Below are 55,547 nucleotides of genomic sequence, written 5' to 3' on the forward strand. Positions count from 1 at the left end.
CCGGGGGGCCGCGCCGCGCGCGCCCCCCCCCCCCCGCCGGCCGCACCGGGGCGGCCCCCGGGCCCCCCGCCCCCCCGCGGGGGGGGGGGCCCGGGGGCGCTCGTGCGGTACGGGGGGCTACGGCGTCCAGGTGTAGAACCGCTGGGCCATCGCGTCCTTGGGACCGCGCCAGGTGAGCGGGTCGTAGGGGCTGATGAAGGCCTCCAGCCGGTCGCTCAGATCCCGGAACTCGGGGTGCTCGACCACCTTGGCGACCGCGGGCCCGGGCGGGCGGTCGGACTCGATCAGATGCAGATACACATCGCCGAACTGGAAGAGGCTGCGCCGCCGTACGCCGACGAGGTGCGGCAGTTCGCCCTCGTCGGACGCGGCGAACAGCCGGGCGATGCCGTCGGCGGAGTCGGGGGCCATCCGGGCCACGATCAGCGCCTGGTGCGGAAAGGGGGACTCGGTCATCGCGCTCGTCCTCCGCTCAGCCCGTGGCGGGCGCGGCGGCGCGGCGTTCACGGTCGCGCTGCTCGATCTTGTCGCGGATGAGCGCCATCTGGATCTTCGAGTTGCGGTTGATGTTGTCGGTCATCCAGTCGTCGTCGACCGGCGCGTCCGGCTTCATCGCGAAGTCCTGCCGCCAGTGCATCCGGGTGCCGCCGGGCACCTCGGAGAACTCCCAGTGGATGTCCATGTGCTGGAAGGGGCCGGTCTCCACCCGCCGCGCCCGCACCGTGCGGCTGTGCTCGTCGGGGGTGCGCTCGGAGACCCAGCTCCACACCTTCCCGTTGTCGTCGGGGTGCATGGTCAGCCGGAAGGTGGTGGTGTCGCCCCGGCGCTCCAGCACCTCGACCGAGGCGTACTCGCTGAAGAGCTGGGGCCAGTTCTCCAGGTCGTTGGTGATGTCCCAGACGAGGTCCAGGGGGGCTCTGACGGTGATCTCGTTCTCGGTGTGTCCGGGCACTTCAGGCTCCGCTCTTGGTCAGGGACGTGTTCACCAGGTCGAGGAACTCCCTCGGGGTGCGGCTCTTCTCCGCGTCCTGCGGCATCGGGCTGCCGTGGCGGTTCTCCAGCGCGGCGACGATGCCGAGCAGGCCCAGGGAGTCCAGGCCGTACTCCTCGAAGGAGGTGTCGGGATGGTCGGCCAGCTGGGCCGGCTCGACCGGGATGCCCGCGTTCTGGCGCATCAGGCCGGCCAGTTCCTCCGGGGTCACTGCGTCTGTCATGCGTTCTCTCCTTGTCGGGTGGGGTTGCGGGGCGACGGCGCGGGGGCCGCGCTGCGCAGCACGAGCGCCGAGTTCGACCCCATGAGGCCCCGGCTGAGCACCAGCGCCGTGCGCAGCGGCGCGCGGCGGGCCTTGCCGGTGACGAGGTCGATGTCGTGGCAGATGTCGAAGACGTTCGGCGTGGGGGGTACGACGCCGTGCTCCATGGCCATGACGGCCGCGGCCACGTCCAGCACGGGCCCGCCGCAGTAGGCCCGGCCGATGCCGGTCTTGGGCGCGGTGACGGGCACCCGCCGCCCGTGCGCGCCGAGCGCGTCGGTGATCGCCAGGGCCTCGGCGCGGTCGGCCTCGGGGACGCCGAGCGCGTCGGCGAAGACCACGTCGATCTCCTCCGGTGCGCACCGGGCGTCCTGGAGCGCGCCCTGAATGGCCCTGGCCAGTCCTTCTCTGGACTCCTCCCAGCGGGAGGGTCCGGTGAAGGTGGCCGCGTGCCCGGCGATCCGGGCACGGGGCCGGGCCCCTCGGCGCAGTGCGGCCGACTCCTCCTCGACCACGAGCATCGCGCCGCCCTCGGCGGGGACGAAGCCACGGGCCTCGGCGGTGAAGGGCCGGTAGGCGCGGGTGGGGTCCTCGGCGGTGCTGAGGTCCTCGTAACCGAGCTGGCAGACGACCGAGTAGGGCGCGAGCGGGGCCTCGGCGGAGCCGACGACGACCGCGTCGGTGCCGCGCCAGATCGCCCCGGCCGCGTGGGCGAAGGCGTCGAGGCCGCCGGCCTCGTCGCTGCACACCACTCCGCAGGGGCCCTTGAAGCCGCCCCGGATGGAGACCTGGCCGGTGCTGGCGGCGTAGAACCAGGCGATGGACTGGTAGGGGCCGACGAAGCGGGGGCTCTTGCCCCAGAGCGCCTGGAGTTCGCGCTGGCCGAACTCGCCGCCGCCGGAGCCCGCGGCGGTGACGACGCCGATGCCGAAGGGCGAGTCCTCGTAGTCGGCGCGCCCGAGGCGGGCGTCGGCGAGGGCGAGGTCGGCGGCGGCCATGGCGAAGTGGGTGAAGCGGTCGGTCTGGACGAGGAAGCGGCCCTCGACCATGGTGTCCGGCTCCAGGTCGCGCACTTCGCCGCCGACGCGCAGCGGCAGCCCCTCGCAGCCCTCCCGGGTGATCCGGTCGAGGACGCTGATGCCCTCCTGGGTGGACTTCCAGAAGACGTCGGCCCCGATGCCGTTGGGGGCGATGACGCCGATGCCGGTGACGACGGTGCGCCGGGGGCCGCCGTCCCGGGTGCGGCCGGGGCTCGGGTCCCGGCTGCGGCCTGCTCGGATGGTGCTCATCGTGGCCTCCCACTGGGCCGGGTGATGACGACCGCGGACTGGAATCCGCCGAATCCGCTGCCGACGGAGAGCACATTGCGCAGCTTCCTGGGTCGGGCGGTGCGCGGTACGTAGTCCAGGTCGCACTCGGGGTCGGGGGTCTCGTAGTTGGCCGTCGGCGGTACGGTCTGCCGGTCCATGGCGAGCACACAGGCGACGAGTTCTATCGCGCCGATGGCGCCCAGGGAGTGGCCCACCATGGATTTGATGGAGCTCATGGGCGTGTCGTAGGCGTGTGCTCCCAGCGAGCGCTTGACGGCGGCCGTCTCGTGGCGGTCGTTCTGCTTGGTGCCGGAGCCGTGCGCGTTGACGTAGTCGATCGCCGTGGGGTCGAGGCGGGCGTGGCGCAGGGCGGTGTCGATGGCGCGGGCCATCTCCAGGCCCTCGGTGGTCAGTCCGGTCATGTGGTAGGCGTTGCCGAAGGTGGCGTATCCGCCGATCTCGCAGTAGACCGTCGCGCCGCGGGCCCGCGCGTGTTCCAGCTCCTCCAGGACGAGGACCGCGCCGCCCTCGCCCATGACGAATCCGTCGCGGTTGGCGTCGAAGGGGCGGGAGGCGTGCTCGGGGTCGTCGTTGTTGGGCGAGGTGGCCTTGATGGCGTCGAAGCAGGCCACGGTGATCGGGGATATGGGCGAGTCCGATGCGCCGGTGACGCAGATGTCGGCGCGGCCCTCCTCGATGGCGTGGAAGGCGTAGCCGACGGCGTCCAGGCCGGAGGTGCAGCCGGTGGAGACGGTCTGCACGGGGCCGCGCGCGCCGATCCGCTCGGCGACGGCGGAGGCGAGGGTGCTCGGGGAGAAGGCGCGGTGGAGGTGGGCGCCGGCGGGGCGGTGGTCGACGTCCCAGCGCGCGCCGGCGGAGGAGACGGCGACGTAGTCGTGCTCCAGCCGGGTGGTGCCGCCGACGGCGGTGCCCAGCGACACCCCCACCCGCCAGGGGTCTTCCGCTCCGGGGTCGAGCCCGGCGTCGCGTATCGCCTCCCCGGCGGCCACCAGCGCGAACTGGATGTACCGGTCCGAGCGGGCGATGTCCCGGGAGTCGAGACCGTGCTCGCCGGGGTCGAAGTCGACCTCGGCGGCGATCCGGGAGCGGAATCCCTCGGGGTTGAAGAGGGTGATGCCCCTGGTGGCCGTGCGGCCGTCCGCGAGCAGGTCCCAGAACGCCGGGGCGCCGACGCCGCCGGGGGCGACGACGCCGACCCCGGTGACCGCCACCCGGCGGTTCACGACACGGCCCCCGACCGTTCGGGGCCGCCGCCCGGCACGGCGGTGGCCTCGGTGGCCTCGGTGGCCTCGGTGTCGACATGGCCGAGTTCGGGGCGGGGCGCGAGCGGGCCGAGGTGGAAGACCATCCGGGCCTCGGTGTCGCCGACATTGCGGAAGCGGTGGCGTACGTTCAGCGGGATCATCAGGCCCTGGTCGGGGCGCATGGGGTGGGTGACATCGTCGAGGTCCACCTCCAGGAGTCCGCTGACCACATAGACGAACTCCTCGGAGTAGGGGTGGTAGTGCTCGCCGATGCGCTCACCGGGCGCGATGATGGCCAGGCCCATGAACCCGCTGGTGGCGCCCACCGCGGTGGGGGTGAGCAGGGCGCGCAGGTCCCCACCGCGCCGGGTGTTGGGCTTGGTCTCGCTGAGGTCCACGATGCGTGGGCGGTGCGTGGTCATGCTGCTTCCTCCAGTTGGCCTCGGGGGGCCTGGCGGGCGGGCGCGGGCCGGGACTCGGACCCGGGTCGGAACTCGGTCAGGACTCGGGTGCGGCGAGCCGGTCGGTGATCAGTTGCATGTCCGACTCCGTGACGGAACGGGAGACGTCCCTCTCGGTGCCGCGGACCAGGGGCGCGCCGTCGACGAGGAGCCGGCCGAGGACCGCGGCCTTGCGGTGGCCCCGTACGCCCAGCGCGAGCGCCGGGTGGTCGTCGATCGGGCCGTTGACGTCGATGAGCCGGACGACGATGTCGTCGCGCTGGAAGACGGTGCTGCCGACGATGGGATTGGCCGGGTCCTCGGCGGCGGCCTCGTCCTGCCGGGCGAGGAGCCGGGCGACGGCGAGGCCGCACTCCTCCTTGGCCCGGTAGAGCAGGGCGTGCCGGTTGGCCTCGTCCGGCCAGGGGCCCTCGGCGGCCACATGGTGGACGGCGGGGAGGGCCGCGCGGGTGAAGAAGAGCCGGGCGGAGTTGGCGTCGTCCAGATCCCGGTCCTGCTCCAGATAGGGGTTGATGGCCTCTTCGACGGCGCGCACCTCGGGCTGCCGGGCGACATGGCGCAGGGCGGCCATCAGGTCGCCCTGGACCTCGATCGCCCGCACCACCCGGTTGCCCTGCATGAAGAGCGAGGTGCGGCGCAGCCGGGTCTGGTCGTCGACCCGGGCGGACGGCGAGGTGTAGCCGGCGAGGATCTTGGCGACGGCCTTCTCGCTGCCGGGCTTGACGGTGAAGGTCAGGGCGTGGCGCACCACTCCGTCGCCGACCCGGGGGGACGGCTGGAGGCCGCCCTTGTGCTGCTGTTCCGGGGTGGCGCTGAAGGCCTGCCCGGTCTCGCGGAGCACGCTGAAGCGCAGTGAGCGGGTGTCCCGTACGCAGCTGTGCAGCGGCAGGACGGTCTCCACGTGCTCCTCGCTGTTCACCCAGGCGAGGAACGGCGGAGCGCTCTCCCACTCGCTGGTGATCAGCCACTGGGAGGGGTTCTCGATGGACTGGCAGAGCTGGTCGCTGATGTGTCCGGGGACGGAGGCGACATGGTTGCGCATGTGCTCATAGGCCTCCAGGAACTGCTTCTGGGCGCCGTCGTAGAGGTCCAGCAGCAGTACGACCCGCAGTCTGGAGCCGTCGAAGGCGGACTGCGATATGCGTTCCGACAAGGTGGTCATCCCTGTTCACACTCCTTCGCGACCGCGCCGCCGCCACGGACGTGGCCCGTCGTCAGTCATCACCTGGAATCGGCCGCGGGCGGTGGTCGGCCGCCGCGCGGTGCGCCGGAGCGGCCCCTGCCGGGGCGCTCCCGTGAACCGATCGTGGTCCGGTACCACGTGTGGCGCGAGAGATGGGCACCATGCGAGTGAATGGGCGGGGGAAGGGCGGTCGTGACGGGCACACAGATCTCATGCAAGGGACCATCAAGAACGCCAAGAACGCCCGGCGCGCCGAGACCGCCGGGACCCGCCAGAGCACTCGGAGCGCCCGGAGCGGCGACAGCGCGGACGTCCGCGTACCGATCCTGATCGTGGGCGGGTCCCTGGTGGGGCTGTCCACCTCGATGTTCCTGAGCCGTCACGGCATCGGGCATCTGCTGGTCGAGAAGCACTCGGGCACCTCGGCCCATCCGCGCGGGCGGGGGATCAACGTCCGTTCGATGGAGCTGTTCCGGGGGGCGGGGGTGGAGCGGGAGATCCGTGACGCCGCCGCCGTCCTCGCCGGCAACCATGGAATCCTTCAGGCCGGCTCGCTGACGGGCGACGACCAGGAGTGGCTGTTCAAGGAGATCGACCCGGGGGGCGGGCTGGCCCGGATCAGCCCGTCGACCTGGTGTCTGTGCAGCCAGAACGACATCGAGCCGGTGCTCGCGGCCCGCTCCCGGGAGCAGGGGGCGAAGCTGCGGTTCGGGGCCGAGCTGCTCTCCTTCGAGCAGGACGCGACGGGGGTGACCGCCCTCGTCAAGGACCGCGGCTCCGGGGCGCACACCACGGTGCGGGCGGACTATCTGGTCGCGGCCGACGGGCCGCGCAGCCCGGTCCGTGAGCAGCTGCGCATCGGCCAGAGCGGCAGCGGCGAGCTGTTCCACAACGTGAGTCTGACGTTCACCTCGCGGCAGCTGGCCGGGATCGTGGGCGACCGGCGTTTCATCGTCTGCTATCTGACCGGGCCGGGGGCGGACGGGGCGCTGCTGCCGGTGGACAACCGGGAGCGGTGGGTCTTCCATGTGCCCTGGCACCCGGAGCGGGGGGAGACGCTGGAGGACTTCACCGACGAGCGGTGCCGGGACCACATCCGGGCGGCGGTGGGCGCGCCCGGGCTGGATGTGGAGATCACCGGGAAGGCGCCGTGGCACGCGGCCGAGCGGGTGGCGCGGCGGTATTCGGTGGGGCGGGTGTTCCTCGCGGGGGACTCGGCCCACGAGATGTCGCCGACGGGGGCCTTCGGTTCCAACACGGGTGTCCAGGACGCGCACAATCTGGCCTGGAAGCTGGCGGCGGTGCTCAAGGGCTGGGCGGGGGCGGGGCTGCTGGACACCTATGGGGAGGAGCGGCAGCCGGTGGCGAAGGCGACGGGCGAGCGCGCGTCGGCGCGTTCGGCGGAGCACAGCCATCCCGGGTACGCGGCTCCGGTGACCCCGGGCGGCCCCCGGGGCGGGGTGCTGACGGTGGCGATGGGGTACGGCTACGCGCGCGGCGCGGTCGTCGGCGTCGACCCGGCGCGCCCGGTGGTGCCGGAGCGGATGGCGCTGACGGGCGAGCCCGGCACCCGCGCGCCGCATCTGTGGGTGCGCAAGGAGGGCGTACGGCTGTCGACGCTCGATCTGTACGAGCGGTCACTCGTTCTGCTCTGCGGCGAGGGGGCCGTGTGGCGGGACGCGGCGCACAAGGCGGCGGCGCGGCTGTCCGTACCGCTGGACGTGTACGCGATCGGTGACGGGCCGCTGGCCGATCTGGTCCCGGAGGAGGGGTGCGACTGGACCGGGACGCACGGCGCGACGGCGGAGGGCGCGCTGCTGGTGCGTCCGGACGGGTTCGTCGCCTGGCGTTCGGCGGGCGGGGCGCTCGACGCGGAGAAGGCGGTCGCGGAGGCGCTGGCGCAGGTGTTGCGGCTGGGGTCCTCGGGCTCTCATCAGGACTGATTCCCCGTCGGGCGGGTCGTCGGGAGGTCACGCACGGCGGGGTCCGTGGGCGCGTGTCGCGTGTGTGACCTCCGTGTTCGACGGTGCGCGGATAGCCTGCCGGGTACGGGAGGTGTAGAAAGAGGACATGGCCGAACGTTACGGTCGCCCACGCTCGGTCCTGAGGATGCGGACCGTGGCCGGGCAGGTCTTTCTTCTCCAAGTGGCGATCGTGCTCCTGCTCGTCGGCGCGAGCATCGTCGCGCTCGTCCTCCAGTCGCACGCGGACAGCGAGCGGGAGGCGCTCAACCGTTCGACGGCGGTGGCCCAGACCTTCGCCGACTCGCCCGGCATGGACGCGGCGCTGCGCTCCAGGGATCCGTCCGCGATCCTCCAGCCGAGCGCCGAGGACGCCCGCAAGGACGCGGACGTCGACTTCATCGTGGTGATGAACACCGATGGCATCCGCTACACCAGTCCGGTGCCCTCCGAGATCGGGGGGCGCTTCGTCGGCGACATCGGCCCGGCGGTCGCCGGTCATGTGGTCACCGAGCGGGTGCCGAGCAATCTCGGCCCGCTGATCCAGGCGGTGGTGCCGGTCTTCGCCGACGACGGCACGGTGATCGGGGTGGTGTCGTCGGGGGTCACCGTGGAGCGGGTGAGCGGGGCGGTGGAGGACCAGTTCCCGCTGCTGTTCGGGGCGGCGGCGGTGGTATTGCTGCTCACCACCGGCGGCACCGCCCTGGTGACCCGGCGGCTGCGGCGGCAGACCCATGGGCTCGGTCCGGAGGAGATGACCCGGATGTACGAGCACCATGACGCGGTTCTGCACGCGGTCCGCGAGGGGGTGCTGATCGTCGGCGGGGACGGGCGGCTGCTGCTCGCCAACGACGAGGCGCGGCGGCTGCTGGAGCTGCCCGCGAAGGTGGAGGGCCGTCAGGTCACCGAACTGGGGCTGGATCCGGCGACCGCCCGGCTGCTGGCCTCGGGTCATGCCGTCACCGACGAGGTGCACCAGGTCGGCGACCGGCTGCTGGCGGTGAATCAGCGGCCGACGAGCCGGGACGGCAGCGCGCTGGGCAGTGTGGCGACCTTCCGGGACACCACCGAGCTCCAGGCGCTGAGCGGCCGGGCGGATGTGGCGCAGGCGCGGCTGAAGCTGCTGTACGACGCGGGCACCGAGATCGGCACGACGCTGGATGTGGTGCGGACCTGCGAGGAGGTCGCGGAGTTCGCGGTCGGCCGGTTCTGCGACTTCGCCACGGTGGATCTGGTGGAGACGGTGCTGCGCGGTGAGGAGCCCAGGTCGACGGGGGCGGGCGCGGACATGCGGCGGGTGGCGGCGGCGGGGCTGGGCGAGACGACGGCGCACTTCTCGCTGGGGACGACGATCCGCTATCTGCCGACCACCCGGATGGGCGCGGGGCTGGGGAAGGGCGAGGCGATCCTGGAACAGGAGCTGGGCGGGTACGCGGGGTGGCAGCAGCAGTCTCCGGCGCGGGCCGAGAAGCTGGTGGCGGCCGGGTTCCACTCGATGATCGCGGTTCCGCTGCGGGCGCGCGGGGCGATCCTGGGGGTGGCGATGTTCTGGCGCTCGCAGACCTCGGAGGCGTTCGACGAGGAGGATCGTTCCCTCGCCGAGGAGCTGGTGGCGCGGGCGGCGGTGAGCGTGGACAACGCCCGCCGCTACGACCGTGAGCACACCATGGCGGTGACCTTGCAGCGCAGTCTGCTGCCGCGCGGGCTGCCGGAGCAGACGGCGCTCGACATGGCGTACCGCTACCGTCCCGCGCAGGCGGGCCTCGGCGGCTCAGGCGGGGTGGGCGGGGACTGGTTCGACATCATCCCGCTGCCGGGGGCGCGGGTGGCGCTGGTGGTGGGCGATGTGGTGGGCCACGGGCTGCACGCCGCCGCGACGATGGGACGGCTCCGCACGGCGGTGCACAACTTCTCCACGCTGGATCTGCCGCCGGACGAGCTGCTGTGGCATCTGGACGAGCTGGTGGTCCGCCTCGACCAGGAGGCGGCGGCCAGCGGGGAGGAGGAGGTCCAGGTCACGGGCGCGACCTGTCTGTACGCGATCTACGACCCGGCCTCCGGGCGCTGCACGGTGGCGCGGGCCGGGCACCACCGGCCGCTGGTGGTCCACCCGGACGGCACGGCGTTCTACGCGGATGTCCCCGGGGGTCCGCCGCTGGGGCTCGGCGGGCTGCCGTTCGAGACGCTGGAGCTGGTGCTGCCGGAGCACAGCGCTCTGGTGCTGTACACGAAGGGGCTGGTGGAGGACCGGGACCGGGACATGGACGAGGGTCTGGCCCTGCTGCGGGAGATCGTGGCGGGCGAGGCCGGGCGGAGTCCGGACGAGATCTGCGACGCGGTGCTCGGCGCGCTGCTGCCCGAGCACCCGAAAGACGATGTCGCGCTGCTCGTCGGGCGTACCCGGATGCTGGACTCGGGGGAGGTGGCGGAGTGGGACGTACCGTCGGACCCCTCGGCGGTGGGCGAGGTGCGGAACGCGGTCACTCATAAGCTCGGCGAATGGGATCTTGGCGAAGAGGCCTTCACGACCGAACTGATTCTGAGCGAGCTGGTCACCAACGCGATCCGGTACGCGATCGGCCCGATCCGGGTGCGGCTGATCCGCGACCGGACGCTGATCTGCGAGGTCTCGGACCACAGCAGCACCTCGCCGCATCTGCGGCAGGCGGCGAGCACGGACGAGGGCGGCCGGGGGCTGTTCCTGGTGGCGCAGTTCGCGGACCGGTGGGGGACGCGGTACACCCCGGACGGCAAGGTGATCTGGACGGAGCAGCCGATCGCCGAGGAGGACGAGGAGGGGGAGGCGGAGGGGGCGGAGGGGGAGAGCGCGGGGTAGCGCTGTGGATCGGCGGGCCGCCCGGGGCGGGCAAGACGACGGTGGCCCGGCTGCTGGCGCGCCGTCACGGGCTGCGTCATTACAGCGCGGACGCGCACACCTGGGAGCACCGGGACCGGGCGCTCAAGGCGGGGCATCCGGCGGCGGTGCGCTTCGAGGCGCTCTCCCCCGCCGAGCGCTGGTCGCGCCCGCCCGGGGAGCTGCTCGCGATGTCGCTGCACCACGAGCGCGGCCCGATGATCGCCGACGATGTCCGGGCGCTGCCGCCCGTGCCGCTCACCGTGGTCGAGGGCACCCCCGTCACCCCGCCGGCGGCGGGGGCCCACGCGCTGTGGCTGCTGCCCACCCGGGAGGAGCAGCGCCGCCGGCTGGCGGACCGTGGGCTGGGGAGTGGACAGCTGGAGCTGTACCGGCTGCTGGTGCGGGAGATCGAGGACCAGGTGGCCCAGTACGGCGGCGACCGGCTGGAGACGACCGGCGACCGGAGTGTCCCGCACACGCTGGCGCTGGTGGAGTCGCACTTCGCCGCTGTGCTGGCGGCGGCTCCCCGGGAGAGCACGGCGGCGGGGCGCGGCCGGCTGGCACGGTACGCGAATGAGGCGCTGGTACGGCAGTACGAGGGGTTCTACGCGCGGCCCTGGGCGCGCGGGGACGCGGGGGACGCGGTGGTGGACTTCGACTGCGAGTGCGGGTCGGCGGGGTGCGCGCGCCAGGTGCCGCTGCGGGTGGCCGACTTTCCCGGGGGCCCGCTGCTGGCCCCGGGTCACCCGGGGCCAGCAGACTGATCCGCTCCGGGGTCCGGGGCGGAGAGCGGGGAGCCGCAGCGGAGATTCCACCGGCCGGGGGCGCGGGAGGTGAGCCGGGTGGCGGTGAGAGGGGCGATGTCCAGCCGCCAGAAGGTCTGCTCGGGGAGGCCGAGGGCGTGCACCAGCGCGGCGCGGGCCACGGCGGGTTCGACGACCGCGACAAGGCGTCCGGCGGTGGGCGGGAGGGAGTCGAGCCAGCCGCCCACCCGGGCGCGGAATCCGCTCAGCGACTCGCCGCCGTGCGGTGCGGCCGAGGGGTCGGCGAGCCAGCGGGCCACCGCCTCCGGCTCCGCCGCGCCGACCTCCGCCAGGTCCCGGCCCCGCCAGCGGCCCATGTCCCAGTCGGCCGGGGCGGTTTCCCCGGCCGGCCGCAGCCCCAGTGCCCGGGCCGTCTCCCGGCAGCGCGCCGACGGCCCGCAGACCGCCCGGTCCGGGTGCGGCAGCGTCCCGGCCGCCGCACGGGCCGCGCGCAGCCCCGCCTCGTCCGGCGGCTCGTCCACCGCGAACCGGACCTCGCGCCCGGCCCGTGCGGCGGGCGCCATCAGCGTCAGTCGTACCGTCATCCCCGTCTCTCCCCGTCCCTCTCCGAATCCATTATTTTCGGCCACCTCACACCATGGCGGCAGGCGCTCACAGACGGTACGGTCGCGTGGACATGACGAAAGCGTGATGGAAGTCCGGTGAGATTCCGGCACGGTCGCGCCACTGTGCACCCGCGTTCGCGCGGGAAGTCAGACCCACCGCCTTCGTTCAAGCACCAAGCATCAGGCACCACGACCGGGACGCGTGTTCCCCAGGAGGTTCTGCCATGGCTCATTCGACTGTGCCCGCCACCGCCGCCACACCGGCCATCACTCCCCTGTCGCTCAAGGAGATCGCTCCCTGGGCCGTCTTCACCGCTCTGCTGGCCCTGATCCTGCTCTACTTCGTCGGCGCGGAGCAGGGCGCGGTCTCCCTGGTCGCCGGTGAGACCGTGCACGAGTGGGTGCACGACGGGCGTCATCTGCTCGGCTTCCCCTGCCACTAGGGAGCGTCTTCGAGAGCCGTCCGGATCCAGTCGCAGGGGAACCTTCATGAACTCCATATCTGTCAGGGCCCTGCTCGTGCGCGGCATGCTCGCGGGCCTGATCGCCGGAGCGGCCGCCTTTCTGGTGGCGTACTTCATCGGCGAGGGCCCGGTGGACGCGGCCATCGCGTTCGAGGAGAGCCACAGCCATGAGCACGGCGGCGAGGAACTGGTCAGCCGTGCCGTCCAGTCCACGGCCGGACTCGCCACCGGAGTGCTGCTCTTCGGTGTCGCCGTCGGCGGGCTCACCGCCCTCGCGCACTGTGTCGCGCTGGGCCGCGTCGGCCGCTTCGGCCCGCGCGCCACGGCCGCGCTGGTCTCGCTCGGCGGGCTGCTGACGGTGTACGTGGTGCCGTATCTGAAGTACCCGCCGAACCCGCCGGCCGTCGGGGACCCCGACACCATCGGGCAGCGGACGGGGCTGTACTTCCTGATGGTCGCGCTCAGCGTGCTGCTGGCGGTGGCGGCCGTGATCCTCGGGAAGCGTCTCGCGGCCCGGCTGGGGAACTGGAACGCGACGGTGGCCGCCTCCGCGGCGTTCGTCCTCGCCGTCGGGCTCGCGTTCGCCTTCCTGCCGTCGTTCGACGAGGTGCCCAAGGGCTTCCCGGCGGCCGTGGTCTGGGAGTTCCGGCTCGCGACGCTCGCCCTCCAGACGACGCTGTGGACGGTGTTCGGTCTGGTCTTCGGCCATCTCGCCGAACGGCTCCACACGGCGGGCGCGTCGCCGAGGCGGGTACCGGCGGCGGTCTGACCGCCCTCCCCCGGACCCCCGGACCCCCGGGGCCCGGATTCGCGGACACGGCCGCCGCCCTCCCCCGGGCGGGGCCGTGTCCGATTCCTTCAAGACCGGCGGCGCGGCCCCGGCCTACGGTGGGGCCATGACTCCACGACTCGACGCGATCGGCGTCGTCACCTCCGACATGGCCGCCTCCCTCGCCTTCTACCGCCGCCTCGGCCTCGATCTCCCGGCGGAGGCGGACTCCGCGCCGCATGTGGAGGCCGCGCTGCCGGGCGGGGTGCGGCTGCTCTGGGACACCGAGGAGGTCATGCGCTCCTTCGACCCGGGATGGTCGCGGCCCGCCGGGGGCGACCGGGTGGGGCTCGCCTTCCGCTGCGCGAGCCCGGCCGAGGTGGACTCGGTCTACGCGGATCTCGTCGCCGCCGGTCACCGGGGCCGTCTGGAGCCCTGGGACGCGGTCTGGGGCCAGCGCTACGCCGTGGTGCTGGACCCCGACGGCAGCGGTGTCTCGCTGTTCGCCGACGCCCCGTAGGCGCTCAGGGTGGTGCCGGCCAGATCGCGCATCTCCCGGGCCAGATGCGCCTGATCGGCGCAGCCCGCGGCGAGCGCGGCCGCCGCGTAGGGCGTCCCCGCCCGGATCAGCGCCAGCGCCCGCTGGAGCCGCAGCACCCGGGCGAGGGTCTTGGGCCCGTACCCGAAGGCGGGCAGCGAGCGGCGGTGCAGCGTACGCGGGCCGAGTCCGGCGGCCTCGGCCGCCTCGGCGACCGTGCCGCCGCTCTCCAGCCCGCGTACGACCAGGGCGAGGAGCGGGTCGGGCGGGCGGGGCGCGGCGGCGGCCAGGCGGAGCGCCAGGGCCTCCAGCGCGGCGGCGGGGTCGGCGGCCGCGTCGATCCGCTCGGCCGACTCGCGGGCCGGCCGGGCGCCCCAGAGGTCGGCGAGGTCGACCCGGCGGTCGCGCAGCTCGTGGGCGGCGACGCCGAGCAGCGCGGGGGCGGTCCCGGGGGCGAGGCGGATCCCGGCGACCCGGCTGCCGCGCGGGGTGTCGGGGAGGTACGCGCGGGTGTCGGGTCCGGCGACGAAGAGCCGGCCCGGGGTCCACAGCAGATCCATGCACCCGTCGGGCAGCACGGTGTGCGGGCCCGCGCCCGTCTGCTCCCAGACGATCGCGCCCCCGAGCCGCGAGACCCGTTCCCGATACACCCTTCCCAGGGTAGAGCCCGGCCGTACGGTGTTCAGTCCCGCGGTGTTCAGTCCTGCGGCCGGTCGTGCGGCGCCCGGTGGTGGTCGCGTCCGGTGTGCAGCCGGGACTTGAGATCGTCGGGCGGCAGAAAGCGGGACCAGCGCTCGGGGAACTCCGAGGGCATCTCCCCGGTGCCGCCGACCCCGTCGCCGTAGTCGTCGTCCCAGTCGTCCTCGTCGTCGTCCGTGTCGTCGAAGATGTGCGAGGCCCGCGCCCGGGCCAGCACCTCGGCGGCCTGGGCCGCGCGGACGCGCTCATTGGCCTCGCGGGCCGCCGCCGTGGCCACCGAGGGCCAGACATGGTCGATCGCCGCGTTGACCGCGGCCCCGACGAGGACCGCGAAGGCGGAGATGCCGATCCACAGCAGCACGGCGATGGGCGCGGCGAGCGAGCCGTAGATGGTGGGGCCCTCGACGGTGCTGGTGAGGTAGATCCGGAGCAGGAAGCTGCCGAGCACCCACATCCCGAGGGCGACCAGCGCCCCGGGGACGTCCTCGATCCACGGCGAGCGCACGGGCACGGAGACGTGGTAGAGCGTGGTGAGGAAGGCGATGGAGAGCAGGCTGACCAGCGGCCAGTAGAGCACGGTGACGACCTCGGTGCCCCAGGGGATCAGCTCCACCACCCGGTCGGGGCCGACCACCGCGAGCGGCAGCACCACCGCGCCGATCAGCAGGGCCATCAGATAGAGCAGGAACGCGAGCAGCCGGGTGGCGACGATGCCGCGCCGGCCGTCGAGCCCGTACATCACGGTGATGGTGTCGATGAAGACGTTGACCGCGCGCGAGCCGGACCACAGGGCGATCGCGAAGCCGATGGAGATGATGTCCGGGTTGCCGCCGTGGGTGACGTCCGCGAGCAGCGGCCGGGCGATCTGGTTGACGCCCCGGTCGGAGAGGACCGTGCCGACCGCGTTGAGGATGTTCACCTCGATGGAGGCGACCGTGGTGGTGTTCGTCCAGTCGTCCATGTAGCCGAGGAGACCGAGCAGTCCGAGCATCAGCGGCGGCAGCGACAGCAGGGTGAAGAAGGCCGCCTCGGCCGCGAGGCCGAGAATCCGGTATTCGATGCACGAGTTGACCGTGTCCTTGAGCAGCAGCCACGCCATCTTCCGTTTGGAGACGTTGCGGTAAAGGACTCGGGCCCGGTGGAGTCGGCCCGACGGCCGCTCGGGTGTTTCATTTGCTGCCTGCACCTCCTTACCGTATCGGCATGGCAGCCAGCACCCACACAGTGACCAATCAGGCTCCGCCCCTGGTCGGGTATGACGTCTACACCTCCGACCGGGCCCTCACCGAGGCAGTGGAGCGCCATATTCCGCCATCTCTCGCCGAGCCGGTGCACACGGAACTCGCCCAGTTGGGGCGTACCGCCGGTTCGGCCGAGACGCAGGACTGGGGGTTTTCGGCCAATGAGAACCCACCGCGACTGCACACCCACGACCGTTACGGCAACCGGGTCGACGAGGTGACCTTCCATCCGGCCTGGCATCAATTGCTCGGACACGCGGTGTCGGCGGGGCTGACCGACGCCTGGTCCACCCCGTCCGGGCATGTCCGGCGCGCGGCGGGCCTCATCGTCTGGACGCAGACGGAGTCCGGGCAGGCCTGTCCGCTGTCGATGACCCACGCCGCCGTGCCCGCGCTGCGCACCGATCCGGCGCTGGCCGCCGAGTGGGAGCCCCGGCTGACCTCGCGGGTGTACGACGGGGAGCTGCGCGCGCCCGCCGACAAGCCGGGGAATCTCCTCGGTATGGGCATGACGGAGAAGCAGGGCGGCAGCGACGTACGGACGAACACCACCGCCGCCACGGCGCTGGACGCGGCCGGGGAGTACGTCCTGACCGGTCACAAGTGGTTCTGCTCCGCGCCGATGTCCGACGGGTTCCTGGTGCTCGCGCAGGCCCCGGGCGGGCTCAGCTGTTTCCTGGTGCCCCGGGTCCTGGCGGACGGGACGCGGAACGTGTTTCTGATCCAGCGGCTCAAGGACAAGCTGGGCAACCGGTCCAACGCCTCGGCCGAGGTCGAGTTCGACGGGACCTGGGCGCGGCTGGTCGGCGAGGAGGGCCGGGGGGTGCGCACCATCATCGAGATGGTGGCGGCGACCCGGCTGGACTGTGTGATCGGCTCGGCGGCGCTGATGCGGCAGTCGGTGGCGCGGGCGATCCACCACACCGGTGGCCGCAGCGCGTTCGGCGGGCCGCTGGTGGACAAGCCGCTGATGCGCAATGTGCTGGCCGATCTGGCGCTGGAGTCGGAGGCGGCCACCGTGCTGGGGCTGCGGCTGGCCGCCGCCTACGACGCGGACACCGACGAGGAGCGGGCGCTGCTGCGGCTCGCGGTGCCGGCGGCCAAGTACTGGGTGACCAAGCGCTGCACGGCGGTGGCGGGCGAGGCGCTGGAGTGTCTGGGCGGCAATGGCTATGTGGAGGAGTCGGGGATGCCCCGGCTGCTGCGCGAGGCCCCCCTCAACTCGATCTGGGAGGGCTCGGGCAATGTGCAGGCCCTGGACGCCCTGCGGGCGCTGCGGCGCGAGCCGGAGGCGCTGAACGCCTTCCTCCGGGAGGTCGGCCGGGCGCGCGGCGCGGACCACCGGCTCGACCGGGCGATCAAGGGGCTGCTGACCGAGCTGGCCGATCTGGACGGGATCGAGGCGCGGGCGCGCCGGGTGGTGGAGCGGATGGCGCTGGTGCTCCAGGGCTCGCTGCTGGTGCGCTGGGCCCCGCCGGAGGTGGCGGACGCGTTCTGCGCCTCGCGGCTCGGCGGGGACTGGGGCTCGGCCTTCGGGACGCTGCCGCACACGCCGGCGCTCCGGGAAGTGGTGGAGCGGGCGCGTCCGCACGTGTGAGTTCCGTGCCCAGGTGTGAGGGGGGCGGTCAGATGTGCGGGAGCGTTCCCACGGCGACACGGCGTGGCGTGGCGTGACGGCTCCCCCGTCATAGATGATCATGCTCGGGGTGGTGCTGCGCCGACACGGCACCACCCCTCGCGCTGTTCACTTTCGGACACCGCGAGCCGATTCGCGAGGGTTGCAGAGGGTTGCAGCCCCCCGCGGCGTGCCGGAGCCGTACCGCAGACCCGTTGACCAGTGGACCCGTACCGTATCGCCGCGCAGGAGGACCCCGCGTGCAGCCCAGACCGATCGACCTGGCCACGCTCGCCGCCATGGACACAGCGGAGGCCACCAGGCTGCTGCGGGGAGTGCGGGAGGCGACGCTGAGCGGGCGGCGACCGCCGGCCGGGCCCCGGACGGAGATCGAGGAGTCCTGGCGGCGGATGCTGGGCCGGGGCGCGGACCCGGACCGGGAGCGCCGGGCCGGGCTGCTCCCGCTGGAGGAGATCGAGCGCCGCAGAAACGACTCGGCGCTGCGCGAGGTGCTGCCGGTGCTGCGCGAGGGGCTGGTGTCGATCGCCGAGGCGGCGCGGCACACGATGATCGTCGCGGACAGCGAGGGGCGGCTGCTGTGGCGCGAGGGCAAGGCCTCGGTGCTGCGCAAGGCCGACGCGTACGGGTTTGTACCGGGGGCGGATCTGAAGGAGGAGTTCATCGGCACCAACGCGGTGGGCACCCCGCTGCTGACCGGCCGGCCGCTCCAGGTGCACGCCGCCGAGCACTTCGTCTCCGCCTATCACAGCTGGACCTGCGCGGGCGCGCCGATCACCGATCCCCGCGACGGCAGACTGATCGGGGTGGTCAATGTCAGCGGGCCGCTCTCCGGCATCCATCCGGCGACGCTGGCGCTGGTGACCTCGGTCGCCCGGCTCGCGGAGGCGGAGCTGCGCCAGCGGCACTACCGGACGCTGGAGCGGCTGCGCAGCGTGGCCTCCCCGCTGCTGGGCCGGATGTCGGGGCGGGCGGTCGCGGTGGACGCGGACGGCTGGCCCGCCGCGGTGATCGGGATGCCGCCGCCGGACCGGCTGCCGCTGCCGAGGTCGCCCGCGGACGGGCCGCTCTGGGTGCCCTCGCTGGGCATGTGCACGGTGGAGCCGCTGCCGGGCGGCTGGCTGGTACGGGTGGACGGCGGCGGCACCGGCCCGGCGGGGCCCGCCGCCCGGCTGGTGCTGGATCTGAGCCGGCCGCACCACTCGTCGGTGACGGTCTCCAGCGGGGCGGGCAGCTGGACGCAGGAGCTGAGCCCCCGCCACGCCGAGCTGCTGCACACGCTGGCGCGGCACCGGGAGGGGCGGAGCGCGGCCGAGCTGGCCGGCGATCTCTTCGGCGACCGCACCCGCACGGTGACGGTCCGCGCGGAGATGTCCCGGCTGCGGCGGCATCTGGCGCAGGTGCTGGCCAGCCGCCCGTACCGGTTCGCGGACGGGGTGGAGGTGGAGGTGGTGCCCCGGCTGTGGCACGAGCGTCCGGGCGTGCTTCCCTGAGCCGTATGAACATCGCCGTGACCACCTGGTCCCTGGAGCAGACCTCCCCCGCCGACGCCCGGCCGGCCGGAGAGCCCCCGAAGGACGTCCGGATCGAGCGCGCCGAGATCCCCTCGCCCGAGTTCAGCCGCTTCCTGTATACGGCCGTCGGCGGAGACGTCCGGTGGACGGACCGGCTCACCCTGACCTACGCCGAGTGGGAGAAGACCCTCGGCGCGCCGGGCACCGAGACCTGGGTGGCGTACGAGAAGGGCACCCCCGCCGGGTACGCGGAGATCGCGGCCCAGGAGGGCGGCTCGGTGGAGATCGTCTACTTCGGTCTGATCGCGGCCTTCCGGGGGCGGCGGATCGGCGGCCATCTGCTGTCGTACGCGGTGGAGCGGGCCTGGGACCTGGCGGACCGCTGGCCGGGGCTGGCCCCGACCGAGCGGGTGTGGGTGCACACCTGCTCCAAGGACGGCCCGCACGCCATGGACAACTATCTGCGGCGCGGCTTCAAGCTCTTCGACACCGCGGTCGAGGACGAGCCGGAGATCGACACGCCCGGACCCTGGCCGGGCGCCCACCCCGCCTCCGCCTGAGCCCCGTCCGCCGACCCTCGCGACCGGCCCCGGCGACTCGTCGGCCGGTCGGCGGGGCGATCGGCGGAACACCCGGCCACCGGGGCGGACACCGGCGCGTTCCGGATACGTGACCGACCCCACACTGTCTCATGATGCGGGACAGCATTGTCCACCATTCGGATAATGGTGGACTCTCGTCCGATCGCCGTGCCACGCTTCCGCCATGTCTAGAGCTGGAATTGCCTTGGTGAGTCGACGTCACGTCGACCTCGGCCGCATGTCCAGCGCCATCTGTCCCGCCCGCTGACAGCCCAGCACAGCCGAGCTTTTCACCGCCCCCCACAGCGCCTCCCCGCAGCTCCGCACCTCTCTCGCGTTTCCTCCGTCTGAGCCCGTCTGAGCCGCCTCGGCCTTCATCCGTCACCACCCTGCGCACCACCGCGTTTCCCTGCGAGTGTGCAGCTCAGAGCCGCCCTCCTGCTGTCTCGAAGGACATATCGCCATGCCCGCCACCCCGGAAAAGCCCACCCCCGCCGCGCCCCGCCGCAGAGTCGGACGCCACCGCGGCGAGGGCCAGTGGGCCGTTGGCCACATGACGCCCCTCAATGCCAACGAGCAGGCCAAGAAGGACGACGACGGTCTCAATGTGCGGACACGCATTGAGACGATCTACTCCAAGCGCGGCTTCGACTCCATCGACGGCGCGGATCTCCGCGGCCGGATGCGCTGGTGGGGTCTGTACACCCAGCGCAAGCCCGGGATCGACGGCGGCAAGACCGCGATCCTGGAGCCGGAGGAGCTGGACGACAAGTACTTCATGCTCCGAGTCCGCATCGACGGCGGCCGGCTGACCACGGGTCAGCTCCGGGTCATCGGCGAGATCTCCCAGGAATTCGCCCGCGGCACCGCCGACATCACCGACCGGCAGAACGTCCAGTACCACTGGATCCGCATCGAGGACATGCCGGAGATCTGGCGGCGGCTGGAGGCCGTGGGCCTGTCCACCACCGAGGCCTGCGGAGACACCCCCCGGGTGATCCTCGGCTCACCGGTCGCCGGGATCGCCGAGGACGAGATCATCGACGGCACCCCCGCCATCGACGAGATCTACCGCCGGATCGTCGGCAACAAGGACTTCTCCAACCTCCCCCGCAAGTTCAAGTCCGCGATCTCCGGCTCGCCGCTGCTCGATGTGGCGCACGAGATCAACGACATCGCCTTCGTCGGCGTCGACCACCCCGAGCACGGCCCCGGCTTCGACGTCTGGGTCGGCGGCGGCCTCTCCACCAACCCCAAGATCGGCGTACGGCTGGGCGCCTGGGTCTCGCTGGACGAGGTCCCCGACGTCTACGAGGGCGTCATCTCCATCTTCCGCGACTACGGCTACCGCCGGCTGCGCACCCGCGCCCGGCTGAAGTTCCTCGTCGCCGACTGGGGACCGGAGAAGTTCCGCCAGGTCCTGGAGGAGCAGTACCTGCTGCGCAAGCTCGCCGACGGCCCCGCCCCCGAGCAGCCCGTCCAGCAGTGGCGCGACCACGTGGGCGTGCACCGCCAGCAGGACGGCCGCTTCTACATCGGATTCGCGCCGCGCGTCGGCCGGGTCGACGGAACCATCCTCACCAAGGTCGCCGAACTCGCCGAGGCGCACGGCTCCGGCCGGGTGCGCACCACCGCCGAGCAGAAGATGATCGTCCTCGACATCGAGGAGAGCCAGGTCGAGTCGATGACCGCCGGCCTGGAGGCACTGGACCTGCGGGTCAACCCCTCCCCCTTCCGGCGCGGCACGATGGCCTGCACCGGCATCGAGTTCTGCAAGCTCGCGATCGTCGAGACCAAGGCGCGCGGCGCCTCGCTCATCGACGAACTGGAGCGCCGGATCCCCGAGTTCGACCAGCCGATCACCATCAACATCAACGGCTGCCCCAACGCCTGCGCCCGTATCCAGGTCGCGGACATCGGCCTCAAGGGACAGCTCGTCCTGGACGACGACGGCAACCAGGTCGAGGGCTACCAGGTGCACCTGGGCGGCGCGCTGGGCCTGGAGCCCGGCTTCGGCCGCAAGGTCCGCGGCCTGAAGGTCTCCTCCGCCGAACTCCCCGACTACGTCGAGCGGGTGCTGCGCCGCTTCGAGGAGCAGCGCGAGGACGGCGAGCGCTTCGCCGCCTGGGCGGCCAGGGCCTCCGAGGAGGCCCTCTCATGAGCGAGCGCGCCGCACCCTTCTACTGCCCCTACTGCGGGGACGAGGATCTGCGCCCCAGCGAGGAGGGCCACGGAGCCTGGGAGTGCCACGGCTGCAACCGCGCCTTCCAGGTGAAGTACCTCGGACTGCTGACCCGCGGCTTCCGCCCCAACGACACCGGGGGCGAGGCGATATGACCGCGACCCGCACCACCGGCCTCAAGGAGCTGGCCGAGCGCGCCGGGCGCGAACTGGAGGACGCCCCGGCGCTCACCATCGTCAGCTGGGCCGCCGAGACCTTCGGCGAGCGGTTCTGCGTCACCTCCTCCATGGAGGACGCGGTCGTCGCCCATCTCGCCGCCCGCGCCCGCCCCGGCGTCGACGTCGTCTTCCTGGACACCGGCTACCACTTCCCCGAGACCATCGGGACCAGGGACGCGGTCGAGGCCGTGATGGACGTCCGGCTGATCACGCTCACCCCCCTGCGCAGCGTGGCCGAGCAGGACGCCGAGCACGGCCCCCGGCTGCACGACCGCGACCCCGATCTGTGCTGCGCGCTGCGGAAGGTCAAGCCCCTGGAGGACGGGCTGGCCGGATACGACGCCTGGGCCACCGGTCTGCGCCGCGACGAGTCGCCGACCCGGGCCGGCACCCCGGTCGTCGGCTGGGACGAGCGCCGGCGGAAGGTCAAGGTCTCGCCGATCGCCCGCTGGACCCAGGACGACGTGGACGCCTATGTCGCCGAGCACGGTGTGCTCACCAACCCCCTGCTGATGGACGGCTACGCCTCGGTCGGCTGCGAGCCCTGCACCCGCCGGGTGCTGGCGGGCGAGGACGCCCGCGCCGGCCGCTGGGCCGGCCGGGGCAAGACGGAATGCGGGCTGCACGGATGACCGACGACCACCCCCACCCCCTTCAGAAGCAGGAGAACAATGTGACCGGGGCGACGATCTGGCTCACCGGGCTGCCGAGCTCGGGCAAGACCACCATCGCCTACGCGCTGGCGGAGCGGCTGAGCACCGAGGGCCTGCGCACCGAAGTGCTCGACGGCGACGAGATCCGCGAGTTCCTCTCCGCGGGCCTCGGTTTCACCCGCGAGGACCGGCACACCAATGTCCAGCGCATCGGCTTCGTCGCCGAGCTGCTGGCCTCGCACGGCGTCACCGTGCTCGTACCGGTGATCGCGCCGTACGCCGACAGCCGCGAGGCCGTCCGCAAGCGGCACGCCGCCGCGTCGACTCCGTATCTGGAGGTGCATGTCGCCACCCCCGTCGAGGTCTGCTCCGAGCGGGATGTGAAGGGGCTGTACGCCAAGCAGGCGGCCGGTGAGATCAGCGGGCTGACCGGGGTCGACGACCCCTACGAGGCTCCCGTCTCCCCCGATCTGCGGATCGAGTCCCAGCACCAGAGTGTCCAGGAGTCCGCGGCGGCGCTCCACGCGCTGCTCACCGAGAGGGGCGTCCTGTGACCGACGCACACGGCACCACGGCCGTCGCCGGGACGGCGGAGACGGACAGTCCGTACGCCCTCTCCCACCTGGACGCCCTGGAGTCCGAGGCGGTGCACATCTTCCGCGAGGTGGCGGGTGAGTTCGAGCGGCCGGTGATCCTCTTCTCCGGCGGCAAGGACTCCATCGTCATGCTCCATCTGGCGCTGAAGGCGTTCGCCCCCGCCGCGATCCCCTTCTCGCTGCTCCATGTGGACACCGGGCACAACTTCCCCGAGGTCCTGGAGTACCGCGACCGCACGGTCGCCCAGCACGGCCTCCGGCTCCATGTCGCCTCCGTACAGGAGTACATCGACGCCGGAACGCTCCGCGAGCGCCCCGACGGCACCCGCAATCCGCTCCAGACCGTGCCGCTGACCGAGAAGATCCAGACCGAGCGCTTCGACGCGGTCTTCGGCGGCGGCCGGCGGGACGAGGAGAAGGCGCGGGCCAAGGAGCGGGTCTTCTCGCTGCGGGACGAGTTCTCGCAGTGGGACCCCCGGCGGCAGCGGCCGGAGCTGTGGCAGCTCTACAACGGCCGCCACGCGCCCGGCGAGCATGTCCGGGTCTTCCCGCTCTCCAACTGGACCGAGCTGGATGTGTGGCAGTACATCGAGCGCGAGGGCATCGAACTGCCGGGGATCTACTTCGCCCATGAGCGCGAGGTGTTCCGGCGCGCGGGGATGTGGCTGACGGCGGGCGACTGGGGCGGCCCCAAGGAGTCCGAGCCGGTCGAGACCCGGCTGATCCGCTACCGCACGGTCGGCGACATGTCCTGCACCGGAGCGGTGGACTCCGACGCCACCACGCTCGACGCGGTGATCGCCGAGATCGCCGCGTCCCGTCTCACCGAGCGGGGTGCCACCCGCGCCGACGACAAGATGTCCGAGGCCGCGATGGAAGACCGCAAGCGCGAAGGGTACTTCTAAGCCATGACCACCGCCGCCGAGCGACTCTCGGCCACCACCCTGCTGCGCTTCGCGACCGCCGGATCCGTGGACGACGGCAAGTCGACCCTGGTCGGACGGCTGCTGCACGACTCCAAGTCGGTCCTCACCGACCAGCTGGAGGCCGTGGCCACCGCCTCGCTCTCCCGGGGCCAGGACACCCCCGACCTGGCGCTGCTCACCGACGGTCTGCGGGCCGAGCGGGAGCAGGGCATCACCATCGACGTGGCCTACCGCTACTTCGCCACCGCCCGCCGCCGCTTCATCCTCGCCGACACCCCCGGGCATGTGCAGTACACCCGCAACATGGTGACCGGCGCGTCCACGGCGGAGCTGGCGGTCGTCCTGGTCGACGCCCGCAACGGGGTCGTGGAGCAGACCCGCCGCCACGCGGCCGTCGCCGCCCTGCTGCGGGTGCCCCATGTGGTCCTCGCGGTCAACAAGATGGACCTCGTCGACTACGCCGAGCCCGTCTTCGCGAAGATCGCCGAGGAGTTCACCACCTACGCCAGGGAGCTGGGGGTGCCCGAGGTCGTGGCGATCCCGATCTCGGCGCTGGCCGGGGACAATGTCGTGGACCCGTCGGCGAACATGGACTGGTACGGCGGCCCCACCGTCCTCGAACACCTGGAGACGGTGCCCTCCAGCCACGATCTGACCGACTGCCACGCCCGGCTGCCGGTGCAGTACGTGATCCGGCCGCAGACCGCCGAGCACCCCGACTACCGGGGGTACGCGGGGCAGATCGCCGCGGGCGTCCTGCGGGTCGGCGAGCCGGTGACGGTGCTTCCCTCGGGCCGTACGTCGAAGATCGCCGGGATCGATCTGCTCGGCAGGCCGGTGGACATCGCCTGGGCCCCGCAGTCGGTGACGGTGCTGCTCGCGGACGACATCGACGTATCGCGCGGTGATCTGATCGTGCCGTCCGGCGACGCCCCGGCCACCACCCAGGACGTCGAGGCCACGGTCTGCCATGTCGCGGACCGCCCGCTGACGGTCGGGCAGCGGGTGCTGCTGAAGCACACCACCCGTACCGTCAAGGCGATCGTCAGGGAGATCCCCTCGCGGCTCACCCTCGACGATCTCTCCCGGCACCCGGAGCCGGGGCAGCTTGTCGCCAACGACATCGGCCAGGTGCGGGTGCGCACCGCGGAGCCGCTGGCGCTCGACGCGTACGCCGACTCACGGCGTACCGGCTCATTTCTGCTGATCGACCCGGCCGACGGCACCACGCTGGCGGCCGGCATGGCGGGCGACTCGTTCGCGAGCACCGCCGAGGCCGCACTGCCGGCCGAAGACGACGGGGAGTGGGACTTCTGATGACGACGACCGATGTGTTCGCCACCTTCGCGAAGGAAGGCGGACGGGTGGGCAGCGGGACGCTCGGCTCTGGATCCGGGGGGGTTTCGCGATGTGCGCGATGACCCGGAGGCACCACCCGTACCAGAAGCGAAGACCCAGACCAGTCGATATCCCGGCCGCGCCGCAGTCGCGCGAGAGCCGGGGCCAACGAGGGGAACATCTCCCGTGCCTGCCACACGTACCACCCTGCGCCGCGGCATCGCCGCCGCCGCCGCGCTCCCGCTGCTGATCGGCGCAGTCGCCTCCTGCGGCTACGGCTCCGAGTCGGACAAGAACGAGAAGACCGGGCCGGTCGCCAAGGGCGAGAAGCTCTCCTCGGACACGGTCAAGCTCGGCTACTTCCCGAATCTGACCCACGCCACCGCTCTCGTCGGTGAGCAGGAGGGCATCCTCCAGAAGGAGCTGGGCGGCACCCAGATCAAGTCCACCACCTTCAACGCCGGTCCCTCCGAGATCGAGGCGCTGAACGCGGGCTCGATCGACATCGGGTTCATCGGCCCCTCCCCGGCCATCAACGGCTTCACCAAGTCCAAGGGCACGAACCTCCGGATCGTCTCCGGCGCGGCGTCCGGCGGGGTGAAGCTGGTGGTGAACCCCAAGAAGATCAAGACCCTGGACGATCTCAAGGGCAAGAAGATCGCCACCCCGCAGGTCGGGAACACCCAGGACGTCGCCTTCCTCAACTGGATAGCCGAGAAGGGCTGGTCGACCGACGCCCAGAGCGGCAAGGGCGACGTCTCCGTCGTCCGCACCGACAACAAGATCACTCCGGACGCCTACAAGTCCGGCTCCATCGACGGCGCCTGGGTGCCGGAGCCGACCGCGTCCCGGCTGGTCAGCCAGGGTGCCAAGGTCCTCCTCGACGAGGCGACGCTGTGGCCGGACAAGAAGTTCGTGATCACGCACATCATCGTGTCGCAGAAGTTCCTCAAGGCTCACCCGGACGTGGTCGAGGCCGTGGTGCGCGGCTCGCTGAAGACCAATGACTGGATCAACGCCAACCCGGAGAAGGCCAAGGCGTCCGCCAACGCCAAGCTGAAGGCGCTCACCGGCAAAGAGCTGCCGGCCGAGATCCTCGACCCGGCGTGGAAGTCGATCCAGTTCACCGCCGACCCGCTGGCCACCACGCTGAAGACGCAGGCCGGCTACGCGGTGAAGGCGGGGCTGCTGAAGGAGCCCGACCTGAACGGCATCTACGACCTCACGGCGCTGAACAAGGTCCTCAAGGCCGACGCCAAGCCCGAGGTCTCCGACGCCGGTCTCGGCGCCAAGTAACCGCGCAGCCACGTTCCCCAGGAGGTGACGACCATGGCCACTCTCACCAAGGATCAGGCCGAGGACCGTACGACTGTTGGGCACTCCGCCCGTATCGAGCACGTCTCGAAGTCCTTCACGGGGCCCGCCGGGCGACAGCTCGTCCTGGACGACATCACTCTCGATGTCGCTCCGGGCGAGTTCGTCACCCTCCTGGGGGCCTCCGGCTGCGGAAAGTCCACCCTGCTCAATCTGGTGGCGGGCCTCGACGCGCCCACCGCCGGAACCATCACCACGCACGGCCGCCCGGCGCTGATGTTCCAGGAGCACGCGCTCTTCCCCTGGCTCACGGCGGGCAAGAACATCGAACTCGCGCTGCGGCTGCGCGGGGTCGCCAAGTCCGAGCGCCGCACCGAGGCCGAGCGGCTGCTCGAACTGGTGCGGCTGGGGGGCTCGTACGGCAAGCGGGTGCACGAGCTGTCCGGCGGTATGCGCCAGCGGGTGGCGCTCGCCCGGGCGATCGCCCAGGACAGTCAACTGCTGCTGATGGACGAGCCGTTCGCGGCGCTCGACGCCATCACCCGGGATGTGCTCCACGGCGAGCTGACCCGGATCTGGCGCGAGACACAGCTGTCGGTGCTGTTCGTGACGCACAACGTGCGCGAGGCGGTACGGCTCGCGGAGCGTGTGGTGCTGCTGTCGTCCCGGCCGGGCCGGATCGCCCGGGAGTGGACGGTCGGCATCGAGCACCCGCGCCGGATCGAGGACACCGCCGTGGCGGAGCTGTCCGTCGAGATAACTGAAGAACTGCGTGGGGAGATCCGCCGACATGGTCAGCACTGAGAAGACCGCCAGCGTCGCCAAGCCCGCCAAGACCTCCAAGTCCGACGATCTCGCCGGTCTGGAGGCGGGCCTCGACGCCCTGGACGCGGTGCAGTCCCACCGCACCCCGCTGGGGGAGGTGCTGGTCAAGAAGGTCCTCCCGCCGCTGATCGCGGTCGCCCTGGTGATCGTCGTCTGGCAGACGCTGGTCTGGGCGAAGGTCGCCGAGGAGGGCAGCCTGCCCGCGCCGTCCGCGGTGTGGGACAGCGTGTCCGCGATGTGGCTGAAGGGCACCCTGCTGGAAGTCGTGTGGACCAGCGTCTCGCGCGGTCTGCTGGGCTTTCTGCTGGCGCTGGCCATCGGCACCCCGCTGGGGCTGCTGGTCGCCCGGGTGAAGTTCGTCCGGGCGGCGATCGGGCCGATCCTCTCGGGTCTCCAGTCGCTGCCGTCGGTGGCCTGGGTGCCGCCCGCGGTGATCTGGCTCGGGCTGAACAACCAGATGATGTACGCGGTGATCCTGCTCGGCGCGGTGCCGTCGATCGCCAACGGGCTGGTCTCCGGCGTCGACCAGGTCCCGCCGCTGTTTCTGCGGGCGGGGCGCACCATGGGCGCGACCGGGCTCAGGGGCACCTGGCACATCGTCATGCCGGCGGCGCTGCCCGGTTATCTGGCGGGGCTCAAGCAGGGCTGGGCGTTCTCCTGGCGGTCGCTGATGGCCGCCGAGATCATCGCCTCCTCGCCCGATCTCGGCCTTGGGCTCGGCCAGTTGCTGGAGAACGGACGCAGTAATTCCGATATGCCGGGGGTGTTCATGGCGATTCTGCTGATCCTCATCGTCGGCATAGCCATCGATCTGCTCATCTTCAGTCCGCTGGAGCGGTCGGTGCTGCGAGGCCGGGGACTGCTGGTCAAGGGCTGAACGGCCCTCGGGCCGGCAGGGCCACAGGCCCGGCCGGCCGGTTCCGGCGGGATCCGCCTCCCCGGCCCGCCGGGACCGACCGGCCGACTCCACGATCACGTACTACTCCTTGAGTCCACGGCCTCACGACAGGAACAGAGTCCGACCATGCGCAGCCCCGTCCTTCTCGTCGTCGCCCACGGCAGCCGCGATCCCCGCCACGCGGCGACCGTTCACGCCCTGGTGCGCCGGGTCGGCGCGCTGCGGCCCGGGCTGCGGGTGGAGACTGCGTTCCTGGACTTCAACGCGCCGTCGGTGCCGCAGGTGCTGGAACGGCTGGCGGCGAGCGGCGAGGCCGGGGACGTGATCGCGCTGCCGCTGCTGCTGACCCGGGCCTTCCACGCCAAGTCCGACATCCCCGGTGTGCTGCGGGAGGCCTCGGCCCGGCTGCCGGAGCTGCGGATCCGGCAGGCGGAGGTGCTCGGGCCCTCGCCGCTGCTGCTGGCGGCGGTCGAGCGGCGACTGCGGGAGGCGGGGCTGCGGCCCCGCGACCGCCGCTCGACGGGGCTGGTTCTGGCCGCGGCGGGCTCCACAGACCCGGAGGCGATCGCAGCGATCGCAGACATGGCGCGGGAGCTGAGGCGCACCGGTTGGTGCTCCGTGCGTCCTGCGTTCGCCTCCGCCTCACTTCCGCGCACCGAGGACTCGGTGCGCGCCCTGCGGGACGAGGGCTGCGCGCGGGTGGCGGTGGCGCCGTATGTCATCGCCCCCGGCCGGCTTCCGGACCGGATCGCCGAGGGGGCCCGGGAGGCGGATGTCCTGGCGGGGGTGCTGGGCCCTTCGCCCGAGCTGGCGCGGCTGCTGCTGCACCGCTACGACAGTGCGCCATCGGTTCTGACGGCCCCGGCGCGGACGCTGCGGTCGGCCGTCCCCGCCTGAGGTTCCCGGGGGTGGCGACACGCACGCCGTCTCGGCCTGCCGGTGACAAGACCGTGGCTCTACCGTGACGGGTACGGAGCGCGTTCGGCGCACCATCGAGGCGAGGAGGCCGACATGTCGTTCCACTACCACAAGCGGATCACAGTGATCCCCAAGGTGCTGCATCTGAACATCAGCTCACGCGGCTGGTCCTGGACGCTCGGCAGCCGCCACGCCCACATCACCCGCGACCGGCACGGCCGCCGCACCACCGCGGTCCGGCTGCCCGGCGGCTTCAGCTGGCGCAGGCATTCGCACCGCCGCTGATCGGGGGTCGGTCTCCGTGCCCCGTGGGGGGAGGGCACGGAGACCGGGCTGCGGGACTACGGGACTACGGGACTACGGGACCAGCTTGAGCAGCTTGTTGGGGGTGCCCGCGGTGGGGTTGACGACCTTGCCGGAGGTGGCTCCGCCGGTCAGGGCCTGGGCGATCTGGGCCGGGGTGGCGTTCGGGCGGGCCGCGAGATGGACCGCCGCCGCGCCGACGACATGCGGGGTGGCCATGGAGGTGCCGGAGATCGTCCTGGTGCCGGTGTCGCTGGTGTGCCAGGCGGAGGTGATGTCCGAGCCGGGGGCGTAGAGATCGACGGACCGGCCGAAGTTGGAGAACGACGACTGCGCGTCGGTCCTGGTGGTGGAGGCCACCGTGATCGCCTCGGGGACGCGGGCGGGTGAGACCCGGCCGGCGTCGGAGGACTCGTTGCCCGCCGCGACGCCGAAGGTGACTCCGGAGGCGATCGCCCGGCGGACGGCCGCGTCGAGGGCGACGTCGGCGCCGCCGCCGAGGCTCATATTGGCGACCGAGGGGCCCTTGCGGTTCTTGGCGACCCAGTCGATGCCCGCGACGACCTGCTCGGTGGTGCCGGAGCCCCGGTTGTCGAGGACCCGGACGGCGACGATCTTCGCCTTCTTGGCGACCCCGTGGCTCACTCCGGCGATGGTGCCCGCGACATGGGTGCCGTGGCCGTTGCCGTCCTGGGCGATGTTGTCGTTGTCGATCGCGTCGAAGCCGTGGCTCGCGCGGCCCTGGAAGTCCCGGTGGGTGACGCGGACCCCGGTGTCCAGCACATAGGCGGTCACCCCCGCGCCCGCGGTGTCGGGGTACTTGTACGCGCGGTCGCCCGCGGTGGCGGTCTGGTCGATCCGGTCCAGCCCCCAGGACGGCGGGTTGGTCTGGGTCGCGTTGATGGAGAAGGTCTTGTTCTGGACGACCTTGGAGACGGCGGGGTCGGCGGCGAGCCGCTTGGCCTCGGTCTCGGTGAGGCCGGTCGCGGAGAAGCCGTTGACGGAGGAGTCGTAGGCGCGGCGCAGCTTGCCGCCGTACTCCTGGGCCAGGTCGCGCTTGTCGGCCTTCTCGTCGAGCAGCACGATGTAGCTGCCGCTGACCGCGCCTTCGGCGTTCACGCCGTGGACGGTTCCCTCCGGGGGCGTCGCGGCCCCGGCGTTGGCGGCGGTGAGCGCGGTGCCGCCGACGAGCGCGGCGACGGCGGCTATGCCCGCGGTCAGCTTGACACGGCTCGGGCGTCGGTGAGTTGCCATGAGGTTGAGGGCTCCTCGTCAGGGGTGGGGGGATGGAGCCGCCGACCTGGAAGATCCTTCCGGCGGCTGGCTCGAACCCTCACCCATTGACGCGCTCAGATCAAGTGACTCCCTGCGGCTGTGACTTTTGCAACAAGGTTATGTAATGAAAAGTCAGCCATGGCCGAACAGATCGGACACCCGGCCCCTCAACGGCCCTGCCCCCGACACCGCTTCGCCCCGGACCGCCGGGTGAACGGCGGGTCCGGGGCGGGCGGAAGGGCTCACTCAGGCGGTACGCGGGGGGATTTCGGCCTCGATCAGATCGGCCGCGGCCCGGGTGCCGCCCTCCCCCGCCATCTGTTCGCGGATCTCGGCGAGCCGGCGCGCCACCTCGGGGTCGGAGGTCAGGGCGAGCACCGCCTCACGCAGCTCCTCGGCCGTGGCGGTCGCGGAGTCCAGCCGGCGCGCCACCCCGAGCCCGACGAGCATGTCCGCGTTGCCGAACTGGTCCACCGCCTGGGGGACGGCCACCATCGGGGTCCCGGTGGAGAGCCCCTCCTGGCTGCCGCCCGCGCCCGCGTGGGTGATGAAGGCGTCCGCCTCCCGCAGGATCGCCAGTTGGGGAACCCAGTGGCTGACCTCGACGGAGGCGGGGACGGGGCCCAGTTCCGCCTCGGACACATGACGGCCGATCTGGAGCACGGTGTGCCAGCCCGGCAGCTCGCCGAAGGCCTTGACGCACTCCCGGTAGAACGCGGGCTGCTTGGTGAACGACGAGCCCAGGGAGACCAGCAGCACCTTCTCGGCGCCCGCCGGGCGCTTCCACGCCCCCTGATCGCCCCGGTCGCCCTGGCACGCGCCGACGAAGGTGTGGACGGACTCGTCCACCCGGTCGGGGTTCGGCTGGAGCGCCTTGGGAATCAGCACGATCGACCGCCGGGGCCGGCTCACCAGCCGGTCCGGGTCCACGCCTTCGAGTCCGTTCTCCGCGAGCCACGCCCGGAAGCGGGCGTAGTAGGCCTTGCCCCGCTCCGAGGCCTTCAGCTCCGCGTACATCGGCTCGGCGACTTCCTCCTCGTACCCCTCCCAGGCGACCAGGTTGGGCGAGAGGGAGACGGCCGGGACCCCCCAGCGGTGGGCGAGCAGCAGTGCCGGGTAGGCGGTGATGTCATGGATGACGAGATCCGGCTCGTCGCCCTCGAACGCGGCGGCCAGCTGGGGCAGCACATGGATGCCGTCCCGCAGGAAGGGCTCGATGTTGTCGATCAGTTCGGTGCCCCAGGCCTCCGGGTCCTCCTCGGTGGGAAGCGTCGAGTCGTAGATGACGGGGGTCGCGCCGGTGGCCGCGATCCGCTCGGCGAAGGAGGCGGGGATCGCGTAGCTGACCCGGTGTCCGCGCGCGACCAGCTCGCGCACGACCTCCAGGCTGGGGTTCACATGCCCCGGGGCGGCGATGGAGAACATGGCGATGTGGGAGCGCGGTGCTGTGGTCATGAGCGAGACTCTAGGCGAGACGATACGTATCGTGCAAGTTATTTTTGTGAGTGGCCGGCCCGGTCAGCGCTGATAGCGGGCGAGGACCAGATTCCCGTCCTTCACGAGTCTCTTCTCCAGCTCCTCCCGGTCGATCGCGCCGCTGTAGTACTCCTGGTAAGCGGGGGTCGCCACCTTGTCCTTCCACTCGGGGTACCCGCGCACCGACTGCGCGGGCGCGGGCTCAAGGCCCCGGGCGAGCGCCGTGCCGATGGCCCAGCCGTGCTCCGCCACCCGGAGGGAGGGGTCGGCGAGGGCCTTCTCACCGGTCGGGAGCATCCAGTCGCCCTTCGCGAGCCGCACCGTATTGGCGGGCCGGAGCAGGAAGTCGATGAAGGCGGCGGCCTCCTTCTTGTACGGGCTGTCCCGGGCGATCGACAGGGTCTGGGGGCTCACCCCCTGGACCGCTCCCCCGGGCCCGGCGGGCGCGGGCAGCACCATCCACTCGAAGCCCTCGGGGGCCTGGCTCACCACCTGCTGACGGTAGGAGAAACCGAGCGGGACCATCGCGTACTTGCCGCCGAAGAGACCGGGCAGCGCGTCCGAGCCGCCCGCGCCCAGGGTGCTGGGAGAGGCGGTGCGATCGGTGTTGACCTGGTCGTGGATGGTCCCGGGCACCACCGCGTCGCCCTCGGTGAAACGGATCGTCACCTTGCCGTCACCGCCCCGGTGGAACAGTCGGCCGCCGGCCGAGAGCCCGAGGTTGAGGGTGGCGGAGACCGGTTCGCGCAGCGGCCAGGCGACCGCGTACCTCCCCTTGCCCATGGCGGCCGTCAGCACCTTGGCGACCTCGCGGAACTCCTCCCAGCTCCAGGGGTGCTCCGGGGTCGGCACCCGGACGCCCGAGGACTCGATGATCCCCTTCTCGGCGATCAGCACCCGGGGCTCCTGGAGGAAGGGGACTCCGTAGACGCCCTCGCCGAAGGTGACCGTCTCCCAGCTCCGCCGGGGGATGTCGGAGGTGAGCCGCTCGGAGAGCAGTCCGCGCAGATCGGCGAGGTGACCGCCGTGGGCGAAGTCGGCGAGATCGTCGGAGGCGTCATGGATGACGTCGGGGGCCTCGCCGCCCTCGAAGGAGGTCAGCAGCTGGTCGTGGACGCTGTCCCAGCTGCCCTGGACATACTCCACCCGAATGTCGGGATGGCTCGCGTTCCACTCCCGCACCAGCTCCTTGTTGGCGTCGACGGACTCCTTCTGCCAGGCCAGCGACTGGAAGCGGAGGCGGATCCGGCCGTCGGAGCCGTCCGGGGCGGCTGCCGTGCAGCCGGTCAGCAGCAGGGCCAGCGCGGCGGCGACCGCCGCCGCCGTACGGGCGGGACGCGGGAACCGAGAAAGCGGGGTCGGGGCCGGGGCCGGGGTCATCAGGCCTTCACCGCCCCCTCCGCCATGCCGCCGGTGATCCGCTTCTGGATGACGGCGAAGATGACGAGCGAGGGAATCGTCGCCAGGAACGCGGCGGCGGCGAGCGGACCCAGATCGGCCACACCCTCCGCGCCGAGGAAGTGGGTGAGGACGACCGGCAAGGTCTGTTTCTCCGGGGTCTTGAGGAGGACGAGGGCGAAGAAGAACTCGTTCCACGCGGTGATGAAGGCGAAGAGCGCCGTGGCCGCCGCGCCCGGCGCGATCAGCGGGGCGACGACCGAGAACAGGACCCGCGCGCGGCCCGCGCCGTCGACGGCCGCGGCCTCCTCCAGTTCGCGCGGCACCGCCCGGACGAAACCGACGAGCATCCAGATCGCGAAGGGCAGCGCCCAGACGACGTACACCATGATCAGCCCCGACAGGGTGTTGATCAGCCGCAGATTCCGCAGGATCAGAAAGAGCGGAATGATCACCAGAACGAAGGGGAACGCCTGGCTCACCACCACCCAGCCGGTGGCCGCCGTGGAGAGCCGGGTGCGGTGGCGGGCCAGCGCGTAGGCGACCGGGGTGGCGATCACCACACAGATCAGCGCGGCGGAGACGGCGACGAGCAGGCTGTTGGCCGCTGCCTGGAGCAGGGGCTGCTCCGCGAAGGCCTGGCGGAAGTTGGCGAAGGTCGGATCCCGGGGGATCCAGGAGGGATGGAGCGAGCCCAGCTCGCGGGCCGGTTTGACCGCGGTGGAGAGCAGCCAGACGAAGGGGAAGGCGAGGAAGACGAGATAGCCCAGCAGGGCCAGATACTGTCCGGCCCGCCCGGCGCGAGCGGCCCGTCCGGCGCGGATCACTGGTCGTCGCCTCCTCCGAGCCGCCCCACGAGATAGAGGGCGAGCAGCACCGAGATGACCGCGACCATCACACAGCTCATGGCGGCGGCGTAGCCGAACTGTCCGTACCGGAAGGCCTCCTCGTACGCGAAGAGCATCGGCAGCCGGGTCCGGCCGCCGGGTCCGCCCGCGGTGAGGACGTACACCAGGGCGAACGCGTTGACGTTCCAGATGAAATTGAGCGCGGTGATCGCGAGGGCCACGGGGCGCAGGGCGGGCCAGGTGACCGTGCGGAATCTGCGCCAGGCTCCCGCGCCGTCGAGGGCGGCGGCCTCGTGGAGTTCGCGCCGGGTGTTCTGGAGGCCCGCCAGCAGGGCGACGGTGGTCTGGGGCATCCCGGCCCAGACTCCGACGACGATCACGGCGGGCAGCGCGGTGGCGAGCCCGGTCAGCCAGTCGCGCCCGTCGCCGAGGCCGAGGTCGCGGATGGTCTCGTTGAGGATTCCGGCGTCGGCGTTGTAGACCAGCCGCCACATGATGCCGACGACCACCTCGGGCATGGCCCAGGGGATGATCGCGAGGGCCCGGGCGAACCGGCGGAATCGCAGCTCCTGGTTGAGGAGGAGGGCGAGGCCGAGGGCGAGGAGGAATTGCGGGACGGTGACGCCGACGGCCCAGAGAAGGCCGATGCCGAAGGAGTCCCAGAAGAGGGTGTCGTGGAGGAGATCCCGGAAGTTGAGGGTCCCGATCCACTGGGTGGGGGTGGTGCGGCCGGCCTGGGAGTCGGTGAAGGCGAGCGAGATTCCGTAGAGCAGCGGGCCGACGCTGAGCACCAGGATCGGGATCAGGGCGGGGAGCACGAGGAACCAGGCCCCGTGGTCCAGGATCTTCCCCCGCGGCCGGCCGCCGGTGCGGCGCGGGCGCGCCGGGGGGCGCTCTCCGGGCTCCCCGGGGTCTCCGGGCTTTCGTGGCTCTCCGGGCTCTCTCGATGGGGGTGCCGTGCTCACGGATGTCACGTAATGGACTCCTTTGGGCAGCTTTCTCCCAGTCTGACCTGAGGGCGGCCCCCGTCATCGTGCTGACGGGCCGTGGGCTCGTCAAGGAGGCCTACGGGCGGATGCGAGACTTTGGCGGATTCGAACGGGTGAGAGCGGGAGAGGCACGGCGATGGACGAGGCACGGGCGCGTGAGGTGCTGGAGGCGGCCGGAGTGTCCGCCGGGGCGGCGCTGCTGGCCCTGGGCGAGAACGCGGTGTTCGACGCGGGCGATGTGGTGGTGAAGGTCGGCCGCTCCGCCGAGCTGCTGGCGCGGGCCGAGCGCGAGGTGGCGATCGGGCTCTGGCTGGAAGAGGCGGGCGTCCCGGCGGTGCGGCCCGCGCGGGATGCGGCGAGGCTGGCCGACGGCCATCCGGTGACCTACTGGCACCGGCTGCCGGACGCGGTCCGGCCCGCCGGGCCGGGGGATCTGGCGGAGCTGCTGCGGCTGGTGCACGCGCTGCCCGCGCCGGGGTTCGAGCTGCCCCGGCGGGAGCTGCTGGGCGGGGTGGAGCGCTGGCTGCGGCTGGCGGGGGACGCGATCGACCCGGCGGACGCGGAGTTTCTCCGGGCCCGCCGCGACGGTTTCGCCGACGCGGCGGCGGCGCTCACGCCCCGGCTGACGCCCGGGCCGATCCACGGGGACGCGCTGCCGCGCAATGTCCATGTGGGTCCGGCGGGTCCGGTGCTGGTGGATCTGGAGACCTTCTCCGCCGATCTGCGGGAGCACGATCTGGTGGTGATGGCGCTCTCCCGCGACCGGTACGGGCTCGGGGCGGAGGCGTACGAGGAGTTCACCGAGGCCTATGGCTGGGACGTCCGGGAGTGGGCGGGGTGCGCGGTGCTGCGGGGGGCCAGGGAGACGGCGAGCTGTGCCTGGGTGGCGCAGCACGCGGTGTCGAACCCCCGGGCCCGCGAGGAGTTCTCCCGGCGGGTGCGCTCCCTGCGCGAGAACCGGCCCGAGGTCCGCTGGCACCCGTTCTGACCGGGACGACCAGGACGACCGGGCGGCCGGGGGCCTTCGGGGCGGCCCGGGGGCCGGGGCTCAGGCCCCGGCCGGCGCGGGGGTCTTCATCGGCCAGGAGGCGTCCACGACCGCTTCGGTGTCGCCCTTGCGGCGCAGGAAGGCCTGGAAGTCGACCGCCCACTGTGCGTACCACTGGATCTGACGGTCATGCAGCTCGGCGGGGGCCAGGGCCGCGACCGAGGGGTGGCGCTCGGCCACCGCGCGCGCCACGCGCACCGCCGCCACCGCGTCCGAGGTCGCGTCGTGGGCGGCCTCCAGCGCGACGCCGTACTCCGCGCAGACCGCCTCCAGATTGCGCTTGCCCTTGCGGTAGCGGTCGACGGCCCGGTCGATCGTGTAGGGGTCGAGCACGGGGCCGATCGGGCGGCCTTCGAGCCGCTCGGAGAGCGAGGGGAGCCCGTGGCGGCGCAGCTCCGCCGTGAGCAGTGTCAGATCGAAGGCCGCGTTGTACGCGACGACCGGGACGCCGTTTCGCCAGTGGCCGGTCAGCTCCTCCGCTATCTCGTCGGCGACTTCGCGGGCGGGGCGGCCCTCGGCCGCCGCCCGCTCATTGCTGATGCCGTGGATCGCGGAGGCCTGCTCGGGGATGCGGATCCCCGGGTCGGCCAGCCAGACGCGGCTGTCCGCGGGCTCTCCCGCCCGCACATGGACGACGGCGGCCGTGACGATCCGGGCCTCCTGCGGATCGGTGCCGGTCGTCTCCAGGTCGAAGCCGACCAGCGGTTCCCCGTGCCAAGCCATCGTGCGGTCCTCCTCCACGGGGCCTTCCCCCGTCTCGGGTATCACCCTCCCACGGGCCACTGACAGCCCCGGCCCCGCGTCCCGCCGAAGACGCCCGCCAGCCCGGTCCGACGGCCCGTCGGGCCCGGTGTCAGGAGACCGGCCGGGAGTCGGCCCACTCCGATTCGAACTCCTCGCGGTAGGTCTGGAAGAGCCCGTGCTCCCCCTCCTGCCCGGCGCGGACCACCGAGCGCCCGCCCCCGCGCAGCACCAGCACCGGGGCCTCCATGCCCCGGGCCTTGCGCAGATAGGTCTGTACGACCGCCAGGCCGTCGGGCCCGTCGCCGTCGACGAGATAGGCGGTGAAGCGGGGCGTCTCGTCGAAGACCTGGATCTCGAAGGCCCCCGGGTCCCGCAGCCGCGCCCGCACCCGGCGCATATGGAGGATGTTCATCTCCACGGTGCGGCTCAGCTCGCCCTTCCTGATGCCGAGTTCCCGCTCGCGCCGTTTGACCGAGCTGCTCGCCGGGTTGAGGAAGAGCAGCCGGATCCGGCAGCCCGACTCGGCGAGCCGGACCAGCCGGCGGCCGGAGAAGTTCTGCACCAGGAGATTCAGGCCTATGCCGATCGCGTCGAGGCGGCGGGCGCCCCCGAAGAGATCCTCGGCGGGTAGCTGGCGCTGGAGCCGGACCCGGTCGGGGTGGACCGAGACGACGTCGGCGTACCGGTCGCCGACGAGGTCCTCCACCGCGTCGACCGGGAGCCGGTCGGCGGAGGGGACCCCGGCGCCGCTGCCGAGTATGTCGAGGAGCCGGGCGGAGGCCCGCTCGGCCTGGGCGAGGACGGCCTCGTTCAGCGCCCGGTTGCGGGAGACCACATTGCGGGTGACCTCCAGCTCGTCCAGTGCCAGTTCCACATCGCGCCGGTCGTCGAAGTACGGTGCGAAGCACGGCCAGTGCTGCACCATCAGCTCGCGCAGCTGGGGCAGGGTGAGGAAGGAGAGGACATTGTCGTCGGCGGGGTCGAGCAGATACCCCTTGCGGCGGGAGACCTCCCGCACCGCGACCGCCCGCTGCACCCACTCCTGGCCCGCCGGGCCCGCCGCGGCCACCACCCAGTCGTCGCCGTGGACCGGCTCGTAGATCGGCCGGAGCACCGCGGCGACCACCGCGCGCAGCCTCTGTTCGACCAGATTGAGCCAGATGTAGGCGCGCCCGGCCCGCTGGGCGCGGGTGCGCACCTCGCTCCAGGCCTCCGCGCCCCAGTCCAGCTCCGCCCCGATCTCCATCGGTCTGGCGAGCGAGACCGCACCGGGCGGGATGTCGCCGGTGTCCCCCTCGTGACCTGTGTCACCGGGGGGCAGCTCCAGACCTCCCGAGCTCACCCGCGCACCGCCTTCCCGTCCCCCACCCAACGATCAAGGAAGACTACTCCGCATGCGGGACGCGGTGCAGCCGGATCGACACGCTCCTTTCCCAACTCCCTTTATCCGCCGATACGTTCCTGCGGGCGAGATCCCCCGGAGTGAGCCGATTCATAGCGGTACGGTCCGGGCCGCCTTCCGAGGGGGGACGGAAGGAACCCGATGTTGACCGCGTCGTCCCCGGCCTCAGGGCGGCCCGCCAGCGATACTTTCACCAGGATCCGGACGTTGTGTCCCTCTACACCCGGATCGGAAGGGTAAGAGTTCTTCCATGCAGGTCTGGCCGGGACGGGCATACCCCCTCGGCGCCTCCTACGACGGCGCCGGAACCAACTTCGCGGTGTTCTCCGAGGCAGCCCACCGCATCGAACTGTGTCTGCTGCACGACGACGGCTCGCAGACGGCGGTGGAACTGCGCGAGACCGACGCTTTTGTCCGGCACGCGTATCTGCCGGGTGTGATGCCGGGTCAGCGGTACGGATTCCGGGTCCACGGCCCGTACGCGCCGGAGCGCGGGCAGCGCTGCAACTCCGCCAAACTCCTCCTGGACCCGTACGCCCGCGCGATAAGCGGAGAAATCAACTGGGACGAGTCGGTCTACGGTTATCACTTCGGCCGGCCCGACTCCCGCAATGACCTGGACTCGGCCCCGCACACCATGGCCTCGGTGGTGGTCAACCCGTACTTCGACTGGGGCGACGACCGGTCCCCCCGCACGGACTACCACCGCACGGTGATCTACGAGGCCCATGTGAAGGGTCTGACGATGCTCCATCCGGAGCTGCCCGAGGAGCTGCGCGGGACCTACGCCGGGCTCGCCCATCCGGCGGTGATCTCGCATCTGACCGAGCTGGGCGTCACCACGCTGGAGCTGATGCCGGTCCATCAGTTCGTCCACGACCACCGGCTGGTGGACGCGGGGCTGAGCAACTACTGGGGGTACAACACCATCGGGTTCTTCGCCCCGCACAACGCCTACGCCTCCTGGGGCGAGCGGGGCGAACAGGTGCTGGAGTTCAAGCACGCGGTCCGGGCGCTGCACCAGGCGGGGATCGAGGTCATCCTCGACGTCGTCTACAACCACACGGCCGAGGGCAGCCATCTGGGCCCGACGCTCTCCTTCCGGGGCCTGGACAACGCCTCGTACTACCGGCTGGCCGAGGACCGCAGGCACTACACCGACACCACCGGCACCGGGAACTCGCTGCTGATGCGGAGCCCGCACGTACTCCAGATGATCATGGATTCGCTGCGGTACTGGGTGACCGAGATGCATGTGGACGGCTTCCGCTTCGATCTGGCGGCGACCCTGGCCCGGCAGTTCCACGAGGTGGACCGGCTGTCCTCGTTCTTCGATCTGGTGCAGCAGGATCCGGTGGTGAGCCGGGTGAAGCTGATCGCCGAGCCCTGGGACGTGGGCGAGGGCGGCTACCAGGTGGGGAAGTTCCCGCCGCTGTGGACCGAGTGGAACGGCAAGTACCGGGACACCGTGCGCGATCTGTGGCGCGGCCGGCCGCGCACCCTCGCGGAGTTCGCCTCCCGGCTGACCGGCTCGTCCGACCTCTACCAGGACGACGGGCGGCGACCGCTGGCCTCGATCAACTTCGTGACCTGCCACGACGGATTCACCCTCCACGACCTGGTCTCCTACGAGGAGAAGCACAACGAGGCCAACGGGGAGGGGAATCGGGACGGCGAGAGCGACAACCGCTCCTGGAACTGCGGGGCGGAGGGCGAGAGCGAGGACCCCGAGGTGCTGGAGGTGCGCGGCCGTCAGATGCGGAACTTCATCGCGACGCTGATGCTCTCGCAGGGGGTGCCGATGCTCAGCCACGGCGACGAGTTCGGGCGCACCCAGCGCGGCAACAACAACGCCTACTGCCAGGACGGCGAACTCTCCTGGGTGAAGTGGCCCGAGCCGGGCTCCGGGGCGGAGGGGACACTGCTGGAGTTCACCCGGACGATGGTGTGGCTCCGGCGCGACCACCCGGTCTTCCGCCGTCGGCGGTTCTTCCACGGCCGCCCGGTGGCGGGGGCCCAGGACGAGCTGACCGACATCGCCTGGTTCACCCCCGAGGGCCGTCAGATGACCCAGCGGAACTGGCAGTCCGCGCAGGCCAGGGCGCTTTCGGTCTTCCTCAACGGGAACGCGATCTCGGAGCCGGGCCCCCGGGGGGAACGGATCCGCGACGATTCCTTCCTGCTGATGTTCAACGCGGGCCCGGAGGATCTCGACTTCGCCGTGCCGGTCCACCACGGCCGGCAGTGGCAGGTGGTGGTGGACACCGCCCGCCCCGAGGGGGTGCCGCCCGGCGGCGGGGCGAAGGTCGCGGCCGGGGAGCGGGTGTGGCTGGTGGGGCGGAGTCTGGTGGTGCTGCGCAGACCGGCCTGACCCGCCCGACCGGCCCGACCCGCCTCGGGGGCGGCTGTGGGCCGATCGGCGCACACCCGCCGCCGGCCCGGTGACAGACCGGTCCGCCGGGCGGGTACGTACGCGGGCATGAAGCCCACCGCCACCTACCGGCTCCAGCTCCAGCCCCGCTTCCCCTTCTCGGCGGCCGCCGAGGCCGTGCCGTACCTCGCCGGGCTCGGCGTCTCGCATCTGCATCTCTCCCCCGTGCTGGAGGCGGTCCCGGGCTCGGCGCACGGCTACGACGTCACCGATCCCACCCGGGTACGGGAGGAGCTGGGCGGCGAGGCGGGCCTCCGCGCGCTCGCCCGGACCGCCCGCGACCACGGTCTGGGGCTGGTCCTGGACATCGTGCCCAACCACATGGCCGCCGTCCCCCGCCACAACCGCGCCCTGTGGGACGTCCTCCGGCATGGCCCCGGATCGCCGTACGCCCGCTGGTTCGACATCGACTGGGAGGCGGGCGGCGGCCGGGTGCTGCTGCCGGTGCTCGGCGGCCGGCTCGGCGAGGAGACCGCCGCGATGCGCGTCGAGTCGGGCGTGCTCCACTACGGCGAGCACCGCTTCCCGCTCCGGGGGACGACCGCCGCGCTGCCGCTGCCGGAACTCCTGGACGCCCAGTGGTACCGGCTCGGCTGGTGGCGGCTCGCCCGGACCGAGCTGGCCTACCGCCGCTTCTTCACCGTGTCGGAGCTGATCGGGGTGCGCGTGGAGGACCCGGAGGTCTTCGAGGCCACCCACGCCAAGATCGTGGAACTGGTCCGGGACAAAGTCGTGGAGGGAGTGCGGATCGACCACCCCGACGGGCTCGCCGATCCGGAGGAGTATCTGCGGCGGCTGGACACCGCGCTCGGACCCGGCTGCTGGACCGTGGTGGAGAAGATCCTCACCGGCGAGGAGCGGCTGCCCCCCGGCTGGCCGGTGGCAGGCACCACCGGATACGACACACTGCGCCGCGTCGACGGCCTCTTCACCGACCCCGCGGGCTGCCGCGAACTGCTCCGCCGCTACCGCGCGTTCTCCGGGGCCGCCGACGACCGGGGCGGCCACTGGGAGGCGACCGTCCGCCGGGCCGCCCACCGTGTGATCACCCATGAGCTGGCCGCCGAGGTCACCGCGCTGACCCGGCTCGCCGAACGGGTCTGCGCCGGTGACCCCCGGCTGCGCGACCACGCCCCCTGGGCGCTGCGGACCGCGATCCGCGAGCTGCTGCTCCGGGTGCCGGTCTACCGGCCGTACCGGACCGGGGCGGAGGAGATCCTCACCCCCGGCGCGGCGACCGCCGCCAAGGCCGCCTTCCCCGTCCCCGACGAGGCCTCGGCGGTCGGCGTCGTACGGGATCTGGCGCTCGGACGGCTCGGCGAGAGCCCCTCAAGGGACGCCTTCCGCGCGCGGTTCGCGCAGACCGCGTCCGCGCTGCGCGCCAAGTCCGTGGAGGACACCGCCTTCTACCGCCATACGCCGCTGATCTGCGCCAATGAGGTCGGCGGTGATCCCGGCCGGCCCTTCGTCGAGCCGGAGGAGTTCCACGCGTACGCCGAACGGCTGGCACGCGACTGGCCCGCCACCGGCACAGCGCTGACCACGCACGACACCAAGCACAGCGCGGATGTACGGGCGAGGATCGCCGTGCTGTCCGAATGCCCGGAGCGATGGGCCGCCTTCCTCGCCGACGTCACCGGGGAGACGGCGGATCGCGCGGGCGGGAGCGCGCCCGACCGGGGGCTGGCGTGGACGGCCTGGCAGACGGCGATCGGCTTCGGCCTCAGTCCCGACTCCGGCCCCGGTTCCGGCCCCGGTTCCGGCCCCGGTTCCGGTCGCGGTGAGCGGCTGGGGCGCGCGCTGCTCAAGGGCGCTCGGGAGGCGGCCCTGCACACCACCTGGACCGAGCCCGACCAGGAGTACGAGAGCGCTCTCGCCGCCTTCGTCGCGGCCGGGCCCGCCGGGGAGCCGCCGGACTCGGCGCTGCGCCTCGCGCGCGCACTGGAGCCGTACGGGAGGGCGAACGCGCTGGGCGCGGCGCTGCTCCAGCTCGCGATGCCGGGGGTGCCGGACCTCTACCAGGGCACCGAGCGGGACTGGCGCGCCCTGGTGGACCCGGACAACCGCGAGCCGTTCGAACAGGGCACGCCGGACGAGAAGACGGCGCTGACGCGGGCGGCGCTGCGGCTGCGCCGGGAGCGGCCGGGAGTGTTCGGCGCTTCGGGGAGTTATACACCGCTGCGCGCGGACGGCCCGGCCGCCGCGCACTGTGTGGCCTTCTGCCGCACCGGCGAGGTGGTCGCGGCGGTCACCCGGCTCTCGCTCGGTCTGGAGCGCGCGGGCGGCTGGCGGGAGACGGAGCTGACGCTGCCCGAGGGCCGGTGGGACGATCTCCTGCTGGACGGGAGGGAGTTGACGGGCGGGGCGCCGGTGCGGCTGGCGGAGCTGTTCGCGGACCGTCCGGTGGCGCTGCTGAGCCGCCGGGGCCCGGCGGTCAGGGGGCGGTGAGCCGGAAGCTCATCCGGCCGAAGCCGACCATGTCGCCGTCCTGGACCACGACCGAGCCCGCCACCCGCCGCCCGTTGACGGTGGTGCCATTGGTGGAACCGAGATCGCGGAGGACCCATACGCCGCCGCGCAGGGCGAGTTCGGCATGGGCCCGGGAGACCGTGTCATGGCTGAGCCGCAGGCCGTTGCCCGGGTCGCGGCCGATCCGCAGCGCGAACGGGCCGGTCTCGGGCAGCAGCAGCGGCGGCAGCTTCTCCGTCTGCCAGGCCCTGCGCAGCCGTACGAAGAACGCGGACGCCCCGCCGACCGCGCCGACCATCCGCTGGGCGACGCCCTCCGGCCGGGCGCGGACGCCGAGATCGGCGGTGAGCACCCGCAACTCCTCGGGACGGCTGGCGACGAGGGCCAGTTCCATCCGGCGCATGAAGGTGTCGTGCGAGAGCTTGCCGTCGGCCGCGCCCTCCCTGAGCACACCGACCACCCGGTCCCGCTCTGCGTCGGAGAGCCTGACGGCCGGAGCGGAGTACGTGGGGAACTCAAACGACGACGTCACCCGGTGATTGTCCGCCCCACGGGCGCGCGCTGTCCAGAATCGGGGCGGTTCCGGCCTCTTCGACACCTTGGCTGACCTGCACGGAAGCACCAGTTCCGGCCAGTTGGAAAAGAGTGGGTGAGCGCGCCGCGATCGTGTACAGTCCTCGCAACGCCAACAGACAGACGGAGAGGAGGCGAGTGCCGTGTTCATCCCATCGTTCCCGCGCTCCCGCCCCGTCCGCCCGGCGTTCGCAGTCTGACCGGGAGCGCACCACCGCTTCTTCGGAGGACTTCTCCCATGACCGATCTGGTCATTCGCGCGCTCGACGAGAGCGACGCCCAGCTGTTTGACGCCCTGCCCGATCCCCTCGGTGTCGGCCGTGCCCTCGCCCATGTCGTCCACCGGCCCGAGTGGAAGCGCGTCGCCCTGCGCGACGGCCGCGTCGTCGCCCGGGCCGCCTGGTGGGGCCGCCCCGGCGACTCCGAGCCCTTCAGCCTCAACTGGTTCGATGTCGCCGAGGGCGAGGAGGAGGCGGGCGCGGAGCTGCTGCGCACCGCCCCGTACCGCGTCGAGTACCAGCTGATCCTGCCCAGGAACTGGCGCGAGGACCCCGAGGCGCACGCCGCGGGGCAGGCCCGGCTGCGGGCCGCCGAGGCGGCCGGAATGCGACTGCTGGTGGAGCGCTATCAGTACCGGTGGACGCCGGAGTGCGGGCTGCCCGCGCGGCCGGGGCGGCTGGTCTTCCGGCCCGAGCCCGACGACGACGTCTTCTTCCGGCTGCTCCGCCGGATCCACTCGGCGACGCTCGACGCGCACGCGCTCCTCGACATCGAGGAGGGCGGACTCGACCGGGCGGCCCAGGCGGAGCTGGACTACTTCCGCGCGTGCGACTCGCCGCGCGAGTGGTGGCGGCTGGCCCACACCGCCGACGGCGAGCCGGTCGGGCTGCACGTCCCGGCGCGCATCCACGCGGGGCCGTGCGTCGGCTTCATCGGCGTCCTGCCGGAGCAGCGCGGCCACGGCTACGCGTACGACCTGCTCGCGGAGTGCACGCACATGCTGGCCGAGCAGGGGGCGCGGCACATCCTGGCCGCCACCGACCAGGGCAACTTCCCGATGGCGGCGCAGTTCGCCCGCGCCGGGTATCCGATCGTCGACGAGCGCGTCCATCTGGTGCCCGGACCCGCCGACGGCCGGTAGCCGCCGGTAGCCGGTGACGGTGGAGCGGGGCCGTCGGGAGATCTCCCGGCGGCCCCGCGGCGCGCCCGTTGACTCCAATGGCCCAGGGACCCCGCTCGCGGGGTCCGAAGTCGCCAGGATGGACGCCGGACCCGGACCGGACGGATCGGACGAACCGGGCCCGGGTGCGGGCCGGGGTGTCCGGCCGACGAGGAAGGGACCGCGAGTGCTGTTCGAGGTGTGGGCGCCGAGGGCGAAGGAGCGGGTCGCGCTGTGGCTGGCGGGCGCGGAGCACCCGATGGCGCCGGTGGCGGGCCGGTCCGGCTGGTGGAGCGCCGAGGCGCCCGCGCCGGAGGGGACCCGCTACGGATTCGCCCTGGACGGCGGCCCGGTGCTGCCCGATCCCCGCTCCCGCCGCCAGCCGGAAGGCCCGGACGGCCCCAGCGCGGTGGTGCTCCCCGACTCGTACGTCTGGCGCAACGAGTGGCCCTGCGGGCCGCTGGCGGGCGCGGTCCTCTACGAGCTGCACATCGGCACCTTCACTCCGGAGGGCACATTGGACGCGGCGGCCGGCCGGCTCTCGGACGTGGCCGGTCTGGGGGTGACGCACATCGAGCTGATGCCGGTCTGCCCCTTCCCCGGCACACACGGCTGGGGGTACGAGGGGGTGTCGCCGTGGGCGGTCCACGAGCCCTACGGCGGGCCGGAGGCGCTGAAGCGCTTCGTCGACACGGCCCACGGGCACGGTCTGGGCGTGGTGCTGGACGTGGTGCACAACCATCTCGGCCCCTCCGGCAACCATCTGCCCGCCTTCGGGCCGTACTTCACCGACGCCCACCGCACCCCGTGGGGCGCGGCGGTCAATCTCGACGCGCCCGGCTCGGACGAGGTGCGGGCCTATCTGCTGGGCAGCGCGCTGGCCTGGCTGCGGGAGTACCGGTTGGACGGGCTGCGGCTGGACGCGGTGCACGCGCTCGCCGACGGCAGGGCGCTGACCTTCCTGGAGGAGCTGGCGACGGCCGTCGGCGTGCTCGGCGCGGAGCTGGGGCGGCCGCTGTTCCTGATCGCCGAATCCGATCTGTGCGACCCCCGGACGACGACGCCGGCGGAGGCGGGCGGCATCGGGCTGCACGCCCAGTGGAACGACGACTTCCATCACGCCCTGCACACCGCCCTGACGGGCGAGTCCCAGGGGTACTACGCGGATTTCGCGCGGGCCCCGATGGCGGCGCTCGCCAAGACGCTCACCCGGGCCTTCTTCCACGACGGCACGTACTCCTCCTTCCGGGGCCGGGTCCACGGCCGCCCGGTGGACCCGGCCCGCACCCCCGCCCACCGTTTCATCGGCTACGCGCAGACCCACGACCAGATCGGCAACCGCGCGCTCGGCGACCGGCTCTCCCGGTCCCTGGACCCCGGGACGCTGGCGTGCGCGGCGGCGCTGGTGCTGACGGGCCCCTTCACGCCGATGCTGTTCATGGGCGAGGAGTGGGGGGCCCGTACCCCCTGGCAGTTCTTCACCGACCACACCGACCCCGGGCTGGCCCGGGCGGTGCGGGAGGGTCGGCGCGCGGAGTTCGCCGCGCACGGCTGGGCCGTCCTGGACGTGCCCGACCCGCAGGACCCGGCGACCCGCGACCGCTCCTGTCTGGACCGCTCGGAGCGCTCGCGCGAGCCGCACGCCCGGCTGCTGGCCTGGCACCGTGAGCTGATCGCACTGCGCCGGAGCCATCCGGATCTGAATGATCCGGATCTGGCCTCGGTAGGGGTGGACCACGACGAGCGGGCGCGCTGGCTCCTGGTGCGGCGGGGCGGGCTGCGGATCGCGGTCAATCTGTCGGACGGCCCGGCGGCGATCCCGCTCGGCGGGCCCGCGCGGGTGCTGGCGTCCTTCGGGTCGGTGACGGCCCCGGGGGCGGACGGGGTGCTGCGGCCCGCCGCGCGGGCCTGCGCGGTGCTGGCCGTGGAGTGAGCCCCCGGCGGATCAGGCTCCGCCGCCGCCCCTCAGCCGCTCCAGCAGTTCCTGGAAGTCGTCGCCGACCACGATCCGCAGTCCCTCGCCGTCCTCCTCGTAGGCGCTGAGCTGGGTCAGCGTGCCGGCGCGCCACCAGTAGACGAAGGGGCTGATCGCGCCCGGGGTGTCGACGTAACCGGTGGCGGCGAAGGCGGCCATGGCGTTGAGCGCGGGGATCGCGCCCGCGTCCTTGATGACGTGGAAGGCGAGCTGGTGCCGGAAGGGTATCGCCACCAGCGCGCCGTCCGGGGTCAGCTCCTCCCCGGTGGTCTCGCGGACGACGCTCTCCAGGGTGAGCACCCGGCTCGCGGTGTAGAAGGAGTCGCCGAGGATCACCTCGAAGCGCATCCCGGCGTCGCCCTTGACGCTCTCGTGTCCCTCGACGGGCAGGCCGCGCAGATTGTAGAGGGCCTGTTCGCGCAGGTAGCGAAGGCTGCCGAGGGGTTCGAGGGCGTCGTCGGTGAGCATCATGACGCTCTCCGGGAGATCGAGCGCGATGATCTCGTACAGTCCGGGCGCGGGAGAGCGCGCGTAGTCGAAGTTCTCCGGGTCAAACCCTTCGGAGCCGAGGACCCGGGGGTAGAGCTGGGAGCGGATCTGCTCGGTGGAGAGGGTGTCGAGCGCGGAGGGCGCGTCCATGGTCCGCAGCACCATGCCGACGTGCCGGCGGACCAGCTCGGGCCAGGCGCGCGGGCCCCGGTCGTCGTTGTGGAGGACGGCGGCGAGGTTGGCGAGGCCGAACTGCCGGCCGGAGTTGTCGGAGACCATGTCCGGGTGGAGGAGGACTTCGAGGCCCTGTTCGGCGAAGGCCTCGCGGACCAGTGCGCGGAAGCGCGCGCCCTCGTCGACGGAGAAGTAGGCGAACTCCGGGTCCCGGGGCGCTTCCCGCCCGTCGCGCTTCGGTTTCCGCCGGAACAGCCCCACGTCAATCCGCCTTTCGTTCGCCCCTGGCCGTTCTTCCGGCCCGGAGCCGCCCCCGGGAGGTCCGCCCCGCCTCGGTCCACCGTCTGTGAGCGTACCCACCCGGGTCCGGTCCACCCCGGTCAGGGGAGGTCAGGGCAGGGTGACGACGAGATCGGCGCGGTCCCTGCCGAGGGCGACCAGCCGGGCGTTGGGTTCGTCGGAGCGGGCCGTCCAGCGCTCGGCGTGGGCGCGGTCCCTGCCGAAGCGCACCTGGCGGTCGACGAGGCGGCGCACCCGGACCTCCGGGTCGAGTTCCAGGTACCAGACCTCGTCGAGGAGCGGCCGGACCGCGGACCAGGGGCCGTCGTCGTGGAGGAGGTAGTTTCCCTCGGTGATGACCAGGGGGATCTCCGGCGGTACGGCGACACTCCCCGCGACCGGCTCCTCCAGTGCGCGGTCGAAGGCCGGGGCGTAGACGGTGACGCCTGGCGCGCGGGCGCGGAGCCGGGCGAGCAGCGCGGTGTACCCGTCGGCGTCGAAGGTGTCGGGCGCGCCCTTGCGGTCGGCCCGGCCGAGGCGCTCCAGGGTGGCTCCGGCGAGGTGGAAGCCGTCCATCGGGACGAGGGCGGCCCGTCCGTCCAGCGCCCGGCACAGCCGCTCCGCGAGGGTGGACTTGCCCGCTCCGGGCGCTCCGGCGATGCCCAGGATCCGCCGCCGGCCCGGTACGGCGAGGTCGGCGGCCCGTGCCAGCAGGCCGGGCGGGAGGGCGGTCACGCACCCATTGTCCCAGGCCGGGCCGGTAAAACGACAGGCCTAGGGAGTGTCTTCGAAGTAGCGTCGTCCTCCCGTAGGGAGAGTCTGGCGGGGTCTGGTGCGTGCGATCGCAAGGCGGAGGAGGGAGTCGACGCGGTGGGGGTACCTCCCGGGCGAAGCCCAGGGGGCCGTCGGCGACCGACGACAACGCGGCGAGCGTGCGTGCCAGGGCACGACAGGCAGACGGGACTTCGAAGACACGACCTAGGGTGGGGCCATGTCGATGATCGCCCTGGTCTCCCTGGTCGTCCGTGAGTACGACGAAGCCATCGCCTTCTACACCGGCGCGCTCGGTTTTGAACTGAGCGAGGACACGCCCCGGCCGGACGGCTCCCGGTGGGTGGTGGTGCGGCCGCCGGGGGCGGGTGCGGGGACCGGGCTGCTGCTGGCGCGGGCGAAGGACGAGGCGCAGCGGGGGTGTGTGGGCGCGCAGACGGGCGGCCGGGTGGGGTTCTTCCTGTACACGGAGGACTTCGCGGGCGATCACGCGCGGATGCTCGCCGCGGGCGTCCGTTTTCTGGAGCGCCCGCGGCACGAGCCGTACGGCAGTGTCGCGGTCTTCGAGGACCTGTACGGCAACCGCTGGGACCTGCTGGAGCCCGCGGGCTCCTGAGGGAGGGGCCCGGTCAGTCCTTGTCGGGGGTGAGCCGCAGGGAGATGGAGTTGATGCAGTAGCGCTGGTCGGTGGGGGTCGGATAGCCCTCGCCCGCGAAGACGTGGCCGAGGTGCGATCCGCAGCGTGCGCACCGGACCTCGGTGCGGAGCATTCCGTGGGACCGGTCCTCGATCAGCTCGACCGCGTCGGTGTCCTTGGGGTCGTAGAAGGACGGCCAGCCGCAGTGCGAGGGGAATTTGGTGTCCGAGCGGAACAGCTCGGCGTCACACGCCCGGCAGGAGTAGACACCCTCCGTGGTGGTGTCCGTGTACTCGCCCCGGAAGGCGGGTTCCGTCCCGGCCTGTCGCAGCACCTGGTACTCGGCGGGGGTCAGCTCCTCGCGCCACTGCTCGTCCGGCTTGTCGATGTCGTACGCCATGAAAACCGCTTCCTCAGCTCGACAGACGGGCGAGGATCTCAGGACCAAGCTCCGTGACGTCACCCGCGCCCATGGTGAGAACGAGATCACCGGGCTTCGCCATTCCCGCGATCGTCGCCGGGATCAGCGAGGGGTCGCCGACGGGGGTGACGTCCGCGCCCGCCGCGCGGGCCGCCTCGGTGATGAGGGCGCTGGTGACGCCGGGGATCGGGTCCTCGCGGGCCGGGTAGATCTCCAGGACCAGGGAGGCGTCGGCGAGCGCGAGGGCCTGGCCCATCTCCTTGCCCAGCTCCTGGGTGCGGGAGAAGAGGTGGGGCTGGAAGACGACCAGCAGCCGGGCGTCCTCGGCCGCGCCCCGCATGGCCTCCAGGTCGGCGATCATCTCGGTGGGGTGGTGGGCGTAGGAGTCGATGACCTGTACGCCCGCCGCCTCGCCCTTGAGCTGGAGGCGGCGCTTGACCCCGGTGTACTTGCCGAGCGCGGAGGCCAGATTGTGCGCCGGGACGCCGAGGGCGACTCCGGCGGCGAGCGCGGCCACGGCGTTGTGGGCGTAGTGGCTGCCGGGGACGGAGACGGTGAAGGTCAGGAAGCGGCCGTCGATGACCACGGTGACCTCGCTGGAGAGTCCGCGCGGGGTGATCTTGTGTACGCGTACGTCCGCTTCGGGGGACTCGCCGTAGGTGACGATCCTCGGCCCGGACTCCGTCCCGGACCGGGCGCGCAGCCGGGAGGTCAGCTCGACGGCGCCCTGCTGGTCGGCGGAGACGACCAGGGTGCCGCCGGGGACGATCTTGCCGGTGAAGGTCTCGAAGGACTCGTAGATCTCGTCCATCGAGGCGTAGTTCGCGTGGTGGTCGAGTTCCACGTTGAGGATGATCGCGACCTCGGGGTCGTACTTGTGGAAGCTGCGGTCGCTCTCGTCCGCCTCGGCGACGAAGATCTCGCCCTCGCCGTGGCGGGCGTTGGTGCCGGGGCCCTCCAGGTCGCCGCCGATGGCGTACGAGGGGTCCAGGCCGAGCGCGGAGAGCGCGACGGCCAGCATGGAGGTGGTGGTGGTCTTGCCGTGGGTGCCCGCGACGGCGATCGGGCGCAGCCCGGTCATCACGGAGGCCAGCGCGTCGGAGCGGTGGACGACCGGGACGGCGAGTTCGGCGGCGCGCAGCAGCTCGGGGTTGTCGGCGCGGATCGCGCTGGAGACCACGACGCAGCTTGCGTCGTCGGCGAGGTGCCCGGCCTCGTGTCCGATGTGCACGGTGGCGCCGAGGGCCCGCAGGGCGTCCGCCGTCGGGGATTCCTTGCTGTCGCTGCCGGCGACGAGCGCGCCGCGCCGGGCGAGGATCTTCGCGATGCCGGACATTCCGGCACCCCCGATGCCGATGAAGTGCGGGCGTTCCATGGCGCTGGGGATGGCGGGTGCCATGCGTGTGTCTCCAAGGGTGTACGACGGTCGGTGCGGCCTCGCCCCGTCGCGGCACCGGTGCCGCGACGGGGCGAGGGCCCAGCCTATTCGCTGTGCGCGAAGAGTTTGAGCACCGGTACGCCGACCTTGTGCCGCGCCCGGGAGGCCCAGTCCCGGTGGAAGAACTCCTCCACGTAGTGCGGCGCGGTCAGCACGATCACCTCGTCGGCCCCCTTCTCGGCCACCAGGGCCGTGAGCCGGTCCAGCGGGTGGGCCTCGACCACCTCTCCCTCCGCCCGGCAGCCCGCCGCGCGCAGGGCGGCGACGGAGAGTTCCAGGCCTCTTTCGGCGGGCTCCCTGGCCTCGCCGCCCTCTGGTTCCTCGCCCTCGTGGACCGCGTCCTTGAGTTCGCCGAGCGCCACGTCGTCGATCGCGCGCAACAGGACGTCCGCCTGGTCCCCGCGAGGTTGCAGCAGCACGATGAACGAGACCGCCTCTTCCCCGTGCAGGGTGGTGACGAAGTCCACGTCCTCGGGCGTCAGGGGCTTTTCGATCATCAGTACGCTTGTGAACACGTCAGGACCCTTCTGCAAAAACCATCCTTCCCCGTGCCCGCACGGGGTCTGCAGAGATAAGTGTGCCCAGTCGAAGCTAACCGGAACGGCAAATTCCGCTGATTGTCAGATGCGGTCGTAGCGAGCGAAAAGGAAGCCCGCCTCCTCCAGGAGCGAGGCCAGCGCGAACCGCTCCGGAACGAGCGCCCCGGGCCCGCCCGCGATCCGCTGGGAGTCCCCGGCGGTCATGGTGGGCGAGAGGGTCAGACACAGCTCGTCCAGGGTCCCCGAGGCCACGAACTGACCCAGCAGCCTCGGTCCGCCCTCGGTGAGCAGCCTGGTCAGCCCCAGCCCCGCGAGCGCCGACACCGCCGCCGCCGGATCCACGCCCCGGCCGTCCCCGGCGATCACCACCCGCGCGCCCGCGCGCTCGGCGGCGCGGACCCGGTCCGCCGGGGCGGCGGCCCCGGTCAGGATCAGGGTCGGCGTCAGCGGCTCGGTGAACAGCGGCAGCGAGAAGTCCAGGTGCAGCGAGGCGCTCACCACGGCGATCGCGGGCGCGGGGGTCTGGCCGGCCGCCTTTCTGCGGGCGGCGAAGGCCTCCCGGGCGCGGGCCGGACGGTAACCCTCCAGGCGTACCGTTTCCGCACCCACCACGACCGCGTCGGCCAGCCCCCGCAGGGTGCCGAAGATGCGCATGTCGGCATCGCCGGACAGCGGCTGCGAGCGGCCGTCGTGCTGGGCCGCGCCGTCCAGCGAGGAGACCATGTTGGCCCGCAGCCACGCCCCCGGGGTCCGCCCCTGCCCCGGAGCGGTCGCCGGATACGCGTAGGCCTCGGCCAGCTCGTCGAGGGACCACTCACGGTCGTCGGCGGGTGTCTGGTGGGTCACAGGGAGCAGGCGTCGCATGGGGGCAGTGTGGCACGCCCCTTACAGTGGGGAACTGTGTCCACCCGTGTTGCAACTGTCATGACCAGCGGCGTTCCGCAGTCACTCTGCGAACGCAGGCCCCACGTCCCCGCCGACCGGCTGGTCCGGGAGATGCAGCCGCCACCGCGTTTCGACGCCGTGCGCTTTGACACCTATGTGCCGGACCCGGGGCAGCCGAGCCAGGCGGCGGCGGTCGCCGCCCTCAGCTCGTTCGCGGCGGGCCTCGGCGGGGCGCACCCGAGCGGCTCGGGCCGCCGCCGGTGGTTCGCGAGGAAGCCCGCCGCACCGGCCGGCCCCCGGGGCGTCTACCTCGACGGCGGCTACGGCGTGGGCAAGACCCATCTGCTGGCCTCCCTCTGGCACGCCACTCCGGCCGATCCCTCGCTCAAGGCCTTCGGCACCTTCGTCGAACTCACCAATCTCGTCGGCGCGCTCGGCTTCCAGGAGACCGTGCGGACGCTGAGCGGACACCGGCTGCTGTGCATCGACGAGTTCGAGCTGGACGACCCGGGCGACACCGTCCTCGTGTCGAGCCTGCTGAAGAAGCTGGCCGAGGCGGGCGTGGCGCTGGCGGCCACCTCCAACACCCTGCCCGGGAAGCTCGGCGAGGGCCGGTTCGCCGCCGCCGACTTCCTCCGGGAGATCCAGGGGCTGTCCGCGCACTTCCTGCCGCTGCGGATCGACGGCGAGGACTACCGCCACCGGGGGCTTCCCGAGGCCCCGGCGCCGTACTCCGACGAGGTGGTCACGAAGACCGCGTACGCCACCGACGGGGCGTCCCTGGACTCCTTCCCCGGGCTGCTGGAGCATCTGGCGCGGATCCACCCCAGCGGTTACGGAGCCCTCACCGAGGGGCTGAGCACGGTCTGTCTGACCGATGTCGGCCCGGTGCCCGACCAGTCCACCGCACTGCGGCTGGTCGTCCTGGCCGACCGGCTCTACGACCGGGAGGTTCCGGTGCTCGCGTCCGGTCTCCCCTTCGACAGGCTCTTCAGCGAGGAGATGCTGAACGGGGGTTACCGGAAGAAGTACTTCCGGGCGATCTCCCGTCTCACCGCCCTGGCCCGTGACGCGAGGGATCTCCCGGGGCAGTAGGTTCGGGGAGTAAAGCTTTCCGTCTGAAGGGATTCACACCATGGCCACCACGCGCACGGCACACACGGTCTGGGAAGGCGAACTGCTCAAGGGCTCGGGCACCGTCACGTTCGACTCCTCCGGCATCGGTTCGCAGCCGGTCTCCTGGCCGTCCCGCGCCGAGCAGGCCAATGGCAAGACCAGCCCGGAGGAGCTGATCGCGGCGGCTCACTCCAGCTGCTTCTCGATGGCCCTCTCGCACGGTCTGACCGGCGCGGGCAACCCGCCGGCCCGTCTGGAGACCAAGGCCGACGTCACTTTCCAGCCGGGTGAGGGCATCACCGGTATCCACCTCACCGTGCGCGGCGAGGTGCCCGGTCTGGACGCCGGGGCGTTCGCCGAGGCCGCCGAGAACGCCAAGAAGAACTGCCCGGTCAGCCAGGCGCTGACGGGCACGACGATCACGCTCACGGCCGAGCTGGTCTGATCCTCGGTACGGCGGAGTCCCGCCGTACCGCACACGAGGTGCCGTGACCCGCACGGTTCACGTGCCGCGAGGCGCGTGAAGCACACGTGCGGGTCACATCTCTGTCCGCCGACGGGGAGAGGGAACTGCCTCATGTCGGCGACACCCCGTCAGCCACCCGGGAGGCGTCAGCCCTTCGCCGTGGTGAGCAGTGCGAAGAGGTGGGGGATCCGGGGGGAGCCCTCGGGCAGCCGCCACCAGCCGTTCTCGGTGCGCTCCATCTCCGGCCAGCGCGGCCAGGGCAGTTCCCCGTACTCGCGCAGCCGCTCGACGCCGAGACCGGCCCCGATCAGCGCGTTGATCACATCGTCCAGGCCGTACATCCACTCGTAGCAGTCCGTCGCGCCCTCGACCGCCGGACCGTCGGTGTAGGTGTGCGTCGCGTCCTGGAGGATGGCCCCCCGGCCGCTGAGGTAGTCGTGGCGCAGCAGCAGTTCGGGGGTGTCGTCGGGGCCGGGGGTGAGGCCGAGGGCCTGGAGGAGCGGGTGGAACTCCACGATGTAGAGCCGGCCGCCGGGGCGGAGCAGTCCGCTGACGGTCTCGGCCCAGCGCGGCAGGTCCGGCAGATAGCAGAGCGCGCCCTTGCCGGTGTAGACGATGTCGAACCGGCGCTCGCCCAGGGCCTTCGCCGCGTCGTAGACATTGGCGTGCACATAGTCGACGTCCTGGCCGGCCCGGGCGGCGATGTCGCGGGCGGCGGTCACGGCCGCGCCGGAGAGGTCGAGGCCGGTGGTGCGCGCCCCGCGCTGGGCGAAGGCGAGGGTCTCGGTGCCGAGATGACATTGGAGATGCAGTACGTCCCGGCCGGTCAACTCGCCCATGTCGGTCCACTCGAAGGGGGCGAACCAGCGGGCGGGGTCCGGGTCCTGGTCCACTCCGTAGAACCGGCTGGCGAGATGGACGGGGGTACGGGCGTCCCAGTTGGCCTCGTTGATCCGCATCTGCTCCGCCAGTTCGCGGGCGGTGTGCTCCTTTGACTCACTCATGGGGCCCATCCAACCGCGCCGCCCCCCGCCTCGGCACCACCTGCCCGACTACTCCTACTCGACGACGAGTTCGACGGGGATGTTGCCCCGGGTGGCCTTGGAGTACGGGCAGGCGGCGTGGGCCTTCTCGACGAGCGCCCGGCCCTGCTCGCCCTCCAGATGGGCGGGAAGCTCGACCCGTATGACGACGGAGAGGGCGAAGCCGCCGTCGGTGTCCTTGCCGATGCCGACCTCGGCGGTCACCGAGACGTCCTTGACGTCGGCCTTCTCCT

General features: G+C 72.3%; 54 protein-coding genes and 1 pseudogene (1 of these 55 running past the window's edge). 29 read left to right on the plus strand and 26 right to left on the minus strand.

The annotated features are described in order from the left end of the window. Window positions 1-117: 117 nt before the first annotated feature. From IE247_RS15085 to IE247_RS15115, 7 genes are all read right to left on the minus strand, one after another. A complete protein-coding gene (locus IE247_RS15085; RefSeq protein ID WP_190123619.1) occupies window positions 118-456 on the minus strand; it encodes a TcmI family type II polyketide cyclase in 339 nt (112 codons plus the stop codon). Between the two features lie 16 nt (window positions 457-472). Continuing rightward, window positions 473-952, minus strand: a complete 480-nt coding sequence (locus IE247_RS15090) for an SRPBCC family protein (protein ID WP_190123620.1) — start codon at window positions 950-952, stop codon at window positions 473-475. A 1-nt stretch (window position 953) separates the two neighbouring features. Next, the gene (locus tag IE247_RS15095; RefSeq protein ID WP_190123621.1) at window positions 954-1,214 is read right to left on the minus strand and encodes an acyl carrier protein; all 261 of its coding nucleotides are present in this window, start codon (window positions 1,212-1,214) and stop codon (window positions 954-956) included. Continuing rightward, window positions 1,211-2,542 carry a ketosynthase chain-length factor gene (locus IE247_RS15100; RefSeq protein ID WP_190123622.1) on the minus strand — a complete coding sequence of 444 codons (1,332 nt, stop codon included), beginning with the start codon at window positions 2,540-2,542 and terminating at the stop codon, window positions 1,211-1,213. The genes IE247_RS15095 and IE247_RS15100 overlap by 4 nt, the downstream gene beginning before the upstream one ends. Next, window positions 2,539-3,807, minus strand: a complete 1,269-nt coding sequence (locus tag IE247_RS15105; RefSeq protein ID WP_190123623.1) for a beta-ketoacyl-[acyl-carrier-protein] synthase family protein — start codon at window positions 3,805-3,807, stop codon at window positions 2,539-2,541. The genes IE247_RS15100 and IE247_RS15105 overlap by 4 nt, the downstream gene beginning before the upstream one ends. Beyond that, a complete protein-coding gene (locus IE247_RS15110) occupies window positions 3,804-4,250 on the minus strand; it encodes a cupin domain-containing protein (RefSeq protein WP_190123624.1) in 447 nt (148 codons plus the stop codon). The genes IE247_RS15105 and IE247_RS15110 overlap by 4 nt, the downstream gene beginning before the upstream one ends. 76 nt (window positions 4,251-4,326) lie before the next feature. Next, entirely contained in the window at window positions 4,327-5,451 is a 1,125-nt protein-coding gene (locus IE247_RS15115) for a SchA/CurD-like domain-containing protein (RefSeq protein ID WP_190123625.1), read from the minus strand. 233 nt (window positions 5,452-5,684) lie between these two features. Between IE247_RS15115 and IE247_RS15120 the strand changes: the two genes are divergently transcribed. The 3 genes from IE247_RS15120 (at window position 5,685) to IE247_RS15130 (ending at window position 11,054) form a co-directional block, all read left to right on the plus strand. Further along, window positions 5,685-7,415, plus strand: coding sequence for an FAD-dependent oxidoreductase (locus IE247_RS15120; protein WP_190123626.1), 1,731 nt, complete (start codon window positions 5,685-5,687; stop codon window positions 7,413-7,415). Window positions 7,416-7,542: 127 nt separating this feature from the next. Beyond that, a complete protein-coding gene (locus IE247_RS15125; RefSeq protein WP_190123627.1) occupies window positions 7,543-10,269 on the plus strand; it encodes a SpoIIE family protein phosphatase in 2,727 nt (908 codons plus the stop codon). A gap of 41 nt (window positions 10,270-10,310) precedes the next feature. Further along, a complete protein-coding gene (locus tag IE247_RS15130; protein WP_229869129.1) occupies window positions 10,311-11,054 on the plus strand; it encodes a hypothetical protein in 744 nt (247 codons plus the stop codon). Here IE247_RS15130 and IE247_RS15135 read toward each other — a convergent pair. Next, window positions 11,033-11,638, minus strand: a complete 606-nt coding sequence (locus tag IE247_RS15135) for a histidine phosphatase family protein (protein ID WP_190123628.1) — start codon at window positions 11,636-11,638, stop codon at window positions 11,033-11,035. The two genes, IE247_RS15130 and IE247_RS15135, sit on opposite strands and share 22 nt — an antisense overlap. Before the next feature lie 245 nt (window positions 11,639-11,883). On the opposite strand from IE247_RS15135, the gene IE247_RS15140 reads away from it, so the two are divergent. The 3 genes from IE247_RS15140 (at window position 11,884) to IE247_RS15150 (ending at window position 13,412) form a co-directional block, all read left to right on the plus strand. Next, window positions 11,884-12,102 carry a CbtB domain-containing protein gene (locus IE247_RS15140; RefSeq protein ID WP_190123629.1) on the plus strand — a complete coding sequence of 73 codons (219 nt, stop codon included), beginning with the start codon at window positions 11,884-11,886 and terminating at the stop codon, window positions 12,100-12,102. A gap of 46 nt (window positions 12,103-12,148) precedes the next feature. After that, window positions 12,149-12,892, plus strand: coding sequence for a CbtA family protein (locus IE247_RS15145; RefSeq protein WP_190123630.1), 744 nt, complete (start codon window positions 12,149-12,151; stop codon window positions 12,890-12,892). 127 nt (window positions 12,893-13,019) lie between these two features. Next, on the plus strand, window positions 13,020-13,412 hold the full coding sequence (locus tag IE247_RS15150; protein WP_190123631.1) for a VOC family protein: 393 nt from the start codon (window positions 13,020-13,022) through the stop codon (window positions 13,410-13,412). Here the strand turns inward: IE247_RS15150 and IE247_RS15155 are convergent. Both IE247_RS15155 and IE247_RS15160 read right to left on the minus strand, forming a co-directional pair. Then, window positions 13,352-14,080, minus strand: a complete 729-nt coding sequence (locus IE247_RS15155; RefSeq protein WP_190123632.1) for a DUF6597 domain-containing transcriptional factor — start codon at window positions 14,078-14,080, stop codon at window positions 13,352-13,354. The two genes, IE247_RS15150 and IE247_RS15155, sit on opposite strands and share 61 nt — an antisense overlap. A gap of 47 nt (window positions 14,081-14,127) precedes the next feature. After that, a complete protein-coding gene (locus IE247_RS15160; protein WP_190123633.1) occupies window positions 14,128-15,315 on the minus strand; it encodes a YihY/virulence factor BrkB family protein in 1,188 nt (395 codons plus the stop codon). A 17-nt stretch (window positions 15,316-15,332) separates the two neighbouring features. Between IE247_RS15160 and IE247_RS15165 the strand changes: the two genes are divergently transcribed. The 15 genes from IE247_RS15165 (at window position 15,333) to IE247_RS15230 (ending at window position 29,251) form a co-directional block, all read left to right on the plus strand. Then, window positions 15,333-16,967, plus strand: coding sequence for an acyl-CoA dehydrogenase family protein (locus tag IE247_RS15165; RefSeq protein ID WP_190123634.1), 1,635 nt, complete (start codon window positions 15,333-15,335; stop codon window positions 16,965-16,967). Window positions 16,968-17,245: 278 nt separating this feature from the next. Beyond that, the gene (locus IE247_RS15170) at window positions 17,246-18,496 is read left to right on the plus strand and encodes a helix-turn-helix domain-containing protein (protein WP_229869130.1); all 1,251 of its coding nucleotides are present in this window, start codon (window positions 17,246-17,248) and stop codon (window positions 18,494-18,496) included. 5 nt (window positions 18,497-18,501) lie between these two features. Next, window positions 18,502-19,077: a GNAT family N-acetyltransferase gene (locus IE247_RS15175; RefSeq protein ID WP_190123635.1), complete on the plus strand. Its 576-nt coding sequence runs from the start codon at window positions 18,502-18,504 to the stop codon at window positions 19,075-19,077. A 205-nt stretch (window positions 19,078-19,282) separates the two neighbouring features. Further along, the gene (locus IE247_RS34995; protein WP_344478438.1) at window positions 19,283-19,366 is read left to right on the plus strand and encodes a putative leader peptide; all 84 of its coding nucleotides are present in this window, start codon (window positions 19,283-19,285) and stop codon (window positions 19,364-19,366) included. 195 nt (window positions 19,367-19,561) lie between these two features. Continuing rightward, window positions 19,562-21,259, plus strand: coding sequence for a nitrite/sulfite reductase (locus IE247_RS15180; protein WP_190123636.1), 1,698 nt, complete (start codon window positions 19,562-19,564; stop codon window positions 21,257-21,259). Further along, entirely contained in the window at window positions 21,256-21,435 is a 180-nt protein-coding gene (locus tag IE247_RS15185; protein ID WP_190123637.1) for an IS1 family transposase, read from the plus strand. The genes IE247_RS15180 and IE247_RS15185 overlap by 4 nt, the downstream gene beginning before the upstream one ends. After that, window positions 21,432-22,130: a phosphoadenylyl-sulfate reductase gene (locus IE247_RS15190; RefSeq protein WP_190123638.1), complete on the plus strand. Its 699-nt coding sequence runs from the start codon at window positions 21,432-21,434 to the stop codon at window positions 22,128-22,130. The genes IE247_RS15185 and IE247_RS15190 overlap by 4 nt, the downstream gene beginning before the upstream one ends. Then, window positions 22,127-22,705, plus strand: coding sequence for an adenylyl-sulfate kinase (gene cysC, locus IE247_RS15195; protein ID WP_229869131.1), 579 nt, complete (start codon window positions 22,127-22,129; stop codon window positions 22,703-22,705). Before IE247_RS15190 ends, cysC begins: the two co-directional genes overlap by 4 nt. Then, window positions 22,702-23,652 carry a sulfate adenylyltransferase subunit CysD gene (gene cysD / locus IE247_RS15200; RefSeq protein ID WP_190123640.1) on the plus strand — a complete coding sequence of 317 codons (951 nt, stop codon included), beginning with the start codon at window positions 22,702-22,704 and terminating at the stop codon, window positions 23,650-23,652. The genes cysC and cysD overlap by 4 nt, the downstream gene beginning before the upstream one ends. Window positions 23,653-23,655: 3 nt before the next feature. After that, entirely contained in the window at window positions 23,656-24,990 is a 1,335-nt protein-coding gene (locus tag IE247_RS15205) for a sulfate adenylyltransferase subunit 1 (RefSeq protein WP_190123641.1), read from the plus strand. A 207-nt stretch (window positions 24,991-25,197) separates the two neighbouring features. Then, window positions 25,198-26,307 carry an aliphatic sulfonate ABC transporter substrate-binding protein gene (locus IE247_RS15210; protein ID WP_190123642.1) on the plus strand — a complete coding sequence of 370 codons (1,110 nt, stop codon included), beginning with the start codon at window positions 25,198-25,200 and terminating at the stop codon, window positions 26,305-26,307. Between the two features lie 33 nt (window positions 26,308-26,340). Continuing rightward, complete coding sequence (locus IE247_RS15215) at window positions 26,341-27,129, plus strand: ABC transporter ATP-binding protein (protein ID WP_190123643.1); 789 nt, start codon at window positions 26,341-26,343, stop codon at window positions 27,127-27,129. After that, window positions 27,116-28,027: an ABC transporter permease gene (locus IE247_RS15220; protein WP_190123644.1), complete on the plus strand. Its 912-nt coding sequence runs from the start codon at window positions 27,116-27,118 to the stop codon at window positions 28,025-28,027. The genes IE247_RS15215 and IE247_RS15220 overlap by 14 nt, the downstream gene beginning before the upstream one ends. Before the next feature lie 147 nt (window positions 28,028-28,174). Then, a complete protein-coding gene (locus tag IE247_RS15225) occupies window positions 28,175-28,945 on the plus strand; it encodes a sirohydrochlorin chelatase (RefSeq protein WP_190123645.1) in 771 nt (256 codons plus the stop codon). Between the two features lie 114 nt (window positions 28,946-29,059). Continuing rightward, a complete protein-coding gene (locus IE247_RS15230) occupies window positions 29,060-29,251 on the plus strand; it encodes a DUF4236 domain-containing protein (protein WP_190123646.1) in 192 nt (63 codons plus the stop codon). 72 nt (window positions 29,252-29,323) lie between these two features. Here IE247_RS15230 and IE247_RS15235 read toward each other — a convergent pair whose 3' ends face one another. From IE247_RS15235 to IE247_RS15255, 5 genes and pseudogenes are all read right to left on the minus strand, one after another. Continuing rightward, the gene (locus IE247_RS15235; RefSeq protein ID WP_190123647.1) at window positions 29,324-30,523 is read right to left on the minus strand and encodes a S8 family peptidase; all 1,200 of its coding nucleotides are present in this window, start codon (window positions 30,521-30,523) and stop codon (window positions 29,324-29,326) included. 267 nt (window positions 30,524-30,790) lie between these two features. Continuing rightward, window positions 30,791-32,066: pseudogene (gene mgt / locus IE247_RS15240) on the minus strand (macrolide-inactivating glycosyltransferase). Beyond that, on the minus strand, window positions 32,063-33,400 hold the full coding sequence (locus tag IE247_RS15245; protein ID WP_190123649.1) for an ABC transporter substrate-binding protein: 1,338 nt from the start codon (window positions 33,398-33,400) through the stop codon (window positions 32,063-32,065). Before IE247_RS15245 ends, mgt begins: the two are co-directional and overlap by 4 nt. Beyond that, a complete protein-coding gene (locus IE247_RS15250) occupies window positions 33,400-34,245 on the minus strand; it encodes a carbohydrate ABC transporter permease (protein ID WP_373305564.1) in 846 nt (281 codons plus the stop codon). Before IE247_RS15250 ends, IE247_RS15245 begins: the two co-directional genes overlap by 1 nt. Continuing rightward, on the minus strand, window positions 34,242-35,240 hold the full coding sequence (locus IE247_RS15255) for a carbohydrate ABC transporter permease (protein WP_373305565.1): 999 nt from the start codon (window positions 35,238-35,240) through the stop codon (window positions 34,242-34,244). Before IE247_RS15255 ends, IE247_RS15250 begins: the two co-directional genes overlap by 4 nt. A gap of 151 nt (window positions 35,241-35,391) precedes the next feature. Here IE247_RS15255 and IE247_RS15260 point away from each other — a divergent pair, with 151 nt between their 5' ends. Beyond that, window positions 35,392-36,243, plus strand: coding sequence for a phosphotransferase enzyme family protein (locus IE247_RS15260; protein ID WP_190123651.1), 852 nt, complete (start codon window positions 35,392-35,394; stop codon window positions 36,241-36,243). Between the two features lie 60 nt (window positions 36,244-36,303). On the opposite strand, the gene IE247_RS15265 is transcribed toward IE247_RS15260, so the two are convergent. Together IE247_RS15265 and IE247_RS15270 are read right to left on the minus strand one after the other, a co-directional pair. Further along, complete coding sequence (locus IE247_RS15265; RefSeq protein ID WP_190123652.1) at window positions 36,304-37,026, minus strand: 3'-5' exonuclease; 723 nt, start codon at window positions 37,024-37,026, stop codon at window positions 36,304-36,306. A gap of 130 nt (window positions 37,027-37,156) precedes the next feature. Further along, entirely contained in the window at window positions 37,157-38,389 is a 1,233-nt protein-coding gene (locus tag IE247_RS15270) for a DUF5919 domain-containing protein (protein ID WP_190123653.1), read from the minus strand. Between the two features lie 310 nt (window positions 38,390-38,699). Here IE247_RS15270 and glgX point away from each other — a divergent pair, with 310 nt between their 5' ends. Then, window positions 38,700-40,820: a glycogen debranching protein GlgX gene (glgX, locus tag IE247_RS15275; protein ID WP_190123654.1), complete on the plus strand. Its 2,121-nt coding sequence runs from the start codon at window positions 38,700-38,702 to the stop codon at window positions 40,818-40,820. Window positions 40,821-40,928: 108 nt separating this feature from the next. Further along, a complete protein-coding gene (treY, locus tag IE247_RS15280) occupies window positions 40,929-43,328 on the plus strand; it encodes a malto-oligosyltrehalose synthase (RefSeq protein WP_190123655.1) in 2,400 nt (799 codons plus the stop codon). Here the strand turns inward: treY and IE247_RS15285 are convergent. Continuing rightward, window positions 43,315-43,881, minus strand: a complete 567-nt coding sequence (locus tag IE247_RS15285) for an FHA domain-containing protein (protein ID WP_190123656.1) — start codon at window positions 43,879-43,881, stop codon at window positions 43,315-43,317. The two genes, treY and IE247_RS15285, sit on opposite strands and share 14 nt — an antisense overlap. Window positions 43,882-44,160: 279 nt before the next feature. On the opposite strand from IE247_RS15285, the gene IE247_RS15290 reads away from it, so the two are divergent. Beyond that, window positions 44,161-45,063 (plus strand): GNAT family N-acetyltransferase, encoded by a 903-nt coding sequence (locus IE247_RS15290; RefSeq protein WP_190123657.1) that lies wholly within the window; start codon window positions 44,161-44,163, stop codon window positions 45,061-45,063. 205 nt (window positions 45,064-45,268) lie between these two features. Then, window positions 45,269-47,014, plus strand: coding sequence for a malto-oligosyltrehalose trehalohydrolase (treZ, locus tag IE247_RS15295; RefSeq protein WP_190123658.1), 1,746 nt, complete (start codon window positions 45,269-45,271; stop codon window positions 47,012-47,014). A 12-nt stretch (window positions 47,015-47,026) separates the two neighbouring features. Here the strand turns inward: treZ and IE247_RS15300 are convergent, their stop codons facing one another. Then, the gene (locus tag IE247_RS15300) at window positions 47,027-47,980 is read right to left on the minus strand and encodes a DUF1444 domain-containing protein (protein WP_190123659.1); all 954 of its coding nucleotides are present in this window, start codon (window positions 47,978-47,980) and stop codon (window positions 47,027-47,029) included. Window positions 47,981-48,109: 129 nt separating this feature from the next. Next, on the minus strand, window positions 48,110-48,733 hold the full coding sequence (locus IE247_RS15305; protein WP_190123660.1) for a nucleoside/nucleotide kinase family protein: 624 nt from the start codon (window positions 48,731-48,733) through the stop codon (window positions 48,110-48,112). A gap of 256 nt (window positions 48,734-48,989) precedes the next feature. Here IE247_RS15305 and IE247_RS15310 point away from each other — a divergent pair, with 256 nt between their 5' ends. Next, a complete protein-coding gene (locus IE247_RS15310) occupies window positions 48,990-49,385 on the plus strand; it encodes a VOC family protein (protein WP_190123661.1) in 396 nt (131 codons plus the stop codon). Between the two features lie 13 nt (window positions 49,386-49,398). Here IE247_RS15310 and msrB read toward each other — a convergent pair whose 3' ends face one another. The 4 genes from msrB to IE247_RS15330 form a co-directional block, all read right to left on the minus strand. Continuing rightward, a complete protein-coding gene (gene msrB / locus IE247_RS15315) occupies window positions 49,399-49,806 on the minus strand; it encodes a peptide-methionine (R)-S-oxide reductase MsrB (protein WP_190123662.1) in 408 nt (135 codons plus the stop codon). A 13-nt stretch (window positions 49,807-49,819) separates the two neighbouring features. After that, window positions 49,820-51,226 carry a UDP-N-acetylmuramate--L-alanine ligase gene (gene murC, locus IE247_RS15320; protein ID WP_190123663.1) on the minus strand — a complete coding sequence of 469 codons (1,407 nt, stop codon included), beginning with the start codon at window positions 51,224-51,226 and terminating at the stop codon, window positions 49,820-49,822. An 83-nt stretch (window positions 51,227-51,309) separates the two neighbouring features. Continuing rightward, window positions 51,310-51,762: an indole-3-glycerol phosphate synthase gene (locus IE247_RS15325; protein WP_190123664.1), complete on the minus strand. Its 453-nt coding sequence runs from the start codon at window positions 51,760-51,762 to the stop codon at window positions 51,310-51,312. Between the two features lie 123 nt (window positions 51,763-51,885). Beyond that, window positions 51,886-52,668, minus strand: a complete 783-nt coding sequence (locus tag IE247_RS15330; protein WP_190123665.1) for a pyrimidine reductase family protein — start codon at window positions 52,666-52,668, stop codon at window positions 51,886-51,888. Window positions 52,669-52,728: 60 nt separating this feature from the next. Between IE247_RS15330 and zapE the strand changes: the two genes are divergently transcribed. Continuing rightward, a complete protein-coding gene (gene zapE / locus IE247_RS15335; protein WP_190123823.1) occupies window positions 52,729-53,784 on the plus strand; it encodes a cell division protein ZapE in 1,056 nt (351 codons plus the stop codon). A gap of 40 nt (window positions 53,785-53,824) precedes the next feature. Continuing rightward, window positions 53,825-54,250 (plus strand): OsmC family protein, encoded by a 426-nt coding sequence (locus IE247_RS15340; protein ID WP_190123666.1) that lies wholly within the window; start codon window positions 53,825-53,827, stop codon window positions 54,248-54,250. Window positions 54,251-54,417: 167 nt separating this feature from the next. On the opposite strand, the gene IE247_RS15345 is transcribed toward IE247_RS15340, so the two are convergent. Further along, on the minus strand, window positions 54,418-55,275 hold the full coding sequence (locus IE247_RS15345; protein WP_229869133.1) for a class I SAM-dependent methyltransferase: 858 nt from the start codon (window positions 55,273-55,275) through the stop codon (window positions 54,418-54,420). 54 nt (window positions 55,276-55,329) lie between these two features. After that, on the minus strand, window positions 55,330-55,547 hold the 3' portion of the coding sequence (locus tag IE247_RS15350) for an organic hydroperoxide resistance protein (protein WP_190123667.1). It continues 196 nt past the right edge of the window; 218 of the gene's 414 nt are visible here — the last part of the coding sequence; the start codon falls outside the window, past its right edge — the gene reads right to left on this strand; it ends in the stop codon at window positions 55,330-55,332.

It is taken from the genome of Streptomyces inusitatus, from assembly GCF_014651115.1.
GTDB classification, from domain to species: domain Bacteria; phylum Actinomycetota; class Actinomycetes; order Streptomycetales; family Streptomycetaceae; genus Streptomyces; species Streptomyces amakusaensis.

What these genes read in the sequence shown, in the direction of transcription:
- IE247_RS15085 (WP_190123619.1), bottom strand. Translation starts at nt 456, where the DNA reads ATGACCGAGTCCCCCTTTCCGCACCAGGCGCTGATCGTGGCCCGGATG.
- IE247_RS15095 (WP_190123621.1), bottom strand. Translation starts at nt 1,214, where the DNA reads ATGACAGACGCAGTGACCCCGGAGGAACTGGCCGGCCTGATGCGCCAG.
- IE247_RS15100 (WP_190123622.1), bottom strand. Translation starts at nt 2,542, where the DNA reads ATGAGCACCATCCGAGCAGGCCGCAGCCGGGACCCGAGCCCCGGCCGC.
- IE247_RS15110 (WP_190123624.1), bottom strand. Translation starts at nt 4,250, where the DNA reads ATGACCACGCACCGCCCACGCATCGTGGACCTCAGCGAGACCAAGCCC.
- IE247_RS15115 (WP_190123625.1), bottom strand. Translation starts at nt 5,451, where the DNA reads ATGACCACCTTGTCGGAACGCATATCGCAGTCCGCCTTCGACGGCTCC.
- IE247_RS15120 (WP_190123626.1), top strand. Translation starts at nt 5,685, where the DNA reads ATGCAAGGGACCATCAAGAACGCCAAGAACGCCCGGCGCGCCGAGACC.
- IE247_RS15125 (WP_190123627.1), top strand. Translation starts at nt 7,543, where the DNA reads ATGGCCGAACGTTACGGTCGCCCACGCTCGGTCCTGAGGATGCGGACC.
- IE247_RS15135 (WP_190123628.1), bottom strand. Translation starts at nt 11,638, where the DNA reads ATGACGGTACGACTGACGCTGATGGCGCCCGCCGCACGGGCCGGGCGC.
- IE247_RS15140 (WP_190123629.1), top strand. Translation starts at nt 11,884, where the DNA reads ATGGCTCATTCGACTGTGCCCGCCACCGCCGCCACACCGGCCATCACT.
- IE247_RS15145 (WP_190123630.1), top strand. Translation starts at nt 12,149, where the DNA reads ATGAACTCCATATCTGTCAGGGCCCTGCTCGTGCGCGGCATGCTCGCG.
- IE247_RS15150 (WP_190123631.1), top strand. Translation starts at nt 13,020, where the DNA reads ATGACTCCACGACTCGACGCGATCGGCGTCGTCACCTCCGACATGGCC.
- IE247_RS15165 (WP_190123634.1), top strand. Translation starts at nt 15,333, where the DNA reads ATGGCAGCCAGCACCCACACAGTGACCAATCAGGCTCCGCCCCTGGTC.
- IE247_RS15175 (WP_190123635.1), top strand. Translation starts at nt 18,502, where the DNA reads ATGAACATCGCCGTGACCACCTGGTCCCTGGAGCAGACCTCCCCCGCC.
- IE247_RS34995 (WP_344478438.1), top strand. Translation starts at nt 19,283, where the DNA reads ATGTCTAGAGCTGGAATTGCCTTGGTGAGTCGACGTCACGTCGACCTC.
- IE247_RS15180 (WP_190123636.1), top strand. Translation starts at nt 19,562, where the DNA reads ATGCCCGCCACCCCGGAAAAGCCCACCCCCGCCGCGCCCCGCCGCAGA.
- IE247_RS15185 (WP_190123637.1), top strand. Translation starts at nt 21,256, where the DNA reads ATGAGCGAGCGCGCCGCACCCTTCTACTGCCCCTACTGCGGGGACGAG.
- IE247_RS15190 (WP_190123638.1), top strand. Translation starts at nt 21,432, where the DNA reads ATGACCGCGACCCGCACCACCGGCCTCAAGGAGCTGGCCGAGCGCGCC.
- cysC (WP_229869131.1), top strand. Translation starts at nt 22,127, where the DNA reads ATGACCGACGACCACCCCCACCCCCTTCAGAAGCAGGAGAACAATGTG.
- IE247_RS15205 (WP_190123641.1), top strand. Translation starts at nt 23,656, where the DNA reads ATGACCACCGCCGCCGAGCGACTCTCGGCCACCACCCTGCTGCGCTTC.
- IE247_RS15215 (WP_190123643.1), top strand. Translation starts at nt 26,341, where the DNA reads ATGGCCACTCTCACCAAGGATCAGGCCGAGGACCGTACGACTGTTGGG.
- IE247_RS15220 (WP_190123644.1), top strand. Translation starts at nt 27,116, where the DNA reads ATGGTCAGCACTGAGAAGACCGCCAGCGTCGCCAAGCCCGCCAAGACC.
- IE247_RS15225 (WP_190123645.1), top strand. Translation starts at nt 28,175, where the DNA reads ATGCGCAGCCCCGTCCTTCTCGTCGTCGCCCACGGCAGCCGCGATCCC.
- IE247_RS15230 (WP_190123646.1), top strand. Translation starts at nt 29,060, where the DNA reads ATGTCGTTCCACTACCACAAGCGGATCACAGTGATCCCCAAGGTGCTG.
- IE247_RS15235 (WP_190123647.1), bottom strand. Translation starts at nt 30,523, where the DNA reads ATGGCAACTCACCGACGCCCGAGCCGTGTCAAGCTGACCGCGGGCATA.
- IE247_RS15245 (WP_190123649.1), bottom strand. Translation starts at nt 33,400, where the DNA reads ATGACCCCGGCCCCGGCCCCGACCCCGCTTTCTCGGTTCCCGCGTCCC.
- IE247_RS15260 (WP_190123651.1), top strand. Translation starts at nt 35,392, where the DNA reads ATGGACGAGGCACGGGCGCGTGAGGTGCTGGAGGCGGCCGGAGTGTCC.
- IE247_RS15265 (WP_190123652.1), bottom strand. Translation starts at nt 37,026, where the DNA reads ATGGCTTGGCACGGGGAACCGCTGGTCGGCTTCGACCTGGAGACGACC.
- glgX (WP_190123654.1), top strand. Translation starts at nt 38,700, where the DNA reads ATGCAGGTCTGGCCGGGACGGGCATACCCCCTCGGCGCCTCCTACGAC.
- treY (WP_190123655.1), top strand. Translation starts at nt 40,929, where the DNA reads ATGAAGCCCACCGCCACCTACCGGCTCCAGCTCCAGCCCCGCTTCCCC.
- IE247_RS15290 (WP_190123657.1), top strand. Translation starts at nt 44,161, where the DNA reads ATGACCGATCTGGTCATTCGCGCGCTCGACGAGAGCGACGCCCAGCTG.
- IE247_RS15310 (WP_190123661.1), top strand. Translation starts at nt 48,990, where the DNA reads ATGTCGATGATCGCCCTGGTCTCCCTGGTCGTCCGTGAGTACGACGAA.
- msrB (WP_190123662.1), bottom strand. Translation starts at nt 49,806, where the DNA reads ATGGCGTACGACATCGACAAGCCGGACGAGCAGTGGCGCGAGGAGCTG.
- murC (WP_190123663.1), bottom strand. Translation starts at nt 51,226, where the DNA reads ATGGCACCCGCCATCCCCAGCGCCATGGAACGCCCGCACTTCATCGGC.
- IE247_RS15325 (WP_190123664.1), bottom strand. Translation starts at nt 51,762, where the DNA reads ATGATCGAAAAGCCCCTGACGCCCGAGGACGTGGACTTCGTCACCACC.
- IE247_RS15330 (WP_190123665.1), bottom strand. Translation starts at nt 52,668, where the DNA reads ATGCGACGCCTGCTCCCTGTGACCCACCAGACACCCGCCGACGACCGT.
- zapE (WP_190123823.1), top strand. Translation starts at nt 52,729, where the DNA reads ATGACCAGCGGCGTTCCGCAGTCACTCTGCGAACGCAGGCCCCACGTC.
- IE247_RS15340 (WP_190123666.1), top strand. Translation starts at nt 53,825, where the DNA reads ATGGCCACCACGCGCACGGCACACACGGTCTGGGAAGGCGAACTGCTC.
- IE247_RS15345 (WP_229869133.1), bottom strand. Translation starts at nt 55,275, where the DNA reads ATGAGTGAGTCAAAGGAGCACACCGCCCGCGAACTGGCGGAGCAGATG.